The sequence below is a fragment of the Myxococcales bacterium genome, from assembly GCA_016706225.1.
Lineage (GTDB): Bacteria > Myxococcota_A > Polyangia > Polyangiales > Polyangiaceae > JADJKB01.
The window spans coordinates 403,106-460,776 of record JADJKB010000008.1; the positions used below are offsets into that span (position 1 = coordinate 403,106).

Here is a 57,671-nt window from a genome sequence, read left to right on the forward strand (position 1 = left end):
GCAGAAAATCGCGGGTTCGGTCGCCGCACGCTCTTGCTCGCCGGGTTGACCGGGGCGCTGTTCTTCGGCGCTCGCCCGGCCCACGCTGACTCGAGCGAGGATCTGGTGCGCCGCGCCGACCGCGTGCTCAGAGGCAAGAGCAGCGCGGGTGTGCTGCGCATGGACATCAAGACCAAGAGTTTCTCGCGCAGCTACAAGATCGTGACCTGGGACGACAGCTCGGGGGCGACGGACAAGACCCTCGTGAAGATCCTCGGGCCGACGTCGTGGCGAGGGTTTGCGACGCTGAAGGTCGGGAGCCAGCTCAAGCTCTACGATCCCAAGACCAACCACATCCAGAGCGTGGGTCACTCGTTGCTCGGTGACTCGTGGATGGGCAGCCACTTCTCCAACGACGATCTGGTGAAAGAGACCCAGCTCGCGGTCCACTACACGATCAAGCTCCTGGACAAACGCGAGGGCAAAAATGAGCTCGGCGACACGGTGACTCTGCATCGCCTCGAGCTCTCGCCCAAACCCACGGCGCCCGTGGTCTGGGGCCGGATCGTCTACGAGCTCTGGGAGAAGGGCGACACCGTGATGCCGGTGCGGAGCGACTATTACCGCAAGGCCGAGGACACGAAGCCGGCGCGCAGCATGCGCATGAGCTCGGTGAAACAGATGGGCGGGCGGCTCGTGCCCTCGGTGCTGGAGGTCACAGTAGCCAGCAAACCCGGCGAGCGCACCCGTATCACCTACGAGAAGCTGCGCTTCGACGTGAAGATCCCCGCGAGCAAATTCACGGAGCAAGCGCTGCGCTGAGGCCTGCGGGGACTGCCATGTTGATCGCCAAGCTCGCGTATCGAAACCTGGGACGCAACGCCCGGCGCTCGCTGATCACGGGCCTCGCGCTGGCGCTGAGCGCTGCGCTGTCGATTGCGTATTACGGCCTCGTCGACGGGATGAACGCGGGGCTCGTGCACTCCCTGACGCGTTTTGATCTGGGTCACGTTCAAGCCCACGCACCCGGGTATTCGGTGCGCGGAGTGCTGGACCTCACGCTGCCCGAGGGTGACGCAGCTCTGGCCAGCATCAGAAATGAGCCCAAGGTCGTCTCCGCCAGCGGTCGCCTGTATGCGCCGGCGCTCGCGGGGGCGGGAGCCCACTCGACCGGCGTGCAGCTCATCGGGGTGGAGCCGAGGAGTGAACGAAGGGTGACGGAGCTGCACAACCAGCTCTCCGCGGGTCAGTACCTGGACGACGAGCCGACACCCTGGCCCAAGGCACGCGAGCTGTCCGCCGAAGAGAGCGCGCAGGATGCACAGTTGACCGAGAGCGAGAGCGACAAAGCGGCGGCGGAGATCGAGGAGCTGCCCGAGCTTGGCAGTGAACGCCCGGCCAAGCCCGGGGACGCCGCCGGCGCGCCGTCCGCGACCGGAGAGCCGGCGGCGCTCTTGCGCAACGCACTCTCGCCGCGACCGAGCCGACCGCCCAACGTGATCTTGGGGGCGAGCCTGGCCCGGGTGCTGGGTGTGAACGTGGGCGACGAGCTGTTCCTGTCGGCGCAGGCCAAGGACGGCTCCGCCGAGGGGATCCGCGCCCGCGTCGCCGGTATCTTTCGCACGGGCACGACGGGCTACGACCGGGTTCGCGTGTACTTGCACGTCGCCGATCTTGGTCGCCTGGTCCACCTCGAAGGGCGCTTCCACGAGATCGCTGCGCTTGCGACCTCGCCGGACGACGCCCCTCTAGTCGCCGCGCGCCTGCGCGACACCCTCGCGCCTCGCGGCGCAGAGGTTCGAGCCTGGAGCGAGCTTCGCCCCGACATCTTGCGCATGCTGGACTTGAATCGCGCTGGTGGCGTGCTGCTCGCCGTCATCGTTTTCATCGTGGCCAGTCTGGGCGTCGTCAACACGATGCTGATGGCCGTGCTGGAGCGCACGCGGGAGCTCGGAGTGCTCAAGGCAATTGGCATGTCGAGTGGCAGGCTGTTTGCGATGATCGTGACGGAGACCGCATTTTTGGCCGTCCTCGGCGCGAGCGCCGGGACGCTGCTGGGCCTCGGGCTCGATCTCTACCTGGTGCGACACGGCGTGGATTTGGGGTTCATCACCCAGGGGGTGTCGTTCGCGGGAGTGGGCATGCAACCCGTGGTGTACGGCGCGGTCACGCCGGGCGGTGTGCTCTGGCCCGTGGCGATCTTGTCGCTCGTGTGTGTGCTGGCGTCGGTGTATCCGGCGCTTCGCGCCGCCCGCATGCAACCCGCCGTCGGCATGAGGGAGACTTGAGATGTTGACCCTGACGATTGCCTGGCGCTCCTTCATTCGACACCGCTGGCGCTCGTCCATCACGGTGGCCGCGGTTGCCTTGGGCCTGGCAATGCTGCTGGTGTTCGTGGGCATCGCCGACGACGGTCACGCACGCATGGCCGAGCTCGGGATCCGCATGGGCTCGGGCCATGTGCTGGTCGAAGGACGCGGTTATCGCGACGCGCAGACCCTCGACTATCTGGTGCACGACGCCGACGCCGTCGCCGACGAGCTCGCACGGTTGCCGAACGTGCGCTCGGTCGCAGTGCGGCTCCGCACCAGCGGGCTCTTGTCCGCCGGCGAGCGCAGCGCTCCGGTGCTGGTGTCCGGTGCGGCGCCCGCGCGGGAGCTCGCCGCCTCGGACATCGTGGCGCCGAAGAACCGCGTGGCCGGCGACTACGTGCGCGCTCGGGCCGACATGCCCTTTGCGAATCAGGCGGCGGACATCTACCTGGGCAAGACGCTGGCAGAGCAGCTCGGAGTGGCGGTGGACGACCGCGTCGTCCTGACCGTCTCACCCCCCGGCGGCTCGGAGCCCGCCTCGGCGGCGTTTCGGGTGAGCGGGATCTTCAGGACCGGCGTCAACGAGCTCGACGACGGCTGGGTCGAGATCCCCATCGACGAAGCGCGCACCATCCTGGGTCTGCCCGGCGCGGCCACGGAGGTGGCGTGTATCTCGGATCTGCCGCACAGCGACGCGCTCACCGGGGCGGTACGGAACCAACTCGGGTCGAAGGCCGACCTCTCGGTCGTGCCGTGGCAAGAGGCGCTGCGCGAGCTGCACGACGCCCTGGTGCTGGACGACGCCGGTCTCTATCTGATGATGGCGATCGTCTTTTTGGTGGTCGACCTCGGCATTTTCAACACGGTGCTCATGAGTGTGACCGAGCGCACCCGCGAGCTCGGGGTGATGATGGCCCTCGGCACCTCGGGGCGCCGGATGTTCTCGCTGATCTTGGTCGAGGCGGTGATCTTGGCTGCGGTCTCGCTGGTCATCGGGGTCGGGATCGGGTTGGGCCTGCACCTCTACGTCCAGAGTCACGGCATCGATGTCACCCAGTTCGCCGGTGAGGTTCAGTTCGCCGGCATCAACTGGTCCGGTCGGATTTATTCCACACTCACGCCCAGCATCGTCCTTCGCTGGACGTTCGTCGTAGGGGTCGTGGTGCTCGTCTCGGCGCTGTATCCCGCCTGGCGTGTCACCCGTCTCGAGCCCGTGGAGGCCATGCATCATGTCTGAGTCCATCGTCAGCGTCACGAACGTCTCGAAGACCTATCAACAGGGTGAGCTCGAGGTCCGGGCGTTGGATGACGTCTCCCTCGAGGTTCTCCCGGGCGACTTCGCGGTGCTCGCCGGACCCTCTGGCTCGGGCAAGACGACGCTGCTGAACCTGATGGGCGCGCTGGATCAGCCGACGAGCGGCCGCGTGGTCGTGGGCGGCCGCGACATCTCGCGCCTGCGCGGACACGAGCTCGCCGACTTGCGCCTGCGCCACATCGGCTTCGTATTCCAGTCTTACAACCTGATCCCGGTGCTCACGGCCTACGAGAACGCAGAGTACGTGTTGCTGCTCCGGGGCGTGGCGAGCGCGGAGCGCCGCCGACGCGTCGAAGAGGTGATGGCAGCCGTGGGCCTCGCAGGGCTCGAGAACCGCAAGCCGGCGGAGCTGTCCGGGGGTCAGCAGCAACGCGTCGCGGTCGCGCGCGCCATCGCGGCCGCGCCGGATCTCGTGCTGGCCGACGAACCCACGGCGAACCTCGACTCGCACACGGCCATCGAGCTCATCGAGCTGCTCGGGCGCCTGAACCGCGAGCGCGGGGTCACGTTCCTGATCTCGTCTCACGACGCGCGGGTCATCGATCGCGCGCTGCGCGTGGTCGGGCTCGAGGACGGGCACATCGCGAGCGACGAGCGGAGGCAGACCGATGCGGCTTGAACCAGGCAAGCTCTTCGCTGTCGGCCTGGCGGGCGCCGTCGCTCTCTGGCCGTCGAGCGCGAGTGCCTTCGTGCTCGCTGAAGACGAGCTCGAGGAGACCAGCACCGAGCTCGGCGCCGTCGTCCGAACGTTCGGTTTCGTGATGGCCGGGCCGACGCTCGATCCGCCCTTCAACCTCGAAGACGCGAGCCCCGCGTCGACGACTGTAGTGGACATCCGCCCGTACTTTTCCTACCGCACGCCGGATCTGAAACTCACCCTGCATCAGTCGCTGATCAGCATCACCCGCTCCCACGCGAGCCTCGCGCTGTCGCCGCTCGGGCGCGGGACCTCGCCGCCACGTTTCCTGCCGCTCCGCTGGACTGCCCGCGACGACCCGACCGCAACGCTCGCTACCGAGACGGAGTGGGCCTACGCAGCGTGGCTCGCTGGCAGCGTGACGATCAGCGTGGGCCGGCAGCCGGTGAGCTTGGGGCGCGGTCGCATCTGGCGCCCCTGGGACGTCGTGTCGAGCTTCTCGCTGACCGAGGTCGACACCGAGTACAAGCCCGGCGTCGACGCCGCTCGTTTCGACTTCAGCCCGTCGTCGTCGACCACGCTGAGTGTGATTGCCGCCGCGGGGGAACGACAGCGTGACGACGACTTCCAGGCCGACCTCGCCGGCTCGGCCTTCGTCGGGCGATTCGTGCACGGTTTCGGCCGCACGGAGCTGGGCGTGCTCGTGGGTTTGGTGCGACAAGATGCCGTGCTCGGCTGGAGCGCGCAGTGGGATCTCGACGTGTTCGATCTCTACGCTGAGGTCAGCGCAACCTGGCTGCGGGAGGAGAGCGCGGTGTCGCCCGCCGTGAGCGAGCGGAAGACCGCGGTGCCGCGCGCGCTGCTCGGTGCGACGATTGCGCCAGGCGAACACTGGAAGCTCGTGCCCGAGGTCTACTACGATGGCTTCGGAGCGCGGCACCCGAAGGACTACCTGGCCATCGCTCTCAGCGAGCGGGTGGCCTTGGGTGAGCAGGTCGTGCTCGGGAATCTCTACAGCGGTGCGGCCCTCGAGTTCGAGGCGCATCCACTCGTGCACCTGACCGCGCTCGGTATCACCAACCTGCTCGACCCGAGTGCGCTCGCTTCGCTCTCGTGTCGTTATGATCTGGGCAAGAACACGCGGCTGATCGCCGGTGGTTACGTGCCGCTCGGTCCGCGCCCGGACGAGAATACGGTATTCGTGCCCAAGAGTGAGTTCGGACTGTTTCCGTACTTTGGCTTCGTCGAGCTCGGCGTCGTGATGTGAGGCCCTGACTTGCTTCCCCCCCGCAGCTCGGCTTGTCTCGCTTCGGCATGGCGCGCAGACAATCGAGCGAAGGGTTCACGGGATTTGCGGATCCGAAGTTCTTTCGCGATCTCGCCAAGCACCAGTCGCGGGACTGGTTCAACGCGAACAAGTCCGTCTACGACGAGGGTTTCGCCAAACCCATGAGCCACTTGCTCTCGGAGCTGTCGAAGAAGCTCGACCGCTCGTATCCGGACTGTGAGCTCGGCGAGCCGAAGGTCTTTCGCTTGCACCGCGACGTGCGCTTCTCGAAGGACAAGTCTCCGTACAAGACCCACGTCTCCGGGCTCATTCCGGTGAAGCTCGGCGCGGGCCGGGTGACCGAGACTCCCGCGGCGCTCTATCTACAGCTGGGCTTCGAGGCGGCGAGCGGAAAGTACACGAGCATGGCGGGCGCCGGGCTCTACATGATGGATCCTGCGCAGCTCGAGAAGTTTCGGAAGGGCCTGCTGGACGACAAACGTGGCGCGGAGGTCGCGCGCATCGTGAAGGCACTCGGCAAGAAGGGCGCGGAGCTCGAGGCGGGAGGACGGCTGAAGAACGCACCCCGCGGCGTCGACCCGTCGCACCCCCGGGCGGAGCTGCTCAAGCTCAAGGGCCTGGTGGCGATGTTCGGAGACCTTCCGGCCAGCGCAATCAAGAGCCACGCGCTCGTCGACTGGCTCCTCGAACGCGGGAAAGCTTGCGCGCCGCTCGTGCGCTGGCTCACCTGGCAGACGCGCTGACAGCGGGCTCCTGGGCGCGTTCGGCGCACGCGAGCCGCAGCGCGCCTCAGCCGCCGTTCCCGCCGTCGTACAGCGTGCCGAGCTCGATCACCCGCAGCTTCGAGACCGGGATCTGATCCTTGATCTCGTAGGTGTCGAGCAGCCCGGCGCTCCACTTGGCCTGCGCGGCAGGTGAGCCGTCACGGCCCAGCGGGCCCCCTGAGCACGGCGCCGTCCAGGCGCGGCAGCTCCACCGCGCACAGCTGTTCGAGCAGTGCGTCGGGGTCGATGGCGGCTTGCAAGATCGGCCGGTGCTCGCGGCGGATGAAGCCGAGCTCGGCGCTCTCGTCGAGGAATGAGAGGAGCTTGTCGTAGAAGCCGTGCGCGTTGAGCAAACCCACGGGTTTCTCGTGGTAACCGAGCTGGGTCCAGGTGGTCACCTCGAAGATCTCTTCGAGCGTGCCCCAGCCTCCCGGCAGGGCGACGAACGCATCGCTGAGCTCGGCCATGCGGTGTTTGCGTTCGTGCATCGTTTCGACCACGACGAGCTCGGTGACTCCGCGATGCCCCAGCTCGAGGTCGAGCAGCTTCTTCGGGATCACGCCGGTGACCTTGGCGCCGGCTTCGAGCGCGGCGTCGGCGAGGGCGCCCATCAACCCCACGCTGCCACCGCCGAAGACGACATCGAGCCCGCGTCGAGCCAGGCATCTTGCCATTGCACGCGCGACCTCGCGCCAGCGCTCGTCGACGCGGTTGCTCGAGGCGCAGTAGACACAGACCCGGCGGAGCTCTCTCATCGCGTGCAGTGTAGGGCCCAGAGCCGCCGTGGCCTACCACCTGTCAACGGACTCTTGCCGAAAGTGTCAGCGCTGTCCGGGTCTAGACCTTAGTTCTCACCGGCCGGATCTCGCACTCCGGTCTCAGTGGCGGCTCGCGATCTTGTCCCTAGTTCCGGTGGCGAAAAAGCTGGATCATGTCGACCGCTTACACGAATGGATTGTGTTCGGCGCCAAAGGTGCGGTGGATGGCCGGGACGCGGGTGCCTCGTCCGGGGAATGCTTGTCATGACAAGCTCTTTGCGGACACGAGGAACCACCAGCGCGCGGCGGGAGAGCGTAAGGAGTGCGCAAGCGAGCGCGGAGCTTCGCCGCCGGCCCCCCGGCGGGCGTGGGCTAAGACCGCGCGCCTCGCCCGCGGCCTTCAGCGATCGCTGAACCGCCCTCGCGCGCCCCCGCACTCCGTGATGACCTCGCGCGCGGCGGCGGCGGGTGAGCGGGCGACGCCGGCGTCGTCCTTGCGTGGGTCCCAGCCCGTGATGCGCGCCACCGCTGCCAGCGGGTGCTCCAGCCGCCGTTCGAGCGTCGTCTTCTTCTGCGCCTCGTCCTTCTCTCGGTCGGCCTCCGCGAGCGCGTTCTCGATCACCTCGACCAGCGCGGGCACGAGCTCGGGTGTGCCCAGGTGCTCCGCCAGCGTGACGTAGCGTTCGCGGACCCACCATGCGTACTCGTCCTCGAAGCGGCGCGCCGCGGCGAGGAAACTTCGCACGAAGAAGTCCCGCTCGTCAGCGGTGATGGGTTTTGTGTCCAGGGCCACCTTCTCGAGCAGCGGGTGGAGGGCTGCCATCGCGGCTTGCACACCCAGGTAGCGTGGCTGCCCGCCGCTGTTCGGGTAGCCCGTGTAGTGGCGCGTCAAGCTGTGTTGTCCGTCGGTCATCCGGAGAAAATGGTGGAAGTTGCCGCTCGAGGTCGAGAACGAACGCCCCCAGAGCCCGTTCGGCAGCGGCGGCGGCTCGAGCTCGCGGACGTTGAGCGTGAGCGCAGGTCGGGCAAGCGAGAGTGCCGGCGTGAGCGCCCGCTCGCTGATGCGCCCGCGAAACAGGCGCACCGGGCTCCCACCTTCGGCGGAAGACCGGAAGTATCCCACCAGGCCGAGCCCCAGCGCGCTGTAGTCGGTGTCTTCCTTGTTGCGCGTCAGGCGCCAGAGCTCGAGGTTGCCGCCGTGCCCGTAGCCGGACTCGACCACGATCTCTTCGAGGTCCGAGACGAGTGGGTCGCAGCCGAACGAGACCTCGACCACGCTACCTTTGACGGTCCGGTCGTAGGCCTTGATGATCTTCCTGGCGAGCGCCGCCTCGGCGCGCCGATGGTCGACGCACGTCGCCGCCTCGTAGAGCTTGACGGGTGGCCGCGCCTTGGGCGGGCCGTCAGGGAGGCAACGATTGGGTCGCTGGGCTCGCGGCGGCGGGGAGGGCGAGAGCAGCGCAGCGGCCACGGGAGCCACGCCCACCGCTTGCGGGCTCGGACGCCCGGAAACTGCCAGCGACGCTCCGGGGTGAGCAGCGCAGCTCGCCGCAGAGACCGCCGCGAGAGCAGCCACGGATCGAGAAACCATGCTCGATAGTAAGCGACGGGCGGGCGGAGTTCCGAGGAGCCGCCGACGGAATGGCCGTCGCCCCGCCGATCCCAGCCAATTGCCGCGACGACGGCGCAAGGTCTGCGCCGTGCCCCAGCCCCTTCGGTGCCGTGCTCCATGACGCGAGCCCTCCGAGCAGCTACAGCGTGTGGCAGCCCATGACTCGAAAGCGCATCCTGATCGTCGGCGGTGTGGCCGCCGGCGCCTCGTGTGCGGCCCGCGCGCGACGCCTCGACGAGAACGCCGAAATCATCGTGTTCGAGAAGGGACCCCACGTCTCCTTCGCGAACTGCGGACTGCCGTATCACGTCGGTGACGTGATACGCGACGAGAGCGCGCTGCTCCTGGTGAGCCCCGAGCGCTTCAAACAGCGCTTCGACATCGAAGTGCGGGTGCACAACCAGGTCATGCACGTCGACGCCGAGCAGCGAAAGGTCCGGGTGCGCCACGTGCAGACCGGAGAGGAATACGACGAGAGCTACGACGCGCTGGTTCTCGCCCCGGGCGCCAAGCCGCTGCGTCCCGCCATCCCGGGCATCGACCTGCCGGGGGTGTTCACACTTCGCACCGTGCCCGACACTCGCCGGCTCAGGGAATGGATCGACGCTCACCGCGCGCGCCGCGCCGTGGTCGTCGGTGCGGGGTTCGTCGGGCTCGAGGTCGCGGAGAACCTGGCGAAGCGCGGGCTGAAGGTGCAGATCATCGAGCGCGAGCCCCAGGTCCTGCCACCCTTCGATCCCGAGATGGCACGTCCCGTCGAGGACCACCTGCGCCAGAGCGGGGTTTCGCTCATCCTCGGGCACTCACTCGAGCGCATCGAAGCTCGAGGCGACGGGCTGGTCGTGGTCGTGTCCGGTGGACGAGAGCTCGAGGCGGATCTGGTGATCCTGGGACTGGGTGTAAAGCCCGAGGTCGGCCTGGCGGAGCAAGCGGGAGTTCTGCTGGGACCGCTCTCGGGCATCGCGGTCGATCGACACATGCGCACCAACCTGCCCGGGATCTGGGCTGCGGGTGACGCCGTCGAGGACACCTGCTTCGTGACGGGGCGGCCGCGACTGATGCCGCTCGCCGGTCCTGCCAATCGGCAAGGGCGCATCGCGGCGGACGACGTCTGCGGTCGACCGACGGAGTTTCGCGGTGTGCAGGGAACGGTGGTGTGCGGGCTGTTCGGGCTGACCGTGGCGGCGACCGGCGCGAGCCAGAAGTGGATGGGGGAAGGGCATGACACCGAGGCGGTCTGGCTGCACCCCAACAACCACGTCGCGTATTACCCGGGGGCCGAGCCGATCCACCTCAAGCTGGTGTTCGCTCGCAAGGACGGCCGTGTGCTCGGTGCGCAGGCGGTGGGCAAGAGTGACGTCGAGAAGCGCATCGACGTGATCGCCATGGCCATTCAGCTCGGCGCCACGGTGTTCGATCTGGAGCAGGCCGAGCTGTGTTACGCGCCGCAATTCGGCGCCGCGAAGGATCCCGTGAACATCGCCGGCATGATCGCGGGCAACGTGCTGCGTGGAGACGTGGCGATGGCGCGCTGGAGTGAGGTGGGTCGTGCGGACGTCGTGCTCGTGGACGTGCGGGAACGCGACGAATTCGAGGCCGGCGCCGTGCCCGGAGCGCTGAGCGTTCCGCTCTCGGAGCTCAGGCAGCGCATCCCGGAGCTCGAGACCGTGCGCGAGCTCTGGGTGTACTGCCAGAGCGGCAAGCGTTCCTACGACGCCGCGCGGGCGCTCCAGCAGCGGGGCTTCGTCGTCCGGAACCTTCCGGGCGGTTACGAGAGTTATCGGCACCAGCTCGAGTCGCCACCGAGCTGAACCGACTACAAAAGCCCAGGCTTTCCGCTCTGTCGGCGTCTCAGCTCGGTCTCGATCAGCGCGACGTGCTCGTGCTCTTCGGCCTCGAGCTCGCGATACATGCGCCAGACCGTGCTGCCCCGCGCGAGTCGCGCCGTTCGCTCCGAGAAGAAGAGCTTGGCGCGCTGCTCCAGCCCGAGCGCCACCTCCAGCAGCTCGATGGCGGTCTTCGGTGCGGCGTTCGCGTCGGCGAAGAGCGCGGTGATCTGCGCGCCGACCTCGGTCGACCCGAGCCCGGGTGCCGCGATGTGATAGCGCGACGCCAGCAGCTCCAGGTGTTCACGCTCCATCAGGGCCAGTCGCCCAAACATCTCGCTGAGCTCGGGATCAGACGTGGATTGTGCGCCGCGCTCGTAGAAGGCCCAGCCGCCGAGCTCGACCTCCATGGCCTGCTGCACGGCGGCTCGCGCCGCGTCGTCGGGGAGCGCGCTGTCGTACTCCCGCGTGAGCTGGCCGCCGCACGCCGAACACCGCCCAAACGGAAACGCGAACCCCTCGTATTGCTTGTGACACGAGCCGCACTGCCAGCGGATGCTCGCGCCGGCACAACACACGTAGGGCTCGCCGGCCTCGATGCGCCCGTGACAGCGCGGACACTTGCCCTCGCCGGCGGGAAACTCCTCCGGACCTGCCTCGATGGCGGCGGGCGGCCAGGCGCGGTTGGCCAGGAAGGCGCTGATGTGGCGAGCGGCGCGCCGCCCGGCGCCGAGTGCCAAGATCACCGTCGCGCCGCCGGTGACGATGTCGCCTCCCGCGAACACACCGGGCAGGTTGGTGGCCTGGCTGACGGGATCGGCCTCGATGTAGCCCCACTTCGTGAGCCCGAGTCTTGCCACCGAGCGCGGCACGATGGGGTTGGCGCGCGTGCCGAGGGCGTAGAGCACGGTGGTGGCCGGCACGTCGGTGAATTGCCCCTCGACCGGCACCGGGCGCCGCCGCCCCGAGGCGTCGGGCTCGCCGAGCTCCATGTGCTGGCAGCGCACCCCCCGCACGTTCTCGTTTGCGTCCAGCAACACCTCGGTCGGTGCGCGCAGGAAGTGGAACTCGATGCCCTCTTCGCGGGCGTGCCGCAGCTCTTCGGCGCGCGCCGGCGCCTCGGCCTCGGTGCGCCGATACACACAGTGAACCTGTCGCGCGCCGAGGCGCTTCGAGACCCGCAGGCAATCCATGGCCGTGTTGCCTGCACCGATGACGACCACCGCCTCTCCTAGATCGATGGGCGTGTCGCGGTATGGGAAGCGGTCGCCGCCCATCAGGTTCACGCGCGTCAAGAACTCGTTGGCGCTCAACACCTGGCCGGCGCCCTCGCCCGGCAGCCCGAGGAAGACGGGGTAGCCGGCACCGGTCGCGATGAACACCGCAGTGAACCCCATCTCGCCCATCAGCTGCTCGAGCGTGAACGTGCGGCCCACGACCTTGTTCACCTCGAAGCGCACGCCCAGGTTCTCGAGCGCCCGGATCTCCTTCTCGATGGACTCGCGCGGCAGGCGGAAGCTCGGAATGCCGTAGCGCAGCACTCCACCCACGACGTGCAGGGCCTCGTACACCACGACCTCGACGCCCTCCCGGGCCAGATCTCCGGCGCAAGCGAGGCCGCCGGGACCGGAGCCGACGATGGCGACGCGGCCCTTCTTCGGGTCCTTTGCCACCGGCTCGGTGATCGGCGTCGGCGCCTGGTCACCGACGAAGCGCTCGAGCCGACCGATGGCCACGGGCTCCATCTTTTTGTGGAGGATGCACTGCGCTTCGCACTGGCTCTCCTGCGGGCACACCCGCCCGCAGATCGACGGGAACAGGTTGCTCTCGTGAATGACCGAGAGCGCGCCGGGCAGATCGCGGACCAGAATGTGGCGGATGAAACGCGGGATGTCGATATTGACCGGGCAGCCGGCGATACAGGTGGGGTGGACACACTGAATGCAGCGTTCGGCCTCGAGCAGCGCGTTTGCCTCGGTGTAACCCAGGCCTACCTCGTCGAAGGTCCGCGAGCGCTCGAGCGCCGGCCGCTCCGGCATCGGCGTGGCGGTGGCCGGAACCTGCTTCAGCTTCTTGTAGTTGCGTTTGCCCTCCTCGAACAGCTGCAGCTCGAGGTTACACACGTGGTTGAAGTCTTCCTCGGCGCGCTGCTCGAGGCCCTTGAACCGGCGCTGCCGGATGCTCAGCTCCTCGAAGTCCACGGCGTGTGCGTCGAAGTCCGGTCCGTCCACACAGGCGAACCGCACCTCACCACCGATGGTGACGCGACAAGAGCCACACATGCCGGTGCCGTCGACCATGATGGCGTTCAGGCTGACGACGGTGGGGATCGCGCTTGGCCGTGTGACCTCGGCCACGGCCCGCATCATGGGCAGAGGCCCGATACCAATCACGCGCGCGGGTCTCGGCTCCCGGGTGATGACCTCGGCCAGTGCCGCCGTCACCAGTCCGGCGCGTCCGTGACTGCCATCGTCGGTGCACACGATGAGCTCGTCGCTGATCTCGGCAAAACGCTGCTCCCAGAAGACCAGGTTCTGCGAGCGGAAGCCGATGATGCTGGTGACCCGGTGGCCTGCCTGCTTGAAGGCGCGCGCCTGCGGATAGATGGGAGCCACGCCCAGCCCGCCCCCGACCAGCACCACGTGCCCGGGCTCGTCGACGTGGCTCGGCACGCCCAGCGGTCCCACGAAGTCGAGGAACCAATCCCCGCGTTTGTAGTTCGACAGCATCTCGCGCGTCGAGCGGCCGAGGGCCTGGATGACCAAGGTCACCGTGCCGCGACTGCGATCGAAGTCCGCGATGGTCAGCGGGATACGCTCGCCGTTTTCGTGCAAGCGCAGCATCACGAACTGGCCGGGCTCGGCTGCCTTTGCGACGTCCGGCGCAAAGACCTCCCATAGGAAGGTCGCATCGGAAAAAATTTCGTGGTGGACGATCTGGTACACGGGTGTGTTCTCCGATCTCGACGCACTGAGCATTGAACACCGCGCGGCGAGCGCCCAGTGAATTCTCCGGCCGCTCTGCGAAGAAACTGCGGGCCCGCTCGCGGCGCCTGCGCTATCGTGGAATCGCAACCATGGCCGAGACGCCGACCTTCGTTCGCTCCGTGATGCAGTCGGACGTGGTGTCCCTGACGCGGGATCAATCCCTCGACGAGGCGGCCAGGATCTTGGCCGCACTGGACATCGGCGGCGCGCCCGTCTGCGACGCCGCCGGGCGCGTGCTGGGGATCCTCAGCAAGACGGACGTCGTCGAACACGCGAGCGGCAGCACGATCGCAGGCAGCGTCGAGGACGCCATGAGCCCGGGCGCGGTCTCCGTTGGGCCAGACGAGCCGCTCGAGAGCGCCATCCGGCTGATGGCATTCGAGGGCGTGCACCGGCTCGTGGTGCTGGACGCCGAGTCGCAGCTCGTGGGCATCATCACCTCGATGGACGTGCTGCGAGTGCTGGCCGGCTTCGACCTGGCCACCACGCGAGGCAAGCTGCCGGTCCCCGGACGGCGTCGTTAAGAAGCTGCCCGTTCGAGTGTGAGCAGCGTGATCTCAGCTGGCGCGCCGAGGCGCATGGGCGGGCCCCAATAGCCCGTGCCGTTGCTGACGTAGACCAGCGCGCGGCCAAAACGCGCCAGGCCAGACACCACGGGCTGCTGCAGGCGCACGAAGATGTTCCACGGGAAGATCTGGCCGCCGTGGGTGTGCCCGGACAGCTGCAGGCCCACGCCGAGCCTGTCCGCCTCGAACACCTGTCGCGGCTGGTGGGCCAAGAGCACGAGCTCCCGCGAGTCGTCGCGCCCGGCCACGGCCTTCTTCAGATCCGCGCCGTGCCCGCGGCCAAATCGATGTGCCGAGTAGTCGTCGACGCCCGCGAGATCGTAGCTGACGGCGCCCTCACCGATCTGGACGCGTTCGTTGCGGAGCACTCGAATCCCCAGGCGCTCGAGCTCGTGACACCAGGCCTCGGCCCCCGAGTAATATTCGTGGTTTCCCGTCACGAAGAACACGCCGTACTTCGCGCGCAGGTCCCCGAGGGGAGCTACGTGGTCCGCGAGCTGCGCCACCGAACCGTCGACCAGATCCCCCGTGATGACGATCACGTCGGGTTCGAGCGCATTCGTCTCGCGCACGACGCGTTCGATGAAACCGCGCTGGATGGTCGAGCCGACGTGTACGTCCGAGAGCTGAGCGATGGTCGTGCCGTTCATCTCCGCGGGCAGTCGCGGCAGCGCGACCGTCAGCCGTTTGACCATCAGCTCGGTGAGCCCACTGCGTGCTGCCAGTGTGCCGGCTCCTCCGGCGACCAGAGCGACGCCCACGCCGAGCATGCGGGTCAGGGCCAATCGCCGCTCCGGATCATCCGGCGGGGTCTCGAGCAGGCGACCCGCCAGGCCCAGGCCCACACGACCGGCGTCGACCACGAGCAGCAGCATCACCGTCAGAAACAACAGCCCCATCCAGCTGAAGGTGCCGAGCAGCACCGGGCGCAAGCTCTCGACGCGATGCCCACGGGCAAGGGTGAAGGTGAGCGGGATGCTCGCAAAGAGGGCGATGATGAGGCCGGTCAAGATCCGGTGCCACATCAGCGGGAGCGCGACGTCTCGGACGAGGCGGGCCCAGACGTAATAGTGGAGGCTCCCGGCCAGGGAGAGCACGACCACGAAGAACACGACGAAGGAGAGGGCTCGCGGCACGAGCACTCTCTATAGGCACGCGATCGGGGTGCGGCCAGCCCACGGCTGGGCAAGCGCCGATCATTTCCGTAGACTCTGCGCAATGACGACGCACAAGTTGGCTTCTCTGGTTCTCGTGCTGGCCTTTTCCGCGCTCGGTTGCGCCGACGACGCGGGGGGCGGCGGAGGCGGAACCGGCGGCAGCGGCGGCAGCGGCGGCAGCGGGGGCGGCGGCAACCTGAGCTGTCCGGGCGGCGAGGACGTCACCGGCTGCACTGCGGTGCTCTCCCCCGGCAGTGACGACGCGGCCAACCTTCAGACTGCGTTCATCGAGGCCAAGAGCGGCGACACGGTGTGTTTGTGCAAGGGCACCTACAGCCTGACCAAGGAAGTGTCCCTGGCGGTCCCGCAGATCACCGTCAAGGGGCTGGGGGCGAACATCGACGACGTCGTGATCGACTTCGCCGGACAGACCCAGGGCGACGATGGCGTCACCGTGACCAGCGACGGTTTCACCGTCGAAAACCTCGGCATCAAGAACTCGCCCGGCAACGGCATCGTCGTCACCGGAGCCGAGGACGTCACGTTCCGGAAGCTCAAGGTCTGGTGGGATGCGGGTTCGGTGACCAGCAACGGCGCGTACGCCATCTATCCGGTCAAGAGCACCCGCGTGATCATCGAGGACTCGGAGATCATCGGCGCCGCCGACGCCGGCGCCTACGTCGGCCAGTGCAACCAGGCCATCGTGCGGCGCAACAAGGTGCACGGCAACGTCGCTGGCATCGAGATCGAGAACACCACCGACGCCGAGGTCTACGACAACGAGGCCTGGGACAACAGCTCCGGCATCCTAATCTTCACGCTTCCGAACCTGGAGAAGAAGGACGGCGCGCGGGCGAAGGTCCACGACAACAAGGTGCACGACAACAACCGCGACAACTTTGCCGAGTCCGGCACCATCGTCAGCAACGTGCCGGCGGGCACGGGGGTGCTGCTCATGGGGTCCGACGAGACCGAGCTCGCGAACAACGTCATCGAGAACAACAAGAGCGTCGGCATCCTGATCGTCAGCTTGACCACCCTCGACCTGGTACTGCAGTCCAAGCCCGATCCCGCCACCGATCCCGATCCCGAAAAGACCTACATCTTCGGCAACACCTTCAAGAACAACGGCACCGATCCCCAGACGATCTTGGCGCAGTTCAACATCAAGCCGCTCGAAGACGTGGTGTGGGACGGCGTGCGAAAGACCACCGTGACGGACGGGACGCTGTGTCTGGGGGACGGCGCGCCGCCGTCGTACCGGAACATCCATGCGCCCGCGGGGCTCGTGAACCCGGGGGCACACACCACCGACGCCACGCCCCATCAGTGCAAGCTGCCCGAGCTGCCGACGCTGTCATGGTAGTCGCCCGCACCGCGTTCACCGCGCTGCTGCTGCTCGGCAGCAGCCTGCTCGGTGGCTGCGGTGACTCGGAGCCGGCGGAGACCGCGTACACCGGCCCGCCCATTCCGTGGGCCTTCGCTCCGTTCCCGAAGGAGCGGGCGCCGAAGGACAATCCGACGACGCCGGCGAAGGTCGAGCTCGGTCGGCTGTTGTTCTACGATCCCATCCTGTCGACGGACGGCTTGGTTGCCTGCGCCACCTGTCACAGCGAGATCTGGGGACTCTCCGACGGGCTCCCGCGCTCGGTTGGCATCGGCGGGGTCGGAGCCACGGGGCCGGGGCGCACGGGGCCGAACGTGACCCGGCGCAACGCGCCGACGCTGTGGAACGTCTCGCACAAGAAGACGCTCTTCTGGGACGGACGCGCGAGCTCCCTCGAGGAACAGGCCCTCGCGCCGCTCGCGGACGCAAAGGAGCTCGGGCGCGACCTCGGAGAACTGGTGACGGCGCTCGCCGCTGTGAATGAATACGCGGAGCGCTTCGCCGCGGCCTTCCCCGCGGACTCCGCGCCCATCAGCGGCACGAACCTGGCGCGGGCCATCGCCGCGTTCGAGCGAAGTTTCACCAGCCGGCTCGCGCCGTACGATCGCTACGTCGCCGGCGACGCGGGCGCGCTCGACACCGAGTCGATCCGCGGCATGGAGCTGTTCGCCGAGGCGAAGTGCGCGACGTGTCACGTACCGCCGCTCTTCGACAGCCCCAAGTTCGCCGACCGAGGTGTGGAGAGCGAAGACGACCGCGGACGCGGGGAGATCACCGGGGCGCCGGCGGACGACGGGCTGTTTCAGGTGCCGACGCTGCGCAACACGCGGGACTCGGAGCCCTACTTTCACGACGGCTCGACCCAAGATCTTCGTGACGCCGTCGAGCGCGAGGTGCTGTTTGCGGTCGCGCGCGGCGAGTCGCCGGCGCTCGCTGCCGACGAGATCGACGCCATCGCGCGCTTCATCGACAAGGCGCTGACGGATCGCACGCAGGAGCCGCATCGCCCGAAGACGGTGCCGAGCGGCCTGCCGGTGCCCAAGGACGGATTCCGCATCCCGCGCTGAGCGCTTCGTGCCCAGGCACACCCGCAGGGCTCCCGTCGCGTTCACGGAGTGTCTGAAGCTCTGTGCGGGCCAGTCGAATTGCTCGAGCGTGTGCAAGACGGTCCATCCCGTCGCGGGAGCCCTGACGGACAAGTACCTCGCTTGCCTCGCCACGCCCTGTCCCGCCGCGTGTGGCCAATCCGGCAACGGAACGGACGTGGTCCGGGGCTGGTGCACGCTCGCGATCGCCACCTGCTCGCTGTCCGTCACCCAAGCTGACTGCGAGAAGGCCCTGGCTCAGAGCTCGGCCCTCTCCGGCTGTGGCGAGGCCACGTGGAAGTCGCTCGAATGTGATCTTCAGAAGGGCCTGAAGTGCGATGCGACCGGCTACCCGACGAGCGATCCCACTTGCAGCGCCATCGCGGACTCGTGCGCTCACGTCCCCTGCGCTGGCGGCGGGACCTCGGACGGTAGTTGCGGCTGGGGCTGCGACGATTGGCAAGCACACTGCGGGCCGGGCGGACTCGACTGTGAGTGCACGGCGGGCAAGAACAAGGGCAAGAAGCTCACCCTCACCAGCGCGTGCGACGAGGTCGCCCTGGAGCTCGGCTGCTCGCAGTGAAGGTTCGTCGGCGCTTCGGCAACCCTGCGCGTCAACCGAGTCACCGGCCTGGCCTCCGCCCCCGCGCTGAGCGCTTCGTACCTAGAACACCGATCAGCTTGCGCTGCTCGTGCTCTAGGACCTTTACGTTGGGGCTGCGCCCCAAACCCCCGGCCTTCGGCCGTGCGCGCTCCGCGCGCGAGCGCCGAACACCTTGCAAGTCCCGGAAAACAAACGACGTTCAACCTGTTCGGCGCTCTAGGCACACTGACCCGGGCCGCGCTATGAACAGAGGATGCAGCGATTCATCGGGGTGGGACTGGCGGCCGTGCTGCTCGCAGGCTGCGGCTCGAGCGACGACGGAGGTTCGAGCGGGGGCGGCGGCGTGACCCCGGCTCCGGTGGGGCAGCCCTGGGAGAGCCTCGCCGAGTGGAACTTGTTCGATGCCAAAGGAGAACCGGCGGCACGAGTCGTGGCCTACGACGTGGTCTCTCCTCTGTGGTCGGACGCCACCAGCAAACACCGCTTCGTGTACCTGCCGAAGGGCGCGAAGATCGGCTACCAGGTGCAAGAGATCTGGCAGTTCCCGGTCGGCACGATCTTGGTGAAGAACTTCGACTACCTGAACGACGCCCGCGATCCGAGCCTGGGCGTGCGCAGGCTGGAGACCCGCCTCCTGGTCCACGAAGCCGATGGCTGGGTGCCGCACACCTACGTGTGGAACGATGACGCGACCGAGACCGTGCGCACCGTCGCGGGCAAAGACATCCCGGTCACGTTCATCGACGCCGCGGGGAAATCCCACGACCTGAGCTACGGGGTTCCGAACACGAACCAGTGTCAGGAGTGTCACGGTCTGGGGCCGATGCTGGACACGCTCGGTGGACGCACGCGCCAGCTCAACCGCGATCACGACTACGGGAAGGGGGCGGTCAACCAGATCGATCACTTCGCGGAGCTCGGTTGGCTCGACAGCGCACCCCCGCCTGCGACCGAGCGGCCGACGCTGAGTGACCCCAGCGGAAGCGCAAGCGCCGCGGACCGCGCGCGCTCGTACCTGGATGCCAACTGCGGACACTGCCACGCGGAGGGGCGACTGGCGTCTTCGAGCGGGCTGATGCTGGATTTCGCCAAGACCGCGCCGGAGAGCCCGACGGCCGTGTTTGGCGTCTGCAAGACCCCGACCTCTGCCGGCGGTGGAACCTGCGGGCTGACTTACGACATCGTGCCGGGCAATCCCGGCGAGTCGGTCATGATGTGCCGCATCGCGTCGCGCGCTCCACAGGTGCAGATGCCGCCCCTCGCGACGCAGCTCGTCGATGACACCGGCGTGCAGGTGATCGGTGAGTGGATCGCGAGTATGGCGCCCACACCTTGTAAGTGACCGATCGAGCCCGGCCCCGACGTGGCGCCAGGGATTCTCGTGGTACGGTCCGGACCGTGACTGACACTCTGAGCGACGACCCGCGCCCCACTGACCTCCCGAAGCTGACCTTCACACCCGAAGCCTCCGATGGCGATCCCGAAGAGACGCGGGAGTGGATCGAGTCGATGGAGTCCGTCGTGCAGACGAGCGGCCTCAATCGCGCTCAGTATCTGCTGAAGCGAGTGCTCGAGAACGCCCGCCGGCACCGGATCTTGCCGCCCGGCCCCCTCGCGTCGGACTACGTGAACACCATCAGCGTCGATGCCGAGCCGGCCTTCCCCGGCGACGAGATGATGGAAAAACGCATCCGGCGCATCGTGCGCTGGAACGCGGTCGCGATGGTGCACCGGGCGAACGTGAAGTTCCCCGGTATCGGTGGCCATCTCTCGACCTACGCCTCGAGCGCAAGCCTGTACGAGATCGGCTTCAACCACTTCTTCCAGGGCAAGGACCTCGACGGCAGCGCGGGGGACCTCATCTATTACCAAGGCCACGCCGCGCCCGGGATCTACGCCCGCGCGTTCCTCGAAGGGCGCATCTCCATCGACGCCATGGAGCGCTTCCGTCGCGAGGTCGAGCGCGGCCAGGGTCTGTCGAGTTATCCGCACCCGCGGCTGATGCCCGGCTTCTGGGAGTTTCCGACCGTGAGCATGGGGCTCGGACCGCTCCAGGCGATCTACCAGGCGCGCTTCGCGCGTTACCTCGCCGGTCGCGGCATCGCCGACACCAGCAAGTCGCGCATCTGGGCGTTCCTCGGGGACGGTGAGACCGATGAACCGGAGTCCCTGGGCAGCCTGAGCATTGCGGCGCGGGAGGGGCTCGACAATCTGGTGTTCGTCGTCAACTGCAACCTGCAGCGCCTGGACGGTCCGGTGCGCGGCAACGGCAAGATCATCCAGGAGCTCGAGGCCGTGTTCCGCGGTGCCGGCTGGCACGTCTTGAAGGTGATCTGGGGCCCAGAGTGGGACGAGCTCCTGGCTCGAGACCACGACGGCGTGCTGCGCCGCCGCATGAACGAGGTCGTCGACGGTCAGTGGCAGAAGTACACGACCGCGTCCGGCGACTACACCCGCCGTGATTTCTTCGGCACCGATCCCCGACTGCTCGACATGGTGTCGCACCTCTCGGATCCGCAGATCGAGAAGCTGCGCCGCGGCGGACACAGCTACCGCAAGCTGTACGCCGCCTACCGGCGCGCGGTCGAGAACAAGGGTCGTCCGACGGTGATCCTGGCGCACACCGTCAAGGGCTGGACGCTCGGAGACAGCTTCGAGGGCTCGAACGTCACTCACCAGAAGAAGAAGCTGGAGAAGGACGAGCTCAGAGTGTTCCGGGACTCGTTGCACCTGCCGGTGCCAGACTCGAAGCTCGACGAAGCGCCGTTCTATCACCCCGGCGTCACCAGCCCCGAGGTCGAGTACTTGCTCGAGCGGCGTCGCGCACTCGGCGGCTCCATCCCCAAGCGCCGCGGGACGGTGCAGGTGAGGCTCGAGCTGCCGCCGAGCGAGCTGTTCGAGGAATTCAAGCAGGGCACCGGCGAGGGCGAGGCCAGCACGACGATGGCGTTCGCGCGCATGTTGTCGAAGCTGCTGCGGGACAAGCGCATCGGACAACGTGTGGTCCCCATCGTGCCCGATGAGGCGCGGACCTTCGGCATGGACGCACTCTTCAGCCAGGTCGGGATCTACTCCGCGCTCGGGCAGCTCTACGAGCCGGTCGACAAGGGCAAGCTGCTCTACTACCGCGAGGCCAAGGACGGCCAGGTGCTCGAAGAGGGCATCACGGAGGCAGGCTCGACCGCCAGCTTCATCGCGGCGGGCACCAGCTACGCAACCTTCGGTCAGCCGATGATCCCGTTCTACATCTTCTATTCGATGTTCGGCTTTCAGCGCACCGGAGATCTCTTCTGGGCCGCCGGCGACAGCATGGCTCGCGGTTTCGTGCTCGGCGCAACCGCCGGCCGCACCACGCTGAACGGCGAAGGGTTGCAGCACCAGGACGGCCACACCCACCTCCTGATGAGCACCATCCCGTGCTGCGTGTCGTACGACGTGGCCTACGCCTACGAGCTGGCGGTGATCATCGAAGATGGGCTGCGTCGGATGATCGGCAACGACGAGAACATCTATTACTACGTGACGCTCCAGAACGAGAACTACGTCATGCCCGCCATGCCCGCCGGCGCCAGAGAGGGCATCCTCGGAGGGATCTACCGGGTGCGCGCGGCAGACGGGAAGAAGTCACGACACGTGCAGCTCTTTGGTTCCGGCTCCATCTTGATGCACGCGCTGCGCGCCACGGAGATCTTGGCCCGGTACGACGTGTCGGCCGACGTGTGGAGCGTGACGAGTTACACCGAGCTCAGGCGCAATGCCCTCGACTGCGAGCGATACGGGCGGCTGCACCCCGAGGCGCCGCCCGAGGTCTCGTTCCTGGCGCGTGCGCTCGAGGGTGTGGAGGGTCCGTTCATCGCGGTGAGCGATTCCATCAAGGCCGTCCCCGATCAGATCGCTCGCTTCATGCCCGGGCGCTTCGTGCCGCTCGGCACCGATGGCTTCGGCATGAGCGACACCCGCGAGGCGCTCCGGCGCCACTTCGAGATCGACGCCGAGAACGTCGCCATCGCGGCGCTCGACGCCCTGCGCCTCGAAGGCAAGCTCGACGGCAAGACCGTCGCACGCGCCATCACGGAGCTCGGTGTGGACCCGGATAAGCTGAACGCGACTCGAGTGTGACGATGAAAAGGACTGAGCCCACGCCCGCCGGGGGGCCGGCGGCGGAGCTCCACGCTCGCTTGCGCACTCCTTACGCTCTCCGCCCGCGCGCTGGTGGTTCCTCGTTTCCGTAAAGAGCTTGTCATGGCAAGCATTCCCCGGACGAGGCACCCGCGTCCCGGCCATCCACCGCAGCTTTGGCCGAACGATCGACACCCCCTAGAACACCGATCAGCTTGCGCTGCTCCCGCCCACCGGCCGAGCCGTCTCGTGCGGCGTGCGAGCGCGTACTCAGGCGTCGATGCTCTCGTGAGCACGGAGTACTCGCCGCCATCGTGCCAGCGCAGGTAGTTCTCGAGCCAGCGAATCAGCCCGATTCTGCGGATTGGCGTGCGGCCCGGCTCTCGGGGTAGCGTCGTCCCGCCATGCTGGAGCGGCTGGGAGACTCGCTTTCGCGCCTTGCGCGCCGCTACGTGCCCGACCCGTTCGTGCTCGCGATTCTGCTCACGCTGCTGACGTTCACGGTCGCGCTCTTCTACGTGGGCTTCGACGTGAAGCTCGTGCTCTTCGCCTGGGTCGACGGCAAGGGCGGAGGCAAGGGCTTCTGGAACCTGCTCGCGTTCGGCATGCAGATGTGCCTGATCCTCGTCACCGGTCACGCTCTGGCGTCGAGCCCACCCGTGCGGCGTGGGCTCGACCTGCTGGCCCAGGCCGCTCGAACTCCTGCCCGCGCCACCGTGATCGTTGCGCTGGGCGCCATGCTGCTCGCTTATCTCAACTGGGGCCTCGGTTTGATTGGCGGGGCGCTCTTGGCGCGCGAAGTCGGTCAGCGCGCGCGCGAGCGCGGCATTCTCGTCCACTACCCGCTGCTCGTGGCCGGTGGCTACAGCGGTCTGATGGTCTGGCACGGCGGGCTCAGTGGCTCCGCGCCGCTCAAGGTGACGCTGGCCAAAGATCTGAAGGAGATCCTGGGTGACTCCCTGGCCGCCGCGGTTGGGCCCATCCCGCTCGGCCAGACCATTGGCTCGACCAGCAACCTGCTCGCGAACGCACTCTTGCTGGTGCTGGTCCCGTTCGTGCTCGTGCGCATGCTGCCGGCGAAGGAGTCGGAGCGGCTTCCGGCGCCGAAGCTCGCTGCTCTCGACGGCGACGAGGGCGGCCCGGAGCAAGAGACCCCAGCGTCTCGGCTGGACCGCTCGCGCTGGTTCGGCATGGGGTTCGCCGTCGTTGGCGTGGTGACGGGTGTGCTGCTCTTGCGCCGGCAGGGCATCGCCAATCTCGACCCGAACCTGCTGAATTTCGTGTTTCTGTTCGTCGGGCTCGCGCTGCACGGTTCACCCTTGGCCTACGCAAACGCGGTGGGCGAGGCCGCCAAGGGCTGCGCCGGCATCATCCTGCAGTTTCCGTTCTACGCGGGCATCATGGGCATGCTGCAAGGCACGGGGCTGCTCGCCGCCGTGGCGGGTGCGATGTCCCACGTGGGCGCGGCGAGCCTGCCCGCCGTGTCATTCTACTCGGCGGGGCTCGTGAACCTGTTCGTGCCGAGCGGCGGCGGGCAGTGGGCGGTACAGGGGCCGATCTTGCTGGAGGCCGCCGTGAAGACCGGCGTGTCCCCGGCGCGCATGGTGATGGCGCTGGCCTACGGGGACCAGTGGACCAACATGCTGCAACCCTTCTGGGCGCTGCCGTTGCTCGGCATCACGGGCGCAAAGGCTCGCGACATCATCGGCTACACGGCGGTGCTGCTCCTGGTGGGTCAGTTCCCGCTGCTCTTGGCTCTGTACGTCGGGTGGTGAGCCGACGTCGCGCGTGGCGCGACACTCCACGACAACCGCTGTATCTTCGGCGCATGAGCGGAGAGCCCGGGGTGACTACGACCCGCCTTTTGTTCGAGCGACTGTCCGAGCCCGAGATGCGCGCTCGCGCAGAGGCATTCCGCGACCACATGCGGTCGCGGCGCTCGGTGCGGAGCTTCAGCTCCGAGGCGGTGCCGCTCGACATCATCCGCGCCTGCATCGAGGCGGCGGCCCAGGCCCCGAGCGGCGCGAACAAACAGCCGTGGACCTTCGTGCTCGTCAGCGATCCCGAACAGAAGCGCAAGATCCGCGAGGGTGCAGAGGCAGAAGAGCGCGAATTTTATCATGGGCGTGCGCCTGAGCGCTGGCTCGAGGATCTGGCGCCGCTCGGCACCGACGAACACAAACCGTTCCTCGAAGAGGCACCCGCGTTGATCGTGATCTTCGCCCAGCGCCACGGCGCGACGGAACAAGAACGTAACTATTACGTGCAAGAGTCGGTGGGCATCGCGGCCGGGTTCTTGATTGCGGCGCTGCACCACGCGGGGCTCGCGACCTTGACCCACACCCCGAGCCCGATGGCCTTCCTCGGGGACATCCTCGGCCGTCCGAAGAGTGAGCGCCCGTATTTGCTCCTGCCGGTGGGTTACCCGAGCCCCGGCGCCGAGGTGCCGAACATCAGCCGAAAGCCGCTGTCCGCGGTGCTGGTGGAGCGGTGAGTCCCCGGCGGCTCGACTTGATGGGGGTCGTTGCCAACGAGGCGCGAGCGAGGCATGGCTCGGGCGTGCGGAACGGGATCATTCTGTGCGTGGCGGTGCTGGTTGCAGCGGCGTGTGGGGCCGATGACGCCGGGGGTGGCGGCGAGGGCGGCGTGGGCACAGGCGGGGCGACGAGCTGCAAAGGCAGCGCTCAGACCCGTTGCGCGGCGGGCTGTGGCTCCGACGTGGTGGCTCAAGAGATCTGTGTCGCAGGGGAGTGGCGCTGCCCGGAGGGGACCGTCCGCGGCTCCGACTGCCCGCCCGGAACCTGCTTCGGATATTCCGACTGTTGTGGCCCGAACGGTGATCACAAGTCCAAGATCTGCCCCACCTACGACGGGCTCCCGTCGCCGGCGTCGGGCAAGTGTCCTGACGGTTACTACGACTGCCAGTTTGGTGACGGAGGACCGAGCGGCGGCAGCGGTGGGGGTGGGGGCAGCGGGGGCAGCGGAGGGGAGCCACCGGACGCTTCCGAGCTGCTCGCGGAGTGTGTCGCCGCCAAAGCGCAGCCCTGTGCGTTCTGCTGCGGCAAGTACCTGTACTCGGAGATGCAGGCCTTTGGCACGACGCTTCAGCCGTGCGTCTGCGCGGATGGCGGACCGTGCGCTGCGGCCTGCGGCGACAACGGGTTCTGCAGCAATCCGAGCTCCGGTCCGAGCTCGACCTGTGAAGCCTGTTTGCTCGCCCAGCGCGCCCCGAGTGCAGCGTGTTCGTCCAGCGTGAGCGCCTGCGCCGCGTCTGCCGCTTGTGCGCCTTACCTGGACTGCCTGTCGTGGTGTGCCGGCGACGGCGGGTGATGGGTCTAGATCGAATCGTCCCTCCGCACGTATCCGTCTGGCATGCGGAACATTCTGGCCTGGCTGATGGCATCGGTGATGCTCGCGACTACCCCGTTGGCCGAGGCCCGCGGCCCAAAAAAGGACGATGATCGCGAGGGCTTCAAGCCGGCGTCGCCGTTCCGAGCTGCGCCGAAGATGCGCATGGAGATGGGGGCCACGCCAGGCGGCGCCCAGGACATCGACTTCGCGCGAGATCGCATCTCGGCCGGTGAGGTCCCGCACGAACGTACCTTCACCCCCGAGGGCCTCCTGAGTCAGCACGACCTGCCGCTGCCGTCGACCCGCCCGTGCACTCAGATCCTGTGCCTGGAGGGCGCCGGCGCGGCGGCGGAGCTGATCGCCCAGCCGGAGGTGCGCTTCCTCACCCAGCTCGGGTTCGGTTCGAACTTGAACCCGAAGACCTGGCGCCGCGCGCCGCTCTCGTTGGTCGCCGTCGTCGACAAGAGCGGCAGCATGAGTGGACAGCCGCTCGACACCGTCAAGGCGAGCTTGCGCCACATCGCGCTACAGATGACGGCGAAAGATCAGCTCTCGATCGTGCTCTACGGCGACAAGAGCCACGTGCACCTGGAGCCCACGCGTCTCTCGCACCGGGCGGCCGTGCTCGCCTCGATCGAAAAGATCGAGAGCGCGGGCAGCACCGCCATGGAAGAGGGACTGCGCGTCGGCTTCGACGTGGCCCAGCAGAGCCGCAAGTCCTTCGCGGGAACCACCCGCGTGATGCTGTTCACCGACGAGCGCCCCAACGTGGGGCGCACCGACAAGGACAGCTTCATGGGCATGGCGCGCGAGGCCAGCCGCCGAGGCGTCGGAATGACGACCGTTGGTGTGTCGACCCACTTCGGAGCGGAGCTGGCCACGGCCATCAGCAGTGTACGCGGCGGCAATCTGTATTTTTTTCCTGACGCCGCCAAGATGAGCGAACGCTTCGTGAAGGACTTCGACACGATGGTGACCGAGCTGGCCCACGACATGCGGATCGTCGTCACCCCGCGCAAGGGTTACGAGATCTTGGGCGTCTACGGAGTCCCCGGTGAGCTGGTGAAACGAACCGCCAACGGCGGTCTGTCGATGACGATCGAGACCGTGTTTCTCAGCCACGACCAGGGCGGCATCTATTTCGCGCTGGCGCCGAAGCTCGGAGCACTGCCGGCCCCCGCGGGGGCCATCGCAGACGCCAAGCTGAGCTACACCGACACCACCAAGCACAAACAGAAAGACGCACTCTCGTTCAGCCTGGTAGCGCGCCGCCAATTGCCGCTGGGCCTCGCTCGAGGAGAGCTCTTGATCGACGAGATCACGACGCTGAAGCGCGCGTCGATCTTGCACGGTCAGCAAAACAAGACCGAGGAGGCGTACCGCCTGGTGCGCGCGCTCCGGAAGAAGCTGGCGGACTCTCGGGTCACGGGGCTGGAGAAGGAATTGCTTCTGGTGACCCAGCTCGACGCGACCCTCACACGCCTGAGTGGGCACAAAGCTGAGGGCTCAGCCACGGCGCGGCGGGACGCGGTCAACGGGCTGCCGGAGTGAAGCGGGCCTGATGGGGCGCCGGCGTTCGGCGCGCTCGCCCGCCGCTCACCGACGTGTCAGGGCAGGCCAGCAATCGCAAAATCGACGCGATACAGCGAGGTGCGTGCCGTGACATACAGCGTCTTTCCGGCGGCCCCGCCGAAGCTGCAGTTCGCCGGCTGTTCCTTCTTTCCGGCGACGTCGATGGGCACGGTGCCCAGCTTCGTGCCATCCGCCTTGAACACCTCGATGCCGGCCTGGGTGCTCACGAACAGATCCCCTTGCACGTTGACCGCCATGCCGTCGGGGGCAGGGGACGTGTTGATGAACTTCTTCGGGTTCGAGGGCGCGCCGCCGGCATCGACCGTGTAGCTTCGCAAGTATCCCTGCTCCGAGTCGGTGACGTAGAGCGTGCTCTCGTCCGGCGAGAGCGCAATGCCGTTGGGACGAAACATATCGCTCGACACCAACGAGAGCGTGCCGCTCGGATCGACGCGGAACACCCCTTGAAAACCCAGCTCGTTCGGGTTGCCGCCATAAGGGGGATCCGTGAAATAGAGATTGCCGTCCTTGCGCACGATCACGTCGTTCGGCGAGTTCAGTTTCTTGCCCTGGTAGGTAGAAGCAACCGTGCTGACAGTGCCGCTCTTGTCGGTGCGACTCACGCGCCGTCCCGCATGTTCACAGGCGACGAGCAGGCCGTTCTGGTCGATGCCGAGGCCGTTCGACTGACCGCTCGGTTCGCGGAAGATCGTGACCGCACTCGGCGGACTCAGCTCGTGAATGCGGGAGGCTGGGATGTCGCTGAAATACAGCCTGTTCGTCGCCGAAAACCAGACGGGCCCTTCGGTGAATTGAAAACCGCCGGCGACCTTCTCGACTTTGCCCACGCCGACGAGGGGATCGACCCACGTGGGCGCCCCTCCGGTTCCCGCGCTGCCTCCGGTTCCCGCGCTGCCGCCGGTCCCTGCGCTGCCTCCGGTCCCCGCGCTGCCCGCGATCCCGCCACTTCCGGCCGCGCCGCCGCTTCCGCTCCCGCCAGCTCCTGCCGCGCCCGAGCCGCCGCTCCCCCCGGTCGAGCTGCCGCCGGTCGAGCTGCCGCCGGTCGAGCTACCCCCCGTGCTGGAGCCGCCGGTGTTCTTGCCGCCGCTTCCGCCGCCGGCATCGTCGCCTCCGCCGCAGCCCACCGACACCAAGAGCAGGATGCCAGTCCCCACCAACACGCGTTGCATGTCGAGCACTGTAGCAGGGTCGCACTGACACGTGGCTCAGCGTTTTGCCTTCGTTCGAGCCGCTGCGGGCGCGCGGCCCAGGGTGTCGATGGGTTTGGGGCATTCGCGTCGCAGGCCGCAGGCGGCGCACTCTCTTCCTGACCAGATGGCGTCGAAGCGAGCCTGCAGGGTATCGAGCACGTGTTCGTCGTCCGTCACGATGCCAACCTCGAAGTTGCGTCGCGTCTCGGCCCGAGCACCGATGCCAGCTCCGGTGAAGTTCGCGCTGCCCAGGTAGAGTGAGCGTCCGTCGACGATCACCAGCTTCAGGTGCACCCGAGGGCACTCGCGCAACAGCCCCTTGTTGGCGAGTCCGCTGCGCGTTCGGAGCTCCGACGCAAACGCGCGGGACGGCGCTCGGCCGTGGAGGATGCGGACCTCGACCCCGCCGTCGGCCAGCCCCTCGACCGTCTCGAGCACCGAGACGTAGCGCCCACGCGCCCGGGCCCGTGTGCCGATCGGCGCCTCGATGCGCAGGTCCTTCAGGTTCGCCGTGCCGATCCACAACGAGACCCTCGCGCTCGGGATCTCCTCCGCCACCAGCGTGTCGTAGTGATCGGCATCGATCAGCAGGCGCACACGGGCGAGCCGGGGCTCCGAGACCCTGGCCTGCCGTGCGGCACGGTCGACGACGCGTCTTGCCATCCCTGATCGATACACGAAAAAGCCCGCTGGCTCGCCGAGACCGCCGTCCTTGGCTAGGCTCCGCGCCGTTGCTGCGTGTTCACCTCGCCCTGCTCTTGGTCCAGTTCCTGTTTGGGCTGTGGCCCGTGGCGGGGAGCGCGGTCATGGAACACATCAGCCCGGCGGCGCTGATCGGCTTTCGATTGATGCTCGGTGCGCCGCTGCTCGCCCTGGCCGCGGGCTTGCCCTGGCAGAAGCCGCCGAGCTGGGCGGATCTCGCGCGCCTGGCCGGCCTCGGTGCGCTCGGAATCAGCATCAACCAGCTGCTCTTTGCCGAGGGGCTGCTGCGCGCGGGCCCGATCAACGCGTCGCTCTCGATCTTGCTCATGCCCGCGCTCACGCTGGTGCTGACGGCGCTGCTGCGGGTGGAGCGCCCGGGGCCCGCGCGCCTGGTTGGGGTCGCGCTGTCGTTCGTGGGCGCGGCGCTCTTGCTCCGGGTCGAACGGTTTGATCTCGGGGATCGGGCGACCGTTGGCAACCTGATGCTGCTGACCAACGTCAGCGCGTATTCGTTCTACATCGTCCTGGCGCGTCCGGTGCTCGCGCGGCTCGGTTCGCTTCGGACCATGGCGTGGGTGTTCGTCTTCGGCGCCATCGAGGCGGCCCCACTGACCTTGCCGGCGGCCGCGAAGGTGAGCTGGCTCGGCCTCCCGCCTGCGATTCACGCATCACTCGCCTTCATCTTGCTTGGTGCAACCCTCGCGACCTACCTCTTGAACGCCTACGCCCTGGTGCGGGTCGAGAGCAGCGTCGTTGCGGTCTATGTGTACGCGCAGCCGCTGATCGCGACGCTCGCGGTCTGGCTCTGGCGCCGGCAGGTCCCGACGCTACGCACGCTGGTCGCCGGCATCGTGATCGTGATCGGCGTCGCGCTGTCGAGTGATCTGCTGGGCGCGCTGCGAAGCGCGAAGAAGCCGGCGTCCGGCGCCTGACGTGAAAACGTCGTCGACGTGCGCAGGCGTCTTGTGTCAGAGATCGCCAGCATGAGCGCGTTGGAGAGCTGGAACGTCTTGCCCCATGGCCCGGTGGTCGAGCTGGCCGAGAACCTGAGGTGTGTGGAGGGGCCTGTGCCCGGCATGGCGCTGAAGCGGCGCATGACCTTGATCAAGCGCGAGAGCGGCGGGCTCGTGATCCACGGTCCGATGCTGATCGGCGATGCCGAGCTGAAGCAGATCGAAGCCTGGGCGGAGCCCGAGCTCCTGGTCGTCCCGAACGGGTTCCATCGGCTCGACATCGCGAGGTTCAAGCGTCGCTATCCGAACGCCAAGGTCGTGTGTCCGGCGGGCGCGAAGCGGAAAGTCGAACAGAAGGCCCCCGTGGACCTCACGTATGCAGAGGTTCCGGAGGACGCGGCGCTCAGCTTCGAGCACCTCGCCGGGGTCAAGGAGCGCGAAGGCGTCCTCCGTGTCCGCTCCCGCGACGGGCTCACCCTGGTCTTCAACGACGCGCTCTTCAACGTCCCACATCAGGGCGGGATGCACGGGTTGATCCTCCGGTGGATCGGCTCCTCCGGGGGCCCCCGGGTCACGCTCATCGCCCGGACGTTCCTGGTCGACGACAAGCCAAGCTTGCGGGCGTGCCTGGAAAAGCTCAGCCAAGAGCAGCCGGTCCGGCTGATCCCGGGGCACGGGGATCTGATCGATGCCGCGGCCCCGGAGGTTCTCCGTGAGGTCGCCGGGCGCCTCTGATACCCTCGAAATACCGGCTTGCTGTCCGGTGTAGTTGCTGGTAGTTATATATCCTACCTGAACGGGAGGCCTGACCCATGTCGTTCCGCCGAATTGCTTACTCCGCCCTGGTTCCTGCGATCTTGCTGGCGTGCTCTTCGAGCGACGGAGGCTCCGGAGGGGGCGACACCGGCGGCCCGAACCCCTTCCTTCAGGACCAGACCCCTTCGGGGAAGGCGGACACCGCCTACTTGAACCCCGACGGTATCGAGGTCGAGGTCGATCTCGAAGCCGACGTGCAGGCCCCGGCCTATCGCTTGCTCGAGTCGCCGGCCTTCGTGAGTCAGTTCGCGACCACCTTCCTGCGCGAGCGTGGCGAGTTCTACCTCGAGTCACTGGCGGAGGATTCGACGTCGAAGGACCGCGTCGAGTGGTTGGTCGACGGCAACTGGATCACCGCGGCAGACGCCGCGAGTGTGGACAAAGCGAAGCTGACCCACTTCCGCATGAAGCGGGTCAACGCCGTGCTGCTGAACAGCGCGAAGAACGGGGTCACACAAGGGACGGTATTCGAGGCCACGGTGCCGATCAATCCGTTCACGGTGATGAGCGACGCCGGCGACAAGTGCGCCAACCACGACGGGCACATCTCTTTGAGCCAGTCCGTGTACTGGTACATGTGGAACCCGGAAAAGAGCGGCTGCACCCTACCCACGCAGCAGCTGAAGCTGACCGTGTCGAAGATGTTCGCGGAGTCCCAGAAGACCTACCCCGAATTCGACCAGCTCCTGGCAGACAAGAAGATCACCGCCGTGGTGCTGTTTGGTCAAATCGGCGACGGCCCGATCGACGACTCGGAGACCGGCGTTCGCAACATGAAAACCATGGCGAACTGGCTGAAACAGGCTGGCTACTCCGAAGTCACTCCCGCGCCGGTGGGACGGCGTTTCTCCAAGCACATTGGCGAGGCCGATTTCGAGATCGATCTCTACGCACCGACCGACTTCTCCGGGCTCTCGGATTTTGCGCACTTCCCCAACTTCCAGAAGGCCATCGGGGAGCACGAGATCGTCGTCTACGACGGTCACAGCATGCTCGGCGCCAGCGACTTTTGGGCGAAGCCGAAGTACCCGGACTTCTACCAGATCTACATCTATGGCGGCTGCCTCGGCTACGAGTACTACGTGCAGCCGATCCTCGCGGGCAAGAAGGGCTGGGACAAACTCGACCTGGTGTCCAGCGTCGTCGAGGTGAGCGCGGACGCGAACGAGATCGCAGGCCCGGTGTTCGCCAAGATCGACTGGGCGCTGTCACACAACAACAACGCCAACTGGCGTGACATCTTGCTCGCCATTCGCAACCGCGTCGGGGACTCGACCTTCGGCGCCAGCGGTGTGCGGGACAACTGTTACGCGCCGCAAGGCTCGCTGTGCAGCGGCACGGGTGGCAGTGGCGGAGCTGGTGGTGCCGGTGGCGCTGCGGGTGGCGGCGCGGGTGGTGCGAGCGGCGGCGCTGCGGGCGGTGGAGCCGGCGGGGCCAGCGGTGGCGCTGCCGGTGGCGGAGCCGGCGGGGCCAGCGGTGGCGCTGCGGGTGGCGGTGCGGGCGGAGCGGGCGGCGCGAGTGGCGGAGCGGGCGGAACGTCGAGCGCGGCGTCCTGCGCCGGTCACTGCGGCGAGGCATCACCGGTGCCGAACAGCACGCCGAAGTGTTACTGCGACACCTCCTGCACGAACTACGGCGACTGCTGCGGGGACTACACCGCCCAGTGCGGCTGAAGCGAGCGTGAGCTGGGCAGAGCGCCGTGGCATGAGGCCGCGGCGCTTCAGGGGTCGAGCACGAGCAGCGCAAAATCCCAGACCTTGTCGGTGAGGGGAGCGCCGGTGATCGTCTTGCCGAGGAACTGGAACTCACCCTGGAAGCGGCCCGCTAGGGCGAGCTGTCCGCTCGGTCCGATGGCCAGGGAGTTGAATCCGTCCTCGCCGGCGCCGCCGACGAGCTCTGCCCAGAGCACGTTGCCGGCCGCGTCGAGGCGGAGCAGCAGCCCATCGGACACGCCGCCGTGTTTCTGCAAGGTCGCCCCGCCGACGTCGAGGCTCGCGCTCTTGATCTGAGCCGCCACGAAGATGTCGCCGGTCTTCGTGACGGCGACGGAAAATGCCCGGTCGTCGGCGCCGCCGCCGAAGCTGCGCGCCCAATCGAGATTTCCGCTCTTGTCGAAGCGGGCGACCAGCGCGTCCTCGCCGCCAGAATATTCGAGGAGCTTGCCGCCCGGCAGTTGGATGGCGCCCTTGGTGACGCCGACCGCGACCAGGAACGGTGGTGCTTCCGTCGGCGACAGGGCGACGTCGAAGAACGAGTCATTCGAGCCGCTGCCCAGGCCTTTCGCCCATTTCTGCTGCAGCTGGTTGTCGAAACAGACCACGCTCGCGAGCTGGTTCGTTCCCGCGATGACATTGAGCGAGGTCCCGGTGTCGGGCGACTCGCCGACCGCAAAGACTTCGCTGCTGCCGTCGGCGACGACCCCAAAGAAGTACTGCGCTCCGGCGCCGCCAAAGGCCGCGTGTTTGCCCGCCGTCACACCCTGAAAATCGATCGACACGAGCGCGTCGGGACCGCCGGTGGCGCTCAGTGATTGGCCGTGCACCTCTGTCGTGCCCGCGAAGTGGCCGACGGACACGCTGCCCGTGCCGAACGGCGCGTTGTCGCGCTGCATCTGATCGCCGGGACCCGCGATGGAGAACGACGTGGCGCTCATGCCGCCGTCGGGAGTTGGCAAGACCCGCGCGACCACGCCGGCGAAGCCATTGCTTGCAGCTTCGGTCGAAATCTGCCCGGCGATGTTCACGTCCTTGGTGAACATGCCCACCAACTCGAGCTCGTCGTTGCCGTCGATCACGACGCTGGAGAGGTAGAAGGCGCCGTTCGGCGAAGGAAAGCTGCGGCGGTTCAGCTCCGGCGCGCTCGCGCTCGCAAACTCTGCGACGAACCCCTCCTTGCCGGCGTTGCGGTAGCCCGACACGTAGAGGTGCTCACTGCTCGGGCTGATGGCGATGTGGGACACGAACTGGTCCGAGGGGCTCTTGCCGAGATGGGTCGAGACCAGCTTGGGGGCGGGGGAGCCGGCGTCGGCGCCGCCGAGGCCCGCGTCGCTGGCAGCCGTTCCGCCCGTGTTTCCCGCACCGCCATTCCCGCCTGCTCCAGCCTGTCCCGCTGCGCCGCCGGACCCGCCGGTCGGCGGGCTCGAGTGGTTGCGCGCGGTGGACGAACAATGGCTGACCGCCAGCCCGAGCGTGGGCAGCGCGAGCAGCGACGCAAACACGGACGCGCTCGCCTGAACGGAGCGACCGACAGTTTCGAGGTCGACGGCATTCGGCCCCAGGGTATCACGGCGCTCGTGCAGCGCTCCTCGGTGCTCGAAGTCCCCGCGCATTGTTCGCGCCTGCGCGCCTCAGCGCGCGGCGCGGGCGGCTCAGCCGGCTGTCGGCGTCGTCGCACGGCTAGGCGCCAGCGAGCTTGTCGAGCGCGCGCAGGAGCACTTCGAGGCTTGGATGATCCCCAGCCACCTGGCTCAGGTGCGAAAAGACGATGTTGCCCGATCCGTCCACGAGCAGCACTCCGCCCTGCTGCAGAGGGTCACCTTGCGTCCGCTTCTGGCGGAAACCCTTGGACCAGGCCCGAGCGGCATTCGCCAGCACGCGTGGATTGAAGGTCGACCGCAGCCCGTCGCGCATGCCGAGCGCGCGATACACGGCACGTGCGGGGTCAGTGAAGACTCGCCCGGTCAGGTCCTGATCCGCGGCGAAGCCCGCCTGCGCGGGGCTACCGTTGCCGATGATGGCGAGCTCGGCACCGCGGCGCTCGATTTCGGGAGTGCGCCGCGCAACTGCGCGGCCTGCTCGTGGCAAAGCAGTCAGCCAAAGTGGCGCACGAAAGACAGCACGATCGGCCCGTTCGCCCACAAGGACTGGAGCGCGACCCGTTCGCCGGAGGGGCGGTGCAGCAGGAGCTCGGTCGGCATGACGGGGACGGACATGCTGGCAGACTTAACATCGGTGGACTCGGACCGCACTCTCAGCTTTCGCTGCTGAGCGCACGGGCGATCCGCCGGTGCGCCGCGGGTAACGCGAGAGTGTCGAGCTCTGCGAGCCGTTTCCAGGCGAGCCCGTCGCCGCGGGCGCGCCGCTCACACGAGCACGCGATCACCTCCAGCACGATCCTGAATCGCGTCACCGAGTGGGTGACGGAGAGCAGGTCACGGTCCGCCGTCACAACCTGGCCGGTGTGCTCGTGCACGGCTCGGAGCGCGGCGGCGCTTGCCGACTCACCGGCGCGGAGCTCGGTGTTCGGAAACTGCCACATGCCTGCCCAGCGCGGGGCGTCCGCGGCCGCTCGCATGACGAGGAAGCACCCACGATGGCTCACCACCGCAGCCGCCGCCCGCACTTCGGTGACCGCGACACGGCGCGCGAGCTCTGGCAGCTCGGTCTGGCGCCCGAGCGCCCGGGCCACACAAGGCTGACGCCACGGGCAGAGCTCACAGCGTGGCGATTTGGGCGTGCACACCGTCGCACCGAGCTCCATCAGGGCTTGGTTGAAGGTCCCCGGATCGCGCTCGGGAACGAGCGCGGCGGCGCGGCGCCAGAGCTCGGATTTCAGCGGTGCGCGCGCAGGATCTCCCGCGAGCCCGAACAAGCGGCAGAGCACCCGCACGACGTTGCCATCCACGATTGCCGCCTGCGCACCGAAAGCAATGCTGGCGATGGCGCCGGCGGTGTAGGGACCGACGCCGGGCAGCGAACGGAGCGCCTCGACGCTCGACGGGACGCGCCCAGCGTGCTCCGCCATCACCGCCTGGGCGCCCGCTCTGAGGCTGCGCGCCCGCGAGTAATAACCGAGGCCCTGCCACGCATGCAGCACGTCGTGCTCGTCCGCCTGAGCCAGCCGTTCGACGTCCGGGAACCGCCGCATCCAGGTCTCGAAATACGGGATCACGGTCGCCACGCGCGTCTGCTGCAGCATCACCTCGCTGACCCAGATCGTGTAGGGGTCCCGGCTGCTACGCCAGGGCAAATCCCGCGCGTGTTTGCGGTACCACGCGCAAAGCTCGGTCGCGAGCTTGGACGGCCGCGCGGCGTCAGCGGATCGTTTCGATGTTGTCTTCCCAGCGCTGGCCATCGAATGCGGTCTTCTGGAAGCGCGCGCGGGCATCCTCGTCGAGACAGCGCACGTTCACGTCAATCTGATCGGGGTGTGAGCGCGGCGTGTAGAATGGGTGAACGCCGCAGGTGGTGCAGAAGCGGTGCTCCGCGACTCCGGTATTGAAGCGGTAGCTGCTGAGGCTGGCCTGTCCCTCCACGAGCTGGAAATCTTCCGGCGGCACGATCAGGTGCTCGAAGCCTTTTTTTGCGCAGATGGAGCAATTGCAGTCGAGGGCACGCCAGTGGCGGATCCGCACGCGAAATCCCACGGCGCCGCAGTGACACCCGCCCTCGACCCAGACCGCGTCAGGCATCGGCGCTCTTGGGCGCGCGCTCCAGGCAGCGCTCGAACTCGACCGGATCATGGGCCGAGAACACACGCACCTCGGCGGCGCTCTCCCGGCAGAGCGCCCGCAAGCGCTCCTGGTTCCGCATGCGCGCCCGCCCGTCGATCTCGTTGATGCGCTGGAAGGCGTCGAAGAGCGGCGGGCAACGGCGTCGGTCGGGCGCCATCTCGTCGCGATGAAAGTAGGCGTCTCCGGCGTGCAAGAGCCAGCGTCCCGACGTCTGCACGGCAACGCCCGCGTGGCCTCGCGTGTGGCCCTGCAGGGGGATGAGCAAGATCTCCGGTGGCAGTCCGCGCAGGTCGCGCACACAATCGAAGCCGAACCACGGCTCCCCCGTCTCGCGATACTCGGCAAAGTTCGGGTCGTGCGCCCACTGTGCTTGGGCGTAGCGCAGGCGCTCGAGGCGAGTCTTCGGGCGGCGCGCCGCCTGCAGCTCCGCCGCGTGGAGGTGCACCGTCGCATCAGGAAAATCCGTGATGCCGCCGGCGTGATCCAGGTCGAGGTGCGTGAGTACGATGTGGCGCACGTCGGCGCGAGCGAAGCCCAGGCGTTCGACCTGATGCAGTGCCGTCTCCGCCGGGTCGAGAGCCGGATTGAAGGCGAACACGAATCCGCGGCCGATGCTGCGCTCCGGCGCCCGCAGGTCCAGAAGCCCGAGCCCCGAGTCGACCAGCACGAGGCCGCTCGAAGTCTCGACGAGCAGACAGTGACAGACCAGGCGCGCCCGTCCGGTGAGGGTCCCCGACCCTGACAGGAGTCGACCACCGTACGGGCACAGGGTCGCGCAGTTGAGGTGGTGGACCTGCATGCGCGGGCCAGCCTAGCAGCCCATTCGCTCAGCGTGGAGACGCGCACGAAACCCTTCGCCCGCGAGCCCCGGCGCGCTAAGCTCGCTTCCAAGGCATGGCCCCCCCGACCGAATACCAGCTCGAGTCCATCCGCACGGATGGCTGGTTCGAGCGTATCGGGGAGAGCATCGGCAGCTTTCAGGCCCTGTGCGACATCATTGGCGCGCGCTTCTTCGCCTTTGCCATGATCACCGGCGCCCGCATCACCGCGCTCACCGTCGATCGCCGAAATCCCGACAACACGCTGGTCGATTTCGTGGTCGGTGCGCCGGACGCCGAGGTGAATGACGCGGACACACAGCGCCTCACGCTGGCAGATTTCCGCCGCCGGTTGGTCGCCGCGCTGGTGACCGAAGAACCCATCGCGCCGCCCCCCGCGCGCCCCACCGACACCGAGGCCGTGCAGCTGCACGTGGGAGTGCGGTACCTGCTGCTGTCGCCGCTCTACGGCTACAGCCTGACCAAGCTGACGATCGAAGCAGGCGAGTCTCACGTCGATCTCCTGCACGATGGCATCGAAGAGCGGTACGAGCTCGGCGAGCTTCGGGCGCGCATCCGCACCCACGTTCGAGAAGAGCTCGATCGTATCCAGCGCGGTGGGCGGAGCGCCATCGATCTCGGGCGCATCACCGAGGCCGAGGCGGCAGAAAAGCGCGGCGAGTCCCTGCGGGTCATCGAGCTGCTCGGAGCCTGGCCGGCGCCCCTCGCGATCTTCCTCCGCACACCGGAAGGACAGCTGCTTGCCCCGGACACACGGGCGCTGATCTCCCGGGGCCTGGGTTACCTGGGCTCTGCCTGCATCGCGCTCTCGGAGGTGCAGAAGGGCGAAGAGATCCTGCGGCTCGCGATCCAGTACGCGGGGGATGGGCCCGCGGCCCCGGAGATCTATCTGCGCCTCGGCGAATCCATGGTGAAGAGCGAACGTCACGGCGAAGCGATTGGACCGCTTCGGCGGGCGATGAACCTCGGGGCGGAGGGCGCGCGGGTCTGGCCGCTGCTGGCCCGGGCGCTCGCAGCTCGCGGGCGCCTCGTTGCGGCCTACGGAGCGGTGCTCGAGGCCCAGGCAGCGGGGGTCAACGGCTCGACCCTCGATATCAGCCTCGAGCGCATCAAGAAGGGTCTCGGACCCACCCTCGACGGCTGGCGAAAGCTCGTCGGGGAGAGCTGAACTCGGCGCCCTGTCGCGCGGGCCCGGAAGGCTCGCCCAATAGCCCTCGGCCCATGAGCCGACCGGCGCGAGCGACGGGCCGTTCTGGGGCTAGGCTCGGGCCCCGGGCTTGTGGTACACGACCGGGCGTTCACGCGAAATTTCCGCGAGTTACGTCTCGTGGGCTGCCCTGGTCGGAGGGCGCGTGAACGCCACGGAAGGCGACAACGTAAAGATGGTCGAGCTCTACCTGCCGATGTTCATCATGTTCGCGATCGCCGCGGGGATCTGCGCGGTGATGTTCTTGGGCGGCCAGTACCTCGGTCCCAAGAACCCGAACGCCGAGAAACAGATGCCCTTCGAGTGCGGCAACGACACCGCCGGCACCCGGGGCGTGCGCTTGAGCGTCAAGTTCTACCTGACGGCCATCCTGTTCGTGGTCTTCGACATCGAAGCGGTCTTCATCTACCCGTGGGCGGCCCTGTTCAAGGGGCTCGGCTGGACCGGCTTCGTCACCATGCTCGGGTTCATCGTCGCGCTCCTGGTAGCGCTGGTTTACTGCTGGAAGAAGGGAGCGCTGGAATGGGAGAGCTGAAGTCGCCTTCGGTTCAAGAGGTGCTCGACACCGGGTCGGGGCAAGGCTTTGCGACGACCAAGTTCGACGACCTCCTGGCCTGGGCCCAGAAGTACTCGCTCTTCATGTACCCGTTTGTCACGGCGTGCTGTGGCATGGAGTTCATGGCGGTCTCGAGCCCGCGCTACGATCACTCGCGCTTTGGCGCGGAAGCCCCGCGCTTCTCACCTCGCCAGAGTGATCTCCTGTGGGTGGTCGGCACCATCGTTCAGCGCCAGGCGCCGATCTTGAAGCGCATCTACGAACAAATGGCCGAGCCAAAATGGGTGCTCGCCTTCGGAACCTGCGCGTCTGTCGGGGGTTTTTACGACAATTACGCGTGTGTCGCGGGCATCGACAAGATCATCCCCGCCGACGTCTACATCCCCGGCTGTCCGCCCCGCCCGGAGGCGGTGCTCGACGGTCTGATGCTCCTCCAAGACAAGATCCAGTCGGGCGACCGTCGTCCCGGCATCGTGAAGCCCCGCCTCGATCCGGTGACGCGCCCCGACATGGGTGTCGTGCAGATCCGGCGCTCGAAGCATGGTTGACCAGAACACGCGGCGACACCGGGCAGACTTCCGGTGCGCGCCCGCGAGGAAGCCTCGATGGCCAAAGCCCTGCTCCAACTGATCAAGCTCGAATTCCCGGACGCCGTTCTGGAGACGCACTCCCAGCACGGCGACGACACCGTGGTCGTCGACCCCGCGTGGTGGTTGGTGGTCGCGGAGTTTGCCAGGCAACAGCTGGCGATGGAGATGCTCGTCGACCTGACGTGTGTGGACCATCCCGACCGCGAGCCGCGCTTCGACGTGGTCGTGCACCTGCACTCGCTGTCGAAGGGGCAGCGGCTGCGGCTCAAGGCGCGTGTGGGTGATCGGGACGGCGAGGGGGCCGAGATCGACTCCCTCTCGGGCCTCTGGGCCTCGGCCAACTGGTCGGAGCGGGAGGCCTGGGACATGTTCGGCGTGAGCTTCAAGGGCCACCCCGATCTGCGTCGCATCCTGACCTACCCGGAGTTCATCGGGCACCCGCTGCGCCGCGACTATCCAGCCGCGCGCATCCAGCCCCTGGTGCCGTACCGCGAGGTCGAAAACATCGACAAGCTGCCGCCTTTCGACCACCACGAAGGCATGAGTTTCGGGCGCCAAACGCACGATTTCACTCAAGGGGAGGACTGAGATGGAACCCCTCGATCGAGATCTCGACGAGACGGAGCTCGAGCTCGCTGCCGAGCCGATGTTGATCAACGTCGGTCCTTCCCATCCGGCCATGCACGGCACCGTGCGCATCGTGATGGAGCTGTCCGGAGAGACCATCGAGCGCTGCGACGTGCAGGTGGGCTACCTGCACCGCGGCTTCGAGAAGATGTGTGAGCGCGGCACCTGGACGCAGGTCTACCCCTACGTCGATCGCTGCAACTACGTCTCGCCCATGCTCAACAACGTGGGTTTCTCGCTGGCCTGCGAGAAGATGCTCGGCATCGAGGTGCCGGAGCGTTGCCAGTGGTACCGCATGGCTCTCGGTGAGCTGGCTCGTATCTCGGACCACCTGACCTGCGACGGTGCCATGGCCATGGAGCTCGGTGCGTTCACGCCGTTCCTCTGGATGGTGAAGGCCCGGGAGATGATCTGGGACATCATGGAGGAGGAGACGGGCGCACGTCTCACCCACAGCTTCGGCCGAGTCGGCGGCATGGCGGCCCCGCCCACTCCGGACTTCAAGGAGCACTCCCGGCTCGTGGTCGCGCACATCCGTCACGTCATGGACGAGGTGAAGCGCCTCTTGCTCGGCAACCGCATCTTCCTCGATCGGCTCGAGGGCGTCGGGGTGATCTCGGTCGAAGATGCGCTCTCGCTCGGCTGGACCGGACCCTGCCTGCGGGCCGCCGGTGTTGCCTACGACGTGCGCAAATCCAGCCCCTACCTCAAGTACTCGGAGGTCGAGTTCGAGGTGCCGGTCGGCAGCGCCAGCGACTGTTTCGACCGCTTCATGGTGCGCATCGAGGAGATGGAGCAGAGCGCACGCATCATCGAGCAGTGCCTCGACCGCATGCCGGACTCGGGACCGGTGAACGTAGACGATCCGCGCGTCATGCTGCCGCCGAAGGACGAGGTCTACTCGACCATCGAGGGTACGATTCGCCACTTCAAGATCGTGATGGAGGGGCTGAAGATCCCCGCCGGCGAGGTCTACAGCTACACCGAGGGCGGCAACGGCGAGCTCGGCTTCTATCTGGTCAGTGACGGCAGCGGCACGCCTTGGCGCGTGCGCATTCGTCCTCCCTGTTTCTACGCGACCGGCGGGCTGGAGAAGCTCATCACCGGTTCGATGGTCGCCGATGTGATCCCGTGTTTCGGGTCGCTCAACATGATTGGTGGCGAGTGTGATCGGTAAGCGAGGAACTGCGCATGCCTAACTTCAAGCTGGACGGACGCGAGATCCCGTTCGAGCCGGGTGAGACGATCATCAGCGCGGCCCGCCGCGCCGGGGTCGACATTCCGCACTATTGCTGGCACCCCGGGCTCAGCGTCGCGGCCAACTGCCGCATGTGCCTGGTGGAGCTGCTGCCGCCCCCCGGCAGGAAGGCGATGCTGCTCGACGTGCTCGAGTGGGACGCCGAGAAACAAGACTACGTGCCGGCCAAGAAACCCAAGCTCGTGCCGTCGTGCCAGCAAGCGGCCGGCGAGGGCATGGAGGTCTTGAGCTCGCAAAGTGAGCACGTGAGCCGGGCGCGAAGCTCGGTGCAGGAGCTCCTGCTCTTGAACCACCCGGTCGACTGCCCGATCTGCGATCAGGCCGGCGAGTGCCGGCTGCAGGACTACTGGCTGGAGCACCAGGGCACCAAGAAGCGCATGCACGACGAGATCGTGCACAAGCCGAAGGGTGTCGTGTTCGGGCCCACCATCGTCTACGACGCCGAGCGTTGCATCGTGTGCACGCGCTGTGTGCGCTTCTGCGAGGAGGTCGCCAAGGACCCGGTGCTCGAGAAGCGGGAGCGCGGAAACGTCTCCGAGATCGTGCTGGCCCCCGGCCGCGAGCTCGACAACGCCTACACGCTGATGACCGAGTACGTGTGCCCGGTCGGCGCGCTGACGGCCCGGGATTTCCGCTTCAAGGCCCGCGTCTGGTTCCTGCGCAGCGTCGAGTCGGTGTGCACGGGCTGCGCCACAGGCTGCAACTCGTTCACGGATTTCGATCCGCGCGATCACACCGTGTATCGCTACCGGCCGCGGGAGAACATGGCCGTGAACCAGCACTGGATGTGCGACGAGGGCATGCTCGACTACCGTCGCATCAACGAGAACCGGGTGCTGAAGGCGCGAGTCCGCGGCAAGAAGACCACACTCGCGGACGCCATCGAGAAGGCGAGCGGCATTCTCTCCGGCGTCGAGCCGGATCGCCTGGGCGTCGTGCTCTCCGCGCAGCACTCCAACGAGGACAACTTCGCGCTCCTGCGGCTGGCAAGAGACTACCTCGGGACCGGACACATCTACGTCAGCGGGCGCGCCGCGGGCCTGGGGGATGCCGTGCTCAAACATGCGGACCGAAACCCGAACACGGCCGGCGTCACCGAGCTCTGCACCAGCTCGCCGCCGATGTCCTTCACCGAGCTCGCCAAGGACATCCACGCTGGGCAGATCACCCACGTGCTCGCCCTCGGCTCCTACTCGAGCGATGCGGAGAAGACCGACGCCCTCGGCAAGCTGCAGGGGCTCGTGACCTTCGCGACACACGAGGGACCGCTCGCCAAACACGCCACGGCGGTCTTGCCCGCGTCGAGCTGGGCGGAGAGTGACGGGACGTTCGTCAACGCCAAGGGCGTGGCGCAGGAGAGTGAAAAAGCCATCGACCCGAAGGGCGACAGCCTGCCGGCGTGGAAGCTGACGGCGCTCGTGGCCCAGGCCCTCGAGCTGCCGATGGCGTGGACGCGCCTGTCACAGGTGAGGAAAGCCATGGCGCCCGAGGCGGGTGCTGCGGTGGCGGTAGCGACGGGAGCAGAGGCATGAGCTTAGAACTCGTTGCATTGGCCGCCGGCAAGGCCTTGTTCATGGTCATGTTCGGCATGAACGTGGCGGTGGTGCTGACCTGGGCCGATCGTCGCCAGGGCGCCATGATCAACGACCGCGTGGGTCCGAACCGCGCGGTGGCCTGGCTGCCCCGGCGAGTCGCGCAGGGCATGGTGCTGACCCCCGCGATCTTGATTGCCGTCGCTGTCGTCGGTTACGTCTACACCCACAAGGTCGAAGGCGCGCAGAGTCTGGGACGGGCGATGGTCTTCAGTCACTTGGCGATCTTCGCGCTGTGGGCGGGGTCCTTGGCCATCGGGGGCCGAGTCGCGAGCCGGGGCGTCAAGAACAGCTTCGACGGCTGGGTGAAGACCATCGGTGATCCGCGCAGCATCCTGTGGATGGGGCTCGGCGCGCACGCGGTCACGTTCCTCGCGGCTGCCTTGCTGCGGGGCACCGACATCGGCCGCGCCCTGCGCGTGGTCGGCTCGAGCGCCGGCCCGGCCGTGTTCGCGACCGCGCTCGTCGGCGCCGCCGGGTACGCGGCGTGGTCCTTCAATTCGGTGGACAAGGTCGGCCTGCGCTTGTTCGGCCTGCTCCACCCGGCGGCGGACGGGCTGAAGACCATCTGGAAGGAAGACTTCATCCCGCCGAACTCCGACAAGCTGCTGCACAGCCTGGCGCCCATCATCTCGTTCTTCCCAGCGCTGGTCGTGATGGCGGTCGTCCCTTTCGGCGACACGCTGTGTTTTGGCATGAAACAGGGGCACATCGACCTGACGGCCTTGCAGCGAGTGGTGGGGCGCGAGGGCCTGTGCGCCGAGGGTGCCGTGCCGCTGCAGGTGCTCGACGTGAACGTGGGCATTCTCTACTTCTTCGCCATCGCCGGCACGGGCATCGTGGGCGCCGCGCTGGCGGGTTGGGCGAGCGACAACAAGTTCAGCCTGCTCGGCGGCCTGCGTGCGGCAAGCCAGATGGTCTCGTACGAGGTGACCCTCGGTCTGACGGTCGTGGGCGCCATCATGGTCTACGGCACGCTGCGCATCGACGAGATGGTGCGCTGGCAGGCAGCGAACACCTGGGGCATCTTCGTTCAGCCTCTGGCCTTCGTGCTGTTCTTCACGGCGGCGGTGGCGGAGTCCAAGCGCATTCCGTTCGACCTGCCGGAGGGCGAGAGCGAGCTCGTGGCCGGATACTTCACGGAGTACTCGGGCATGAAGTTCGCGATGTTCTTCTTTGCCGAATACGTGGCGGTCGTTGCGTCGAGCGCGCTCTTGACGGTGCTCTTCCTGGGCGGCTGGCACCTGCCGTTCATCGACCGTTCGGGCCTGCACATCCAGGTGGGCGATACAGTGCTCTTGCACCAGTCGGTGTCCCATGTCGCGGTGATCGTGATCGGCGTCTTGACCTTCATTGGCAAGGTCGTGGCCCTGTCGTGGCTGCAGCTGATGATCCGCTGGACCCTGCCGCGCTTCCGCTACGATCAGCTGATGCGCCTCGGCTGGCGCAAGCTGTTGCCCGCGTCGTTGCTCAACATTCTGGCCACGGGCCTGGTAATGCTCGTCATCGCCGGCGCCAGCGCCAGCGTGCAGGCGGGCCTGAAGCTCGCGGCGGACGTGACCCAGGTGGTCGTGGCGGTCGCTGGCGTCAGCCTGTTGGTCTGGTTCATCCGCTTCGTGACGAGCCCGGTGAAGAAGCGCCGCATCATGTCGAGCACTGCCGCGAAATTCGCGGCGCAGCTCGGCGGAACCCGTACCGCCCGCATGGGCGCGTGAGCCGAGGGATGACATGAGCATCGAAAAGAACACCCCCCTCGGCCCGAAAAGGGTCAGCGGCAAGACCGTGCCCCGACCGGATCGCAGTATGGCCGTTCAGGCGTACGTGCCGGAGATCGCCAAGGGCCTCGCCATCACGATGAAACACTTCTTCGTCAATACGAAGGAGACGGCGCTGGGTCAGCGCAACGACCCGGTGCTCGAGTCCGTCGACGACGGCATCAACTGCGTCAGTTACCCCGAGCAGAAGCGCCCCTACCCGGAGCGGTTCCGCGGCCTGCACCGCCTGACCCACCGCGCCGACGGCTCGCCGCGCTGTGTGGCTTGCCTGTGCTGTTCGACGGCGTGTCCCGCCCAATGCATCCACATCGAGGCAGGGGAGTACCCGGAGGGGGATCCGCGTCGGGGTTACGAGCGCTATCCGAAACGCTTCGTCATCGACGAGTTGCGCTGCGTGTTCTGCGGGTTCTGCGTCGAGGCCTGTCCTTGCGACGCCATTCGGATGGACAGCGGCATGCACGCCGCGCCCTACGACTCGCGAGATCAGTTCATCTTCGAGCGCGAGCGGCTGATGAACTTCCCCGGTCGAGATGGCACGTTCGAGACCGCAAACCCGCGCAAAGAGCCCGGGGAGCTCGGCCACCCCGGCGTCGACCGCGAAAAGGGGCACTGAAGCTCGCCGCCAGCTCGGCGTCGCGTCGCCGTCCGTTTGATCTACAATCAATGCGTGCGAGCGAACGCGGTCTGGGCGGTGATCGGTGGATGCGCGCTGGCGTACGCCTGCGCTGCGTTCGACGGCGCCGACGCGCTGCTCCAAGAGCCCGACGGCGGTGCGTCCGGCGGTGACGCCAGCATCGAGGGCATCGCAGGCGGTGGCGGATTTCCGACCTCGGGTGGAACCAGCGCTGACGCGGGGGCGGGCAGCGGTGGTGTGGGGGGTGGCGGCGGTGCGCTTGGGGGGGCCGGCGGCGTCCCGAATGGTGGTGGTGGCAGCCCGAGCGGCGGCACTCCGAGCGGCGGCGGCACTCCCGGCGGCGGCGGTACTCCGAGCGGCGGCGGCACTCCCGGCGGCGGCGGCAGCACCCCGCAGTGTGGCTCACCGACAGACTGCAACGACAACAAGGTGTGCACGACCGATAGCTGCGTGGGCGGCGTGTGCCAGAACGTTCCGGTGGCGAACGGCACGTCTTGCGCGGATGCACTCTGGTGCAACGGGGACGAGAAGTGTCAGAGCGGCGTATGCGCGGCCGGGTCAACGCCGAGCTCGTTCAATCAATGCGGTGCCAGCTGCCCGGCGAACTATTACCCGGCATCGACCAGCTGTTCGTCGACCTGCGGCTCACCCAGCGGTACACGCGCCAGTTGCAGCCCGGCGTGCAGCTCCTCGTTCAACGCTTGCGGCGGTTGCCCGGCGGGATACTACGAGGCCAGCACGTCGTGCAGCACGAGCTGCGGCGGCTGTGGGATCTCCAGTGGTGCTCGCTCTTCGTGCAGCCAGCTCGGCAGCTCGTCGTTCAACTCGTGCCAGAGCTGTCCTCTGGGTTATTACGCCGCCAGCACGTCGTGCAGCACGAGCTGCGGTGGCTGTGGGATCTCGAGTGGTTCTCGGAGGTCTTGCAGCCCGATCGGCGGGTCGAGCTTCAACTCGTGTGATGCCTGCCCGAGTGGGTACTACGCGTCGAGCACGTCGTGCAGCACGAGCTGCGGCGGCTGCGGCATTTCGAGTGGCGCGCGCCGCACCTGCAATCCGGTGCCCACGAGCAGCACCTTCAACCTCTGCGGCAGCTCGTGTCCGACGGGTTTCCACGTGACCTCGCAGACCACGAGCACCAGCTGCGGGGGTTGTGGCGTTTCGAGCGGGACGCGGGTGACCTGCGCGGCGAACTAGTGTCGCGGATCAGCGCTGCGTTCCGCACCCGCGCCGAGCGTCGGCACTACGGCAAGACGTCTAGCAGCTGCCCGTTCGTGTCGAGTCCATCGGCGCGCCGCAGCCACAGCATGGCGGCGCCGGTGTTGACTGCGCTCGGGAGCGTCAGGTTCACCTGGGAAGCCGACTCGTAGAACGCCGGTGAGCCCGCGCTGACGGGCATGTCGTTCACGCCCTGCCGCAAGAACGCCACGCTTCCGGTCCCCGACGAGAGGCCAGTGCCGTAGATCTCGAGTGCGTCTCCTTTGTGGATGACCGCGGTGTGGGTGACGGCGCTCACGACGCCGCCGCTGTTGATGCGCGGACACCCCAGCGTGCTCGGCGCTCCGGGGACACCGGTTGCATACAGCGCGCTGAACGCTGCGTGGGTTCGGCTCTTCGAGCCGTTGTTCTTGAGCAGACCAAAACCCGCCCAGAAGCCAAACTCGAGCGGGTTGTCCGCGATCTGCCACCAGAACGCCCCGGCCGCGCCCCAGGTCTGCAGGGCGTCGACGGCCAGCATGGCGCGGGACGCGGCCTCACACTCGCCCAGGTATGGAACCTCGCGAGCGAACCCCAGCTCCCCGACCACAAAGCGCTCTTTGCCCACCTTGGGACGGGTGGCCTGGACGAAGGCGAGCGCGGCGCTGAGGCCTTGTTTCAGGTTCGGTCCAACCGCTGCCGCGTCGTCCTGATTGATCGATTCGTAGGACGAGTAGGCGTAGAACCCCACCGCGACCTTGGGGGCGACATGGCTGATCACACAGCGCTCGGCGCCGCACTTGGCGATGCGGTTGAACTCGAGGGCGGAGTAGAGCCGACTGCTGCTTGCGGGTGACGCGAGCACGGCGTCAGCGACCCCCGCAGCGCGGGAGCTGATCCAGTCGGTGAACCCTTGCCACGCAAGATCACTGACCTGCCCCGTCAGCTGATTGTCGCCCTCCCAGTTGGAGATCACGAAGGTCTTGCCGGGATGCGTCGCGAGCAAGTGCTGCCCGAGCGCGGCGATCTCGGCGCGCTCGGCGGCGATCTCCGTGCTGTCGTAGCCGTCGACGAACGTGATGGCGTTGTCCGCGACGCTGTACGCGGTGATCCAGATGGTGTCGAAGCGGGGGTCGCCGAACAGCTTGGCGTAGGCCGGGCTCTTGGCGGCGGCGAGCAGCGTGAAATTGCCCGACGGGTTCACGCCGTAGCTGTTGGCGGGGCCCAGATACACGCGGATGGCCCGACTTCCGGCCTCCGCAACTCGATCCGCGCCCCACGACAAGAGCTCGGCGCCCTTTGCAGGGGCGGGAGCGAAGCCCCAAGCGTACAAGCCGATCCTTCGCTTGGGGTCCGTCGCGACCGTGTAGTCGCAGGCATCGACGTCGAACTTGGGGGAGCAAGGACCGGAGCTGCAGTCTTCGACGACACACGGTAGCGAACACAGGCCGCCGTCGCAGGTTGCACCGCCCGTGCCCCCGCTCCCGCCGCCTCCGCTAGCTGCTGCGCTTCCACCTGTGCCTCCGGCTCCCGCGGCCGCTCCGGCGCCTCCGCTCCCGGCGCTCGATCCGCCCGCGCCGCCGCTTCCGCCCGCGCCGCCGGCTCCGCCCGCGCCACCGCCCGCTCCGGCGGAGCTGCTGTCGTCACTCGAGCACGCGACGCAGGCCGCGAGCAGTGCGCCTGCGAGGAAGGTCGTGGCGGTGCGAAGCGGATTCATTCCTGGATGGCGGAGCGAAGCGAGCGGGCGGCGTGTACTGCGGCTCGGTGGCCGCTGCGCCGCGGTCAAGGTTTGACGCTCGGATCCCAGCAGCAACGGAAGCCGATTTCAGGCGCTTGCTTGTCACGGGGCTCGGACAGCCACGAGCTGCACTTCAGGTTGCCCTCGGCCTCGTTGTATGAACCACCCCGCGTGCGGCACGGCGCAGTCGCCACAGAAGAGCCCGAGCAGGAGTCTTCCCACTCCCGGACGTTGCCACTCATCCCGAACGCTCCACTGCTGAAACTCACGCACTTGTCTTTGGTTTTGACACCCACGGCTCCCAGCGCGGGCACGTCCGCACATCGTTTAGGTTCGTAGCTCGGGCCGTAGGAATAATCGTCGAGGGCGGTCGGCCCGGCACAGGCGGCGAACCATTGGTTTACGGATGCTTTGGCCTCGTTGCCGTCGCCAGACGGGCCGGTCGGGATGGCGCCGCACAGTCTCTTGCCTGCCCATTTGCAGTACGCATAGGCGCTGCACCAGTTGACGCAGCGCACCGGAAAGTCGAGATCGTTGCCCGCGCTCAGATCCGGGCAGCCGGCCCCGGTGTCGAGCGAGTAATCCGTGCCGCAGGCGCTGAGCCCCGTCGGGGTCACCACCACCTTCTGCTCCTCCAAGAACTTGGCGTACTGGGCCTGCGTCACTTCCGTCTCGTCGACGCAGAAATTCCCGACGGGAAGCAGAATGGGCCCGGTCCCTCCCGCGGGACAGGAAAACCCCGCATCGAAGCTGATTCCCCCTGCGCCCGTCGCGCCGCCAACTCCCGCGCCGCCGCCGTTCGGGTTGCCCCCGGTCGTATTGCCACCGGTGCTCGCGCCGCCGGTACTCGCACCGCCCGTGTTCGCACCGCCGGTCCCGCTCCCGCCGCTGCCTTGCGCGTCGTTCGTGGTCGACGACGAACAGGCGCCGAACAGCGCCAACGGACCGGCGATCACCAGGACTCCGAGAACCCGCACGCGACCAAGCCTATCAGCTCGCGCCGCGCCGCGCATCATCGCGGAGTTTTCCCGGGCAGAGCGCCGTGGTACCGGGCGCCTCGTGACGTCGGAATACGAGCCCGTCATTGGACTCGAGGTCCACGCCCAGCTGCTCACGGAGACCAAGCTCTTCTGCGGCTGCGCTACGCGTTTTGGCGAAACTCCGAACCAGAACGTGTGCCCCGTATGTCTGGGTCTGCCCGGCTCCCTGCCGGTGATCAATCGCCGCGCCGTCGAGCTGGCGGTGCGCGCGGCGACGGCCCTCGGCTGCACCGTGCACGAGCGGAGCATCTTTGCCCGGAAGAACTACTTCTATCCGGATCTACCGAAGGGTTACCAGATCAGCCAGTTCGAGCGCCCGCTCGCCACCGGCGGCCATCTGGACCTCGAGCTCGACGGCCGGGTGAAGCGCGCGCGGCTCACGCGCATCCACATGGAAGAGGACGCCGGCAAGAACGTGCATGGGGTCGGCGGCGACTCGCTCGTGGACCTGAACCGCGCCGGTACACCCCTGATGGAGATCGTCGGCGAGCCGGACCTCGGGAGCGCGGCCGAGGCCGCCGCGTACCTGCGGGCGCTGCGCGACGTGCTAGTCGCGCTCGGAGTCAACGACGGCAACCTCGAGGAGGGCAGCTTTCGCTGCGATGCAAACGTCTCGGTGCGGCCTGTGGGTACTTCCACGCTCGGTACGCGCACCGAGATCAAGAACGTGAACAGCTTTCGCTTCGTGCAGCGCGCCATCGAGCTGGAGATCTCCCGGCAGATCTCGGTCCTCGCAGCGGGCGGTCGTGTCATCCAGGAGACGCGGGGCTTCGACGCGGACGCCGGCCGCACCTACTCGCTGCGCTCCAAGGAAGAGGCCCACGACTATCGCTATTTTCCCGACCCGGATCTGCCGCCGCTCGGCGTCGATGACGCGCTTCGCGCCGCGGCCCTCGCCGACTTGCCGGAGTTACCCGCGGCCAAGCGCGCGCGCTATCAAACCGAGCTGGGTCTGAGCGCGCAGACCGCGCTCGTCTTGACTGGGCACCCCGCGACTGGGCGCTTCTTCGAACAGACGCTGCTCGGCTACCCGGATGCCGTGAAGGCTGCGAACTTCATCCAGACCGAGGTCCTGCGAGACGCGAAGCTGCATGGGCTCCAGGCGTCGTTCAGCGTCTCGCCGGCCCAGGTCGCCGAGTTACTCGGCCTGATCGACGCCCGGAAGATCAGCGGCAAACAGGCCAAGGAGGTGTTTGCCGCCATCTCCGGCAGCGCGGACATGCCTGTCGATGTCGTTCAGGCGCGCGGGCTCGCCGTCGTTGCCGACGAGAGCCAGCTCTTGCCCATCTGCCAGCGTCTGATCGCCGACAACCCGAAACAAGCGGAGCAGGTCCGCGCCGGGAAGAAAGGCATGCTGGGTTTTTTCGTGGGCCAGGTGATGAAGGCCACGGGCGGCGCCGCGGACCCTCAGCTCGTGAGCCAGCTCTTCGACAGACTGCTTCAAGGACCGACGAGTTAGATGCCCATCGACCACAAACACCCGATTTCCGGCGCCAGTTACTCGGCCGTCGAGCTGGCCGAGGACAACGCGGCGGTCCTGATGCTGGACCAGCGTCGCCTCCCGACCGAGGAGATCTACGAACGGCTGCGCTCGTCGAGCGAGGTCGCCCGAGGGATCCGCGACATGGTCGTGCGCGGGGCGCCCGCGATCGGTGTCGCTGCCGCGTACGGCGTCGTGCTGGCGGCGCGCCAGGCAAAGAGCCTGGACGAGCTCGGCGCGCTGGCGCTCGAGATCCGCAGCGCGCGACCCACGGCGGTCAACCTGATGTGGGCGGTGGATCGCATGCTGTCCGCAGCGCAGGCATTCGGTCGCGTCGATGTCGCCATGCTCGCGGCCGAAGCCCGGACGCTGCACCGCGACGACGTGGCCGCCAATCGCAAGCTCGGCGCGCTCGGCGCAGAACGTGTGCCTGATGGCGCAACCATCCTCACCCACTGCAACGCCGGCGCCCTGGCGACCGGGGGGTACGGCTCCGCGCTCGGTGTCATTCGCGCAGCCGTGGGTGCGGGCAAACGCGTGCGGGTGCTCGCCGACGAGACCCGGCCGTATCTACAGGGCCTGCGCCTGACGGCGTGGGAGCTGCACCAGGATGGCATCCCGGTCGAGATCCTCACCGACGGGATGGCGGGCTGGTTCTTCGCCCAGAACGCCATCGACCTCAGCGTCGTCGGCGCCGACCGCATTGCTCGCAACGGCGACGTCGCCAACAAGATCGGCACCTATTCGGTCGCCTGCCTGTCCCGTGCCCACGAGCGCCCCTTCTACGTCGCCGCGCCCTGGTCGACGGTCGACGTGGATTGCGCGACAGGCGAGTCGATCCCCATCGAAGAGCGCAGCCCGACCGAGATCACCCACTTCGGTGGGCGGCGCATCGCGCCGGAGGGTGTTGGCGCGCGAAACCCCGCGTTCGACGTGACACCGGCGCGGCTGGTGAACGCCATTTTCACCGAGCGGGGTGTGATCGATCCGGTGAATGAGAGCAGCGTGACGCGGCTCGCCGGCGGCGCCTGAGGCCGCGCGAAGGGGTACCGCAGCCGGGCGGAGCGAGCCCGCCCGGTGTCCGTCACCTAGAGCGCCGAACAGGTTGAACGTCGTTTGTTTTCCGGGACTTGCAAGGTGTTCGGCGCTCGCGTGCGGAGCGCGCACGGCCGAAGGCCGGGGGTTTAGGGCGTAGCCCCAACGTAAAGGTCCTAGAACACGAGCAGCGCAAGCTGATCGGTGTTCTAGGCCGGTTGGGCCGCCAGCTTGACCAGGCGCGCGGGGTGGGAAACGCTTCCCTTCGCGAGCCCTTGCCCCGCTTCGGGCGTCGCTTCGAGGTGCAGCATGCGGCGTCCGCTCCGAAATCCAGGTTCAGCGCTCGGTCTCTCGCTCTGCTTCTTGCTCGCGGCGTGCAGCGCGAACGACGGAGGCGGCGGTCAAGGTGGCGCGGGAGCAGGGGGCAGCGGCGGCCTCGCGATTGGCGGCAGCGGCGGCTCGCTCAACGTTGGCGGAGGTGGCAGCGGCGGCGCGGCCGGCTCGAGCGGTGGCACGACTGGTGTTTGTGACCAGGCGGTCGACATCGTGTTCGTGATGGACGTGTCGACGAGCATGGGCGCGTTCCTGAGCAAGCTGGCCGGAGAGATCGAGGCCGTGGACAAGGCCGTCCAGACCCTGAACCTCAAGCAGCCTCCGCACTACGGCCTGGTCGTGTTCGTGGACGACACGCTGTTCGCGAACTCCTCCCAGCCGTACTCGGATGTGGCGGCTCTCAAGACCGATTTTCAGTCGTGGGCCAGCTTCACCTCGAGCAACCAGCAGACCGCGGGGGAAACTCCAACACGACCTACCCGGAGAACAGCCTCGACGGTTTGTATCGCGCAGCGAAGGAGTTCGCCTGGCGGCCGAAGTCGAGCACGCTGCGCATCGTGATCCACACGACGGACGACACCTTCGTGCAGGGGCCGACGACGTTCAACGGTGTGCAAGTGCTGCACAACTACCCGGAGACCGTGAAGGCGCTGCAAGACGAGCAGGTTCGGGTCTTCTCCTTCGCCTCGAAGCTCGGCGGTCCGCTCGAGAGCGACGACGTCAGCGGCGGCTGGTTTGCGCCGGTCGCCGGCAGCCCGACGGTGCCGGACGCGACCGGCGGCGGTGTGTACGAGCTCGACAGTGTGCTGAGCGGCGGGGTCTCTCTATCCGCTGCCATCCCCGCCGCCGTCAAGGACACCTATTGCAAGCCGTATCCCACTCCCAAGTGAAATGCGCGCTGTGACGCCTGATCACCCCCGGCGCACTTTGCAGCCGGGGCGGCTGGTCCTAGATTCCGGCAAGCTGTGAGCTCCGAACCCGAAAAACCTGCGGTCCCGATGCTTGGGCGGCGCGATCCGAAGCCGGCGTGGCTGAAGGTCAAGGCGCCGGGCGGCGAGCGTTACACGGCGTTGAAACAGACCTTCCGCAAGCTGGAGCTGAACACCGTTTGTGAGGAGGCGCGCTGCCCGAACGTCGGCGAGTGTTGGGGCGCCGGGACTGCCACCGTGATGATCCTCGGCCACACCTGCACTCGGGGTTGTCGCTTCTGTGCGGTGACCACGGGCAACCCGCGCGGCGCTGTGGACCCGCGGGAGCCCGAGCACGTGGGCAGGGCCCTTGCGAGCATCGGTCTTCGCTACGTGGTCTTGACCATGGTGGATCGCGATGATCTGCTCGACGGTGGCGCGCAGCACGTTGCAGAGACCGTGCACGCACTGCGGCGCCATCAACCCAGTTTGCTGGTCGAGACCCTGGTCGGAGACTTTGGCGGCCGCACCCGCGATCTGGACGTCGTGCTCGATGCCGCCCCGGACGTGTTCGCGCACAACGTCGAGGTCGTGCGTCGGTTGACGCCGCTGATCCGGGATCAACGCTCGGGCTACGAGCGCTCGCTGGAGGTCTTGCGCTACGCCAAGGTTCGGCATCCGGAGCGATTCGTGAAGAGCTCCGTGATGGTGGGCATCGGCGAGACCGACGCCGAGGTCGACGAGACGCTCGAAGACCTGAGGGCGGCGGGTGTGGATGTCGTCACGCTGGGCCAGTACCTGCGACCCAGCGAAAAACACACGGCGGTCGCGCGCTACGTGACGCCCGAACGCTTCGCCGAGTGGGCCAGCCGCGGCGCGACCCTCGGTTTTGCCCACGTTGCGTCGGGGCCACTCGTTCGGTCGAGCTACCATGCGGCGGAAGCCTTCGTGCTCGCGAGGCTCCGTCCCGGGCCGACCGGCCCGCTCGCTCCGGCCCGAGTCACTGTGGAACCCCCTGATCCAGCGCCTCCGGCGGGATTCGTCCCGAGCGCGCGCCTCGTCAGACGTCCCGCTGACGCCTGAGCGGGATTCGGCTAGTCTCGCCCGCCTCGAAAGGACCGGATGATGACCGACGAAAGCCTGCTCGGACGCGTGGCGACCAAGCTCAGCGAACCGCCGTCGTACGCGGAGCCGGGCCAGAAGGGGTCCATCCTCACGGTCGCCGCGGCGTCGTTTGGGAGCAAGCCCACCACCGACGACGTGACCCAGCCGACGGGCTTCGACCCAGAGGCCGCAGCGCTGTTCGAGGCCGTCGTCGAGAGCGCCTACCTGGTCGCCAACGCCGATGGGGACTTCGACCAGACGGAGCGGGCGGTGTTCGAGCAAGTGGTCGTGACCGCGTGTCAGGGGACCGTGGCCGAGGGGCAGGTCCACGCGCTGATCGAAGACCTGCGCGACCTGATGGAAGAAGACGGCATCGACAAACGCATCGCCATGGTCGCGCGCACGATTGCCAAGGTCGAGCATCAGCAGGAGGTGCTGCGGGTCGCCGCGCTCCTCGCCCACGTCTCCGGCGGCGTGAGTGACGTCGAGCGCGAGGTGCTGGTCAAGTTGCAACGCGCCTTCGGCCTGGATGACTCGGCGCTGGCGCGTGCGCTGGCGGAAGGCGAAGGCGCTTCCGGCTAGTGAGCACCGGCATCGTTCAGCTGTTTTGCGAGCACTGCCAGGTCTACCGCGCGCCGCACGAGACCCGCCTGGCGGGGCCGGCCCAGGCGGCCATCGCCGTGTGCGCCAGCTGCGGTGGCGCGCTGCGCAAGGAGGCGCAGCGGGTCACGCGCCCGCTCTCGGCGGAGCTGTTGCGTGCGTTCGTCTACCCCGCTCGGCCGGCGGTCGCGTTCTCGCTCGCTGTGACGGCGCTCGTGTCGGGCTTCCTGCGCTTCGTGCCGCTGATCGGCGGGCTCCTGTCGGCGACCCTGGTGATCGGGTACATCTTCATGGTGCTGCGCGCGAGCGCAGAGGGACGCGACGATCTCGCGGTGGACACCGACATCGCCGGGGGCCTGTCGGTCTGGATGGGACCCTTGGTGCGCTACCTGCTGACGTTCCTGGTGGCCTTTGCGCCGGCGCTGGCGGTGCTGATTGGCATGGGATGGGCGGCCGGTGCCCCGCTGGTCATCGCGGCCGCGGCGCTGGGAGTCCTCTACCTACCGGCGGGCATGATCATCGCGGCGCACGGCGACGGCTGCCTCTCACCTTTGTACCCAGTGCCAGCGGTGCAGCTGATCTTCCGCATCCCGCTGCCCTACCTGATCACGCTGGCATTTCTCTGCCTCAGTCTCGCGACCGGGGCTGCCCTGACCTGGGTCGTCGCGCGATTGCTCGGCGAGGTCCCCGTGCTCGGTGGATTGCTGATTCGCAGCGTCGGACTCCTGGGTCCGGTGGTGATGGCGCGACAGCTCGGCGTGCTGGTCCACGAGCACGGCGAAGAGCTCTGATCTGACGCGCCGCGTTGCGCTCCGCGAGCGGAATTTTGTCGGCCGTTTTACAGATTTGCAGCGTTGCGCTCTCCGCCCTTTGGTGAGCCCCGCGCTTGGTCTACGCTCCCTCGGCGCCCCGAGCCGGCACAGCGAGTGCCCGGCCCCTTCGGCGGAGCCGCATCCCGCGGGCGCTTCGGAGCACGATGACTTCAGCAGCAGAGAGCATCTACGAGCAGGCCGAACACGCCGACGACGTCGTGCGAGTGCTGCGCCCCGACGGAAGCCTGCAGGCGGACAGCGAGGCGGGAGTCTCGGCGGAAGAGGCCATTCATCTCTACCGGCACATGGTGCTGACGCGGCTCGTGGACGAGCGCCTCGTGACGCTTCAGCGCCAGGGCCGCATCGGCTTTCACATCGGTTCACTGGGTGAAGAGGCATCGATCATCGGTTCTGCGCACGCCATGCGCAAACAAGATTGGCTGTTCCCCTGTTACCGCGAGTTCGGCGCCGCGCTGCTCCGCGGCATGCCGCTGCAGCGTTACATGGACAACATGTTCGGTAACGCGAACGATCCGGTGCTCGGCCGCCAGATGCCCGACCACTACACCTGTCGCGATGCCCAGTTCGGCAGCGTGAGCTCACCCATCGGCACTCAGATCACCCAGGCCGTGGGGTTCGCTTGGGCAGCCAAGATCCAGAAGAAAGATCTGGCGGCGCTCGTCTACTTCGGTGAGGGCGCAACCAGCTCGAACGAGTTCCACAACGGCCTGAATTTCGCGGGTGTCTTCAAGACGCCGACGGTGTTCTTGTGCCGCAACAACGGCTGGGCCATCAGCGTGCCGACGGAGCGTCAGACCGCCAGTCAGACCTTCGCTGAGAAGGGTGTTGCGTACGGCGTTCCATCGCTGCGCGTCGATGGCAACGACCTGTTTGCGGTCATCGCCGTCACCCGCGACGCCGTGAGTCGAGCGGCGGCAGGCGAGGGGTCCACGCTGATCGAGGCCATCACGTACCGGATGAGCGGGCACTCGACCAGCGACGACCCGACGCGTTACCGGGACAAGAGCCTGCTCGACCCCTGGGCGGACAAAGATCCGCTCGGGCGCCTCAAGCGCTATCTGGAGAGGCAGGGCCTGTATAGCGACGCGGAAGAGCAGAAGATGCGAGGCGAGATCGACGAGCGCATCAAGGCCGCCATCGACACCGCGGAGAAGACCGCACCGCCCGCACTCGAGACGATGTTCGAGGGGGTGTACGAAAAGCTGCCCTGGCACCTGAAAGAGCAGCAAGACGCGCTGCTCGAAGGCCCCCGCGCTCCGAGCGCGCACCACTGACTAGAGGAAGAGAAGCGCGATGACTACGATGAACATGGTTCAAGCCATCAACGACGCGCTGCGCATCGCGATGCGCAAGGACGAGCGTGTGGTGGTGATGGGTGAAGACGTCGGTAAGGTCGGCGGAGTCTTCCGCGTGACCAGCGGCTTGTACGACGAGTTCGGTGATAGCCGCGTGGTCGACACGCCGCTCAGCGAGGGTGGCATCATCGGCGCCGCCTGCGGCATGGCCCTGTACGGCATGATCCCCGTGCCCGAGATCCAGTTCTCGGATTTCATCTGGCCCGCCTACGACCAGATCGTGAGCGAGGTCGCCAAGTACCGCTATCGTTCCGGCGGCGAATATACCTCGAAGATGGTGATCCGAACCCCGGTCGGCGGCGGGATCCGCGGCGGCCACTACCACTCCCAGCACCCCGAGGCGCAGTTCATCCACGTGGCAGGCCTCAAGGTGGTCTGCCCGTCGAATCCCTACGACGCCAAGGGGCTCTTGCTGGCGTCGATCGCCGACCCAGATCCGGTGCTCTTCTTCGAGCCCAAGCGCGTGTACCGAGCAGCGAAGGGAGATGTTCCCGAGGGCGAGTACACGGTCCCGCTCGAG

The 57,671-nt window shown here is 67.5% G+C and carries 51 protein-coding genes (2 of these 51 running past the window's edge); 38 read left to right on the forward strand and 13 right to left on the reverse strand.

The features are described 5' to 3' along the window. The 6 genes in view from IPI67_15790 to IPI67_15815 are tightly spaced (at most 47 nt apart) and all read left to right on the forward strand, a layout consistent with a single transcriptional unit that may run on beyond the window. Positions 1-801 carry the 3' portion of an outer membrane lipoprotein-sorting protein gene (locus IPI67_15790; GenBank protein ID MBK7581656.1) on the forward strand. 27 nt of this gene lie to the left of the window's left edge, so 801 of the gene's 828 nt are visible here — the last part of the coding sequence; its start codon lies beyond the left edge, outside the window; the stop codon is at positions 799-801. A gap of 17 nt (positions 802-818) precedes the next feature. After that, on the forward strand, positions 819-2,267 hold the full coding sequence (locus IPI67_15795) for an ABC transporter permease (protein ID MBK7581657.1): 1,449 nt from the start codon (positions 819-821) through the stop codon (positions 2,265-2,267). 1 nt (position 2,268) lies between these two features. Further along, positions 2,269-3,528 carry an ABC transporter permease gene (locus IPI67_15800; GenBank protein ID MBK7581658.1) on the forward strand — a complete coding sequence of 420 codons (1,260 nt, stop codon included), beginning with the start codon at positions 2,269-2,271 and terminating at the stop codon, positions 3,526-3,528. Further along, the gene (locus IPI67_15805; GenBank protein MBK7581659.1) at positions 3,521-4,225 is read left to right on the forward strand and encodes an ABC transporter ATP-binding protein; all 705 of its coding nucleotides are present in this window, start codon (positions 3,521-3,523) and stop codon (positions 4,223-4,225) included. The genes IPI67_15800 and IPI67_15805 overlap by 8 nt, the downstream gene beginning before the upstream one ends. Further along, positions 4,215-5,510: a hypothetical protein gene (locus IPI67_15810; protein ID MBK7581660.1), complete on the forward strand. Its 1,296-nt coding sequence runs from the start codon at positions 4,215-4,217 to the stop codon at positions 5,508-5,510. Before IPI67_15805 ends, IPI67_15810 begins: the two co-directional genes overlap by 11 nt. A 47-nt stretch (positions 5,511-5,557) precedes the next feature. Next, entirely contained in the window at positions 5,558-6,274 is a 717-nt protein-coding gene (locus tag IPI67_15815) for a DUF2461 domain-containing protein (GenBank protein ID MBK7581661.1), read from the forward strand. A gap of 179 nt (positions 6,275-6,453) precedes the next feature. On the opposite strand, the gene IPI67_15820 is transcribed toward IPI67_15815, so the two are convergent. Together IPI67_15820 and IPI67_15825 are read right to left on the reverse strand one after the other, a co-directional pair. Further along, positions 6,454-7,050 (reverse strand): TIGR00730 family Rossman fold protein, encoded by a 597-nt coding sequence (locus IPI67_15820; protein ID MBK7581662.1) that lies wholly within the window; start codon positions 7,048-7,050, stop codon positions 6,454-6,456. A 403-nt stretch (positions 7,051-7,453) separates the two neighbouring features. Further along, on the reverse strand, positions 7,454-8,533 hold the full coding sequence (locus tag IPI67_15825; protein MBK7581663.1) for a hypothetical protein: 1,080 nt from the start codon (positions 8,531-8,533) through the stop codon (positions 7,454-7,456). A gap of 290 nt (positions 8,534-8,823) precedes the next feature. Between IPI67_15825 and IPI67_15830 the strand changes: the two genes are divergently transcribed. Continuing rightward, on the forward strand, positions 8,824-10,476 hold the full coding sequence (locus IPI67_15830) for an FAD-dependent oxidoreductase (protein MBK7581664.1): 1,653 nt from the start codon (positions 8,824-8,826) through the stop codon (positions 10,474-10,476). Between the two features lie 5 nt (positions 10,477-10,481). Here IPI67_15830 and gltA read toward each other — a convergent pair whose 3' ends face one another. Next, entirely contained in the window at positions 10,482-13,436 is a 2,955-nt protein-coding gene (gene gltA / locus IPI67_15835) for an NADPH-dependent glutamate synthase (protein ID MBK7581665.1), read from the reverse strand. Positions 13,437-13,567: 131 nt separating this feature from the next. Between gltA and IPI67_15840 the strand changes: the two genes are divergently transcribed. Next, positions 13,568-14,002, forward strand: coding sequence for a CBS domain-containing protein (locus IPI67_15840; protein MBK7581666.1), 435 nt, complete (start codon positions 13,568-13,570; stop codon positions 14,000-14,002). Here the strand turns inward: IPI67_15840 and IPI67_15845 are convergent. Continuing rightward, on the reverse strand, positions 13,999-15,180 hold the full coding sequence (locus tag IPI67_15845; protein MBK7581667.1) for a metallophosphoesterase: 1,182 nt from the start codon (positions 15,178-15,180) through the stop codon (positions 13,999-14,001). The two genes, IPI67_15840 and IPI67_15845, sit on opposite strands and share 4 nt — an antisense overlap. A gap of 82 nt (positions 15,181-15,262) precedes the next feature. Here IPI67_15845 and IPI67_15850 point away from each other — a divergent pair, with 82 nt between their 5' ends. The 9 genes from IPI67_15850 to IPI67_15890 all read left to right on the forward strand — a co-directional run bounded on the left by IPI67_15850 (position 15,263) and on the right by IPI67_15890 (position 27,298). Then, the gene (locus IPI67_15850) at positions 15,263-16,567 is read left to right on the forward strand and encodes a right-handed parallel beta-helix repeat-containing protein (protein ID MBK7581668.1); all 1,305 of its coding nucleotides are present in this window, start codon (positions 15,263-15,265) and stop codon (positions 16,565-16,567) included. Continuing rightward, on the forward strand, positions 16,561-17,655 hold the full coding sequence (locus IPI67_15855) for a cytochrome-c peroxidase (GenBank protein ID MBK7581669.1): 1,095 nt from the start codon (positions 16,561-16,563) through the stop codon (positions 17,653-17,655). The genes IPI67_15850 and IPI67_15855 overlap by 7 nt, the downstream gene beginning before the upstream one ends. A gap of 88 nt (positions 17,656-17,743) precedes the next feature. Further along, positions 17,744-18,256, forward strand: coding sequence for a hypothetical protein (locus IPI67_15860; GenBank protein ID MBK7581670.1), 513 nt, complete (start codon positions 17,744-17,746; stop codon positions 18,254-18,256). Positions 18,257-18,530: 274 nt separating this feature from the next. Beyond that, complete coding sequence (locus tag IPI67_15865; GenBank protein MBK7581671.1) at positions 18,531-19,619, forward strand: hypothetical protein; 1,089 nt, start codon at positions 18,531-18,533, stop codon at positions 19,617-19,619. 167 nt (positions 19,620-19,786) lie between these two features. Next, positions 19,787-22,396, forward strand: coding sequence for a pyruvate dehydrogenase (acetyl-transferring), homodimeric type (aceE, locus tag IPI67_15870; protein ID MBK7581672.1), 2,610 nt, complete (start codon positions 19,787-19,789; stop codon positions 22,394-22,396). Between the two features lie 407 nt (positions 22,397-22,803). Next, positions 22,804-24,171 (forward strand): short-chain fatty acid transporter, encoded by a 1,368-nt coding sequence (locus IPI67_15875; GenBank protein ID MBK7581673.1) that lies wholly within the window; start codon positions 22,804-22,806, stop codon positions 24,169-24,171. A 53-nt stretch (positions 24,172-24,224) separates the two neighbouring features. After that, entirely contained in the window at positions 24,225-24,890 is a 666-nt protein-coding gene (locus IPI67_15880) for a nitroreductase family protein (protein MBK7581674.1), read from the forward strand. Continuing rightward, complete coding sequence (locus tag IPI67_15885) at positions 24,887-25,726, forward strand: hypothetical protein (GenBank protein ID MBK7581675.1); 840 nt, start codon at positions 24,887-24,889, stop codon at positions 25,724-25,726. Before IPI67_15880 ends, IPI67_15885 begins: the two co-directional genes overlap by 4 nt. Positions 25,727-25,768: 42 nt before the next feature. Further along, positions 25,769-27,298 (forward strand): VWA domain-containing protein, encoded by a 1,530-nt coding sequence (locus IPI67_15890; GenBank protein ID MBK7581676.1) that lies wholly within the window; start codon positions 25,769-25,771, stop codon positions 27,296-27,298. Between the two features lie 56 nt (positions 27,299-27,354). On the opposite strand, the gene IPI67_15895 is transcribed toward IPI67_15890, so the two are convergent. Then, a complete protein-coding gene (locus IPI67_15895) occupies positions 27,355-28,509 on the reverse strand; it encodes an SMP-30/gluconolactonase/LRE family protein (GenBank protein MBK7581677.1) in 1,155 nt (384 codons plus the stop codon). Positions 28,510-28,545: 36 nt separating this feature from the next. Next, positions 28,546-29,193 carry a phospholipase D family protein gene (locus tag IPI67_15900; GenBank protein MBK7581678.1) on the reverse strand — a complete coding sequence of 216 codons (648 nt, stop codon included), beginning with the start codon at positions 29,191-29,193 and terminating at the stop codon, positions 28,546-28,548. Positions 29,194-29,261: 68 nt separating this feature from the next. Between IPI67_15900 and IPI67_15905 the strand changes: the two genes are divergently transcribed. From IPI67_15905 to IPI67_15915, 3 genes are all read left to right on the forward strand, one after another. Then, a complete protein-coding gene (locus tag IPI67_15905; GenBank protein MBK7581679.1) occupies positions 29,262-30,164 on the forward strand; it encodes a DMT family transporter in 903 nt (300 codons plus the stop codon). A gap of 51 nt (positions 30,165-30,215) precedes the next feature. Continuing rightward, positions 30,216-30,920, forward strand: coding sequence for a hypothetical protein (locus tag IPI67_15910; GenBank protein MBK7581680.1), 705 nt, complete (start codon positions 30,216-30,218; stop codon positions 30,918-30,920). Between the two features lie 77 nt (positions 30,921-30,997). Beyond that, a complete protein-coding gene (locus IPI67_15915) occupies positions 30,998-32,674 on the forward strand; it encodes a hypothetical protein (GenBank protein MBK7581681.1) in 1,677 nt (558 codons plus the stop codon). A 47-nt stretch (positions 32,675-32,721) separates the two neighbouring features. On the opposite strand, the gene IPI67_15920 is transcribed toward IPI67_15915, so the two are convergent. From IPI67_15920 to IPI67_15940, 5 genes are all read right to left on the reverse strand, one after another. Continuing rightward, positions 32,722-34,329, reverse strand: coding sequence for a hypothetical protein (locus IPI67_15920; GenBank protein MBK7581682.1), 1,608 nt, complete (start codon positions 34,327-34,329; stop codon positions 32,722-32,724). Between the two features lie 67 nt (positions 34,330-34,396). Then, the gene (locus IPI67_15925) at positions 34,397-34,804 is read right to left on the reverse strand and encodes an AhpC/TSA family protein (GenBank protein ID MBK7581683.1); all 408 of its coding nucleotides are present in this window, start codon (positions 34,802-34,804) and stop codon (positions 34,397-34,399) included. Positions 34,805-34,970: 166 nt separating this feature from the next. Beyond that, on the reverse strand, positions 34,971-36,074 hold the full coding sequence (gene mutY, locus IPI67_15930; protein MBK7581684.1) for an A/G-specific adenine glycosylase: 1,104 nt from the start codon (positions 36,072-36,074) through the stop codon (positions 34,971-34,973). Further along, positions 36,034-36,411 carry a GFA family protein gene (locus tag IPI67_15935; GenBank protein MBK7581685.1) on the reverse strand — a complete coding sequence of 126 codons (378 nt, stop codon included), beginning with the start codon at positions 36,409-36,411 and terminating at the stop codon, positions 36,034-36,036. The genes mutY and IPI67_15935 overlap by 41 nt, the downstream gene beginning before the upstream one ends. Continuing rightward, positions 36,404-37,252, reverse strand: a complete 849-nt coding sequence (locus IPI67_15940) for an MBL fold metallo-hydrolase (GenBank protein MBK7581686.1) — start codon at positions 37,250-37,252, stop codon at positions 36,404-36,406. Before IPI67_15940 ends, IPI67_15935 begins: the two co-directional genes overlap by 8 nt. A gap of 95 nt (positions 37,253-37,347) precedes the next feature. Here IPI67_15940 and IPI67_15945 point away from each other — a divergent pair, with 95 nt between their 5' ends. From IPI67_15945 to IPI67_15985, 9 genes are all read left to right on the forward strand, one after another. Next, on the forward strand, positions 37,348-38,460 hold the full coding sequence (locus IPI67_15945) for a hypothetical protein (GenBank protein MBK7581687.1): 1,113 nt from the start codon (positions 37,348-37,350) through the stop codon (positions 38,458-38,460). A 214-nt stretch (positions 38,461-38,674) separates the two neighbouring features. After that, a complete protein-coding gene (gene ndhC, locus IPI67_15950) occupies positions 38,675-39,034 on the forward strand; it encodes an NADH-quinone oxidoreductase subunit A (GenBank protein ID MBK7581688.1) in 360 nt (119 codons plus the stop codon). Continuing rightward, complete coding sequence (gene nuoB / locus IPI67_15955) at positions 39,022-39,603, forward strand: NADH-quinone oxidoreductase subunit NuoB (protein ID MBK7581689.1); 582 nt, start codon at positions 39,022-39,024, stop codon at positions 39,601-39,603. The genes ndhC and nuoB overlap by 13 nt, the downstream gene beginning before the upstream one ends. A 57-nt stretch (positions 39,604-39,660) precedes the next feature. Then, positions 39,661-40,233: an NADH-quinone oxidoreductase subunit C gene (locus IPI67_15960; protein MBK7581690.1), complete on the forward strand. Its 573-nt coding sequence runs from the start codon at positions 39,661-39,663 to the stop codon at positions 40,231-40,233. A 1-nt stretch (position 40,234) separates the two neighbouring features. After that, positions 40,235-41,449 carry an NADH-quinone oxidoreductase subunit D gene (locus IPI67_15965; protein ID MBK7581691.1) on the forward strand — a complete coding sequence of 405 codons (1,215 nt, stop codon included), beginning with the start codon at positions 40,235-40,237 and terminating at the stop codon, positions 41,447-41,449. 14 nt (positions 41,450-41,463) lie between these two features. Next, positions 41,464-43,062, forward strand: coding sequence for a (2Fe-2S)-binding protein (locus tag IPI67_15970; protein MBK7581692.1), 1,599 nt, complete (start codon positions 41,464-41,466; stop codon positions 43,060-43,062). Further along, positions 43,059-44,837: an NADH-quinone oxidoreductase subunit H gene (locus IPI67_15975; GenBank protein MBK7581693.1), complete on the forward strand. Its 1,779-nt coding sequence runs from the start codon at positions 43,059-43,061 to the stop codon at positions 44,835-44,837. Before IPI67_15970 ends, IPI67_15975 begins: the two co-directional genes overlap by 4 nt. Positions 44,838-44,925: 88 nt before the next feature. Continuing rightward, positions 44,926-45,510 carry an NADH-quinone oxidoreductase subunit I gene (locus IPI67_15980; GenBank protein MBK7581694.1) on the forward strand — a complete coding sequence of 195 codons (585 nt, stop codon included), beginning with the start codon at positions 44,926-44,928 and terminating at the stop codon, positions 45,508-45,510. Between the two features lie 54 nt (positions 45,511-45,564). Next, complete coding sequence (locus IPI67_15985) at positions 45,565-46,725, forward strand: hypothetical protein (GenBank protein MBK7581695.1); 1,161 nt, start codon at positions 45,565-45,567, stop codon at positions 46,723-46,725. A 46-nt stretch (positions 46,726-46,771) separates the two neighbouring features. Here IPI67_15985 and IPI67_15990 read toward each other — a convergent pair whose 3' ends face one another. Both IPI67_15990 and IPI67_15995 read right to left on the reverse strand, forming a co-directional pair. Continuing rightward, positions 46,772-48,442 (reverse strand): hypothetical protein, encoded by a 1,671-nt coding sequence (locus tag IPI67_15990; GenBank protein MBK7581696.1) that lies wholly within the window; start codon positions 48,440-48,442, stop codon positions 46,772-46,774. Positions 48,443-48,507: 65 nt separating this feature from the next. Then, positions 48,508-49,128: an SUMF1/EgtB/PvdO family nonheme iron enzyme gene (locus IPI67_15995; protein MBK7581697.1), complete on the reverse strand. Its 621-nt coding sequence runs from the start codon at positions 49,126-49,128 to the stop codon at positions 48,508-48,510. Between the two features lie 40 nt (positions 49,129-49,168). Here IPI67_15995 and gatB point away from each other — a divergent pair, with 40 nt between their 5' ends. From gatB to IPI67_16040, 9 genes are all read left to right on the forward strand, one after another. Beyond that, positions 49,169-50,962: an Asp-tRNA(Asn)/Glu-tRNA(Gln) amidotransferase subunit GatB gene (gatB, locus tag IPI67_16000; protein ID MBK7581698.1), complete on the forward strand. Its 1,794-nt coding sequence runs from the start codon at positions 49,169-49,171 to the stop codon at positions 50,960-50,962. Further along, entirely contained in the window at positions 50,963-52,015 is a 1,053-nt protein-coding gene (gene mtnA / locus IPI67_16005; GenBank protein ID MBK7581699.1) for an S-methyl-5-thioribose-1-phosphate isomerase, read from the forward strand. Positions 52,016-52,327: 312 nt separating this feature from the next. After that, positions 52,328-52,912: a VWA domain-containing protein gene (locus IPI67_16010; GenBank protein ID MBK7581700.1), complete on the forward strand. Its 585-nt coding sequence runs from the start codon at positions 52,328-52,330 to the stop codon at positions 52,910-52,912. Continuing rightward, positions 52,909-53,241, forward strand: coding sequence for a hypothetical protein (locus tag IPI67_16015; protein MBK7581701.1), 333 nt, complete (start codon positions 52,909-52,911; stop codon positions 53,239-53,241). Before IPI67_16010 ends, IPI67_16015 begins: the two co-directional genes overlap by 4 nt. Before the next feature lie 108 nt (positions 53,242-53,349). Beyond that, positions 53,350-54,342 carry a lipoyl synthase gene (gene lipA / locus IPI67_16020; protein ID MBK7581702.1) on the forward strand — a complete coding sequence of 331 codons (993 nt, stop codon included), beginning with the start codon at positions 53,350-53,352 and terminating at the stop codon, positions 54,340-54,342. 42 nt (positions 54,343-54,384) lie between these two features. Then, a complete protein-coding gene (locus IPI67_16025) occupies positions 54,385-54,945 on the forward strand; it encodes a tellurite resistance TerB family protein (GenBank protein ID MBK7581703.1) in 561 nt (186 codons plus the stop codon). Continuing rightward, positions 54,945-55,754 (forward strand): hypothetical protein, encoded by an 810-nt coding sequence (locus tag IPI67_16030; GenBank protein ID MBK7581704.1) that lies wholly within the window; start codon positions 54,945-54,947, stop codon positions 55,752-55,754. The genes IPI67_16025 and IPI67_16030 overlap by 1 nt, the downstream gene beginning before the upstream one ends. Positions 55,755-55,939: 185 nt before the next feature. Next, entirely contained in the window at positions 55,940-57,070 is a 1,131-nt protein-coding gene (locus IPI67_16035; protein MBK7581705.1) for a thiamine pyrophosphate-dependent dehydrogenase E1 component subunit alpha, read from the forward strand. A gap of 19 nt (positions 57,071-57,089) precedes the next feature. After that, positions 57,090-57,671: the 5' portion of an alpha-ketoacid dehydrogenase subunit beta gene (locus IPI67_16040; GenBank protein MBK7581706.1), read on the forward strand. Its footprint extends 396 nt past the window's final position; 582 of the gene's 978 nt are visible here — the first part of the coding sequence; its start codon is at positions 57,090-57,092; its stop codon lies off the right edge, out of view.

Bases quoted from the DNA above. Each gene is read 5' to 3' on its own strand.
- ndhC (MBK7581688.1), top strand. From the start codon at position 38,675: ATGGTCGAGCTCTACCTGCCGATGTTCATCATGTTCGCGATCGCCGCG.
- IPI67_15805 (MBK7581659.1), top strand. From the start codon at position 3,521: ATGTCTGAGTCCATCGTCAGCGTCACGAACGTCTCGAAGACCTATCAA.
- IPI67_15815 (MBK7581661.1), top strand. From the start codon at position 5,558: ATGGCGCGCAGACAATCGAGCGAAGGGTTCACGGGATTTGCGGATCCG.
- gatB (MBK7581698.1), top strand. From the start codon at position 49,169: ATGGGCCCGGTCCCTCCCGCGGGACAGGAAAACCCCGCATCGAAGCTG.
- IPI67_15850 (MBK7581668.1), top strand. From the start codon at position 15,263: ATGACGACGCACAAGTTGGCTTCTCTGGTTCTCGTGCTGGCCTTTTCC.
- IPI67_15915 (MBK7581681.1), top strand. From the start codon at position 30,998: ATGTCGTTCCGCCGAATTGCTTACTCCGCCCTGGTTCCTGCGATCTTG.
- IPI67_15975 (MBK7581693.1), top strand. From the start codon at position 43,059: ATGAGCTTAGAACTCGTTGCATTGGCCGCCGGCAAGGCCTTGTTCATG.
- aceE (MBK7581672.1), top strand. From the start codon at position 19,787: ATGGAGTCCGTCGTGCAGACGAGCGGCCTCAATCGCGCTCAGTATCTG.
- IPI67_15960 (MBK7581690.1), top strand. From the start codon at position 39,661: ATGGCCAAAGCCCTGCTCCAACTGATCAAGCTCGAATTCCCGGACGCC.
- IPI67_15945 (MBK7581687.1), top strand. From the start codon at position 37,348: ATGGCCCCCCCGACCGAATACCAGCTCGAGTCCATCCGCACGGATGGC.
- mutY (MBK7581684.1), bottom strand. From the start codon at position 36,074: ATGGCCAGCGCTGGGAAGACAACATCGAAACGATCCGCTGACGCCGCG.
- IPI67_15980 (MBK7581694.1), top strand. From the start codon at position 44,926: ATGGCCGTTCAGGCGTACGTGCCGGAGATCGCCAAGGGCCTCGCCATC.
- IPI67_15890 (MBK7581676.1), top strand. From the start codon at position 25,769: ATGCGGAACATTCTGGCCTGGCTGATGGCATCGGTGATGCTCGCGACT.
- IPI67_15840 (MBK7581666.1), top strand. From the start codon at position 13,568: ATGGCCGAGACGCCGACCTTCGTTCGCTCCGTGATGCAGTCGGACGTG.
- IPI67_15935 (MBK7581685.1), bottom strand. From the start codon at position 36,411: ATGCCTGACGCGGTCTGGGTCGAGGGCGGGTGTCACTGCGGCGCCGTG.
- IPI67_15910 (MBK7581680.1), top strand. From the start codon at position 30,216: ATGAGCGCGTTGGAGAGCTGGAACGTCTTGCCCCATGGCCCGGTGGTC.
- IPI67_15940 (MBK7581686.1), bottom strand. From the start codon at position 37,252: ATGCAGGTCCACCACCTCAACTGCGCGACCCTGTGCCCGTACGGTGGT.
- IPI67_15855 (MBK7581669.1), top strand. From the start codon at position 16,561: ATGGTAGTCGCCCGCACCGCGTTCACCGCGCTGCTGCTGCTCGGCAGC.
- IPI67_15830 (MBK7581664.1), top strand. From the start codon at position 8,824: ATGACTCGAAAGCGCATCCTGATCGTCGGCGGTGTGGCCGCCGGCGCC.
- IPI67_15895 (MBK7581677.1), bottom strand. From the start codon at position 28,509: ATGCAACGCGTGTTGGTGGGGACTGGCATCCTGCTCTTGGTGTCGGTG.
- mtnA (MBK7581699.1), top strand. From the start codon at position 50,963: ATGCCCATCGACCACAAACACCCGATTTCCGGCGCCAGTTACTCGGCC.
- lipA (MBK7581702.1), top strand. From the start codon at position 53,350: ATGCTTGGGCGGCGCGATCCGAAGCCGGCGTGGCTGAAGGTCAAGGCG.
- IPI67_15990 (MBK7581696.1), bottom strand. From the start codon at position 48,442: ATGAATCCGCTTCGCACCGCCACGACCTTCCTCGCAGGCGCACTGCTC.
- IPI67_16010 (MBK7581700.1), top strand. From the start codon at position 52,328: ATGCGGCGTCCGCTCCGAAATCCAGGTTCAGCGCTCGGTCTCTCGCTC.
- IPI67_15810 (MBK7581660.1), top strand. From the start codon at position 4,215: ATGCGGCTTGAACCAGGCAAGCTCTTCGCTGTCGGCCTGGCGGGCGCC.
- IPI67_16035 (MBK7581705.1), top strand. From the start codon at position 55,940: ATGACTTCAGCAGCAGAGAGCATCTACGAGCAGGCCGAACACGCCGAC.
- IPI67_15970 (MBK7581692.1), top strand. From the start codon at position 41,464: ATGCCTAACTTCAAGCTGGACGGACGCGAGATCCCGTTCGAGCCGGGT.
- IPI67_15865 (MBK7581671.1), top strand. From the start codon at position 18,531: ATGCAGCGATTCATCGGGGTGGGACTGGCGGCCGTGCTGCTCGCAGGC.
- IPI67_16025 (MBK7581703.1), top strand. From the start codon at position 54,385: ATGACCGACGAAAGCCTGCTCGGACGCGTGGCGACCAAGCTCAGCGAA.
- IPI67_15920 (MBK7581682.1), bottom strand. From the start codon at position 34,329: ATGCGCGGGGACTTCGAGCACCGAGGAGCGCTGCACGAGCGCCGTGAT.
- nuoB (MBK7581689.1), top strand. From the start codon at position 39,022: ATGGGAGAGCTGAAGTCGCCTTCGGTTCAAGAGGTGCTCGACACCGGG.
- IPI67_15965 (MBK7581691.1), top strand. From the start codon at position 40,235: ATGGAACCCCTCGATCGAGATCTCGACGAGACGGAGCTCGAGCTCGCT.
- IPI67_15820 (MBK7581662.1), bottom strand. From the start codon at position 7,050: ATGAGAGAGCTCCGCCGGGTCTGTGTCTACTGCGCCTCGAGCAACCGC.
- IPI67_15800 (MBK7581658.1), top strand. From the start codon at position 2,269: ATGTTGACCCTGACGATTGCCTGGCGCTCCTTCATTCGACACCGCTGG.
- IPI67_15880 (MBK7581674.1), top strand. From the start codon at position 24,225: ATGAGCGGAGAGCCCGGGGTGACTACGACCCGCCTTTTGTTCGAGCGA.
- IPI67_15900 (MBK7581678.1), bottom strand. From the start codon at position 29,193: ATGGCAAGACGCGTCGTCGACCGTGCCGCACGGCAGGCCAGGGTCTCG.
- IPI67_15795 (MBK7581657.1), top strand. From the start codon at position 819: ATGTTGATCGCCAAGCTCGCGTATCGAAACCTGGGACGCAACGCCCGG.